We start from the raw sequence: 54,734 nt of genomic DNA on the forward strand, positions 1-54,734 counted from the left end.
GGCCGAGCTTGCCGTGGACGGGGCGGCGGGTGAGGCCGGGGGTGTCGGCGGGGACGAGGAAGGCGGAGACGCCCTTGTGGCCGGGCGTGTCGTTCGTGCGGGCGAAGAGCAGCACGACGTCGGCCCAGGTGCCGTTGGTGATGAACATCTTGCCGCCGTTGACGACGTACGCGTCGCCGTCCCGCACGGCCCGGGTGGCCAGGTTCCCGGCGTCGGAGCCGGTGCCCGGCTCGGTGAGGCCGAAGCAGCCGAGCGCCTCGCCGGCGGCGAGCCGGGGCAGCCACTCCCGCTTCTGCTCCTCGGTGCCCCAGGAGGCGATCGTCTTGGCGACCAGACCGAGGGAGACGGAGACGATGCCGCGCACGGAGGAGTCGCCGCGCCCCAGCTCCTCGGTGACGAGGCAGTACGCGAGGTGGTCGCCGCCCGAACCGCCGTACTCCTCCGGGAGGGTGAGCCCGAGGAAGCCGACGGCGCCGAGCTTCTTCACGACGGCGCGGTCCACCTGCTCGGCGCGGTCCCACGCGGCGGCGTGCGGGGTGACCTCGCGCGCGACGAAGTCCTCGGCGAGCCGCCGTACGGCCTCCTGCTCCTCGCTCAGTTCCAGATTCATGCGGTGCCACCCCACTCGGCCATTTAATTACCACTGCTAGTTTTTCTGGTGCGGGCCTACTATGTGCGCCATGGCCCGACCGCGCAAGCCCCTGCTCAGCCGAGAACGCATCGTCGAGACGGCGGGCGCGCTCGTGGACGCGGAGGGCCTCGCGGCGCTCTCCACCCGGCGGCTCGCCGCCGAACTCGGCGTGAGCGGGCCCTCCCTCTACAACCACTTCCGCACGAAGGACGAGATCCTCGACGCGGTCGCGGACGCGGTGAGCGCGAAGGTCGACCTGTCGATGTTCGCGGCGGACGACGGCCGGGACTGGGGGACGGCGCTGCACGACTGGGCGGTCTCCTACCGCGCCGCCCTCGCCGACCACCCGCACATCGTCCCCGTCCTCGCCCAGGGCCCGGGCCGCCGCCCGGCGGGCCTGAAGGTCGCCGACGCCGTCTTCGGCGCCATGGTCCGGGCGGGCTGGCCCCCGGCCCAGGCCACCTCCATCGGCGCGCTGATGCGGTACTTCGTCACCGGCTCCGCCCTCGGCTCCTTCGCCCGCGGCTTCGTCGACGACGAGACGGCCTACGACCCGGCCGACTACCCCCACCTCGGCCAGGCCCACCTCCTCGCGGAGCGCCGCCAGAAGGTCGACGAGGGCGCTTTCGAGACGGGCCTGCGGGCACTGCTCGACGGCCTGCGGCTGCAGTACGAGGCGATCCCGGCCGGGGCACCGCACGGTTCGGCCACCGCCGAAGCGTGAGTGCGGCAGGCTTGCCCCATGGCAGCCAGTGACCTCGCCGCCCTCGCGGCGCTCTTCGCGGACGAGAGCCGCGCCGCGTTCCTGCTCGCCCTGCTCGACGGGCGGGCCTGGACCGCCGGGGAGCTCGCCCGGCACGCCGGGGTGGCGCCGTCCACCGCCAGCGAGCACCTCGGGAAGCTGGTGGCGGGCGGGGTGCTCTCGGAGGAACGGCAGGGCAGGCACCGGTACGTGCGCCTCGCCGATCCCGGGATCGCCCACCTCGTGGAGGACCTGGCCGCCCGGTCCGAGCCCGAGGTGCCCGCGCCTCCGCGCTCGCTGCGCGCCGCGAGCGCCGGGCGGGCGATGGCGCGCGGCCGGACCTGCTACGACCACCTGGCGGGACGGCTCGGCATCGCGATCACCGATGCGATGACGGAGCGCGGACTGCTGCGCCAGGACACCGGGTTCGCGCTCACGGACCGGGGCCTGGCCTGGTTCGACGAGCAGGGCGTCCCCCTCGCGCGGAAGGGGCGGCGGCCCGTCGCGCGCGGCTGCCTCGACTGGACCGAGCGCCGCCCGCACCTCGCGGGGCTCGCGGGCGCCGCGCTGTGCCGGCACGCGTTCGACGCCGGGTGGTGCGTGCGGATCGGGTCCGAGCGGGCGGTGAGGGTGACGCCGGCGGGCGAGACGGCCCTGTGGACCGTCCTCGGCATCCCGACGACGGCCCTGCGCTGAGCGGGACGGCTTCGCCGAGCGGGGCGGGTCGGGTCGGGGAAGGGCGGGGCGTACGGGGCCGAGGGGGCCTGGACCAGGTCGGATCCGGTCGAGCGGGCCGGGCCGGAGCGCCGGGCCGGGCCGGACGCGGCCGAGCGGGCCGGGCCGGCCACGGGCAGACCGGGCCGGGCCGGCGACCGGGCGGAGACGCCCAGCCGGGCCTGCCCGGACGAGTCCCGTCCCGGCCGGCCGGGAGGGGCCCGGGCCCCTCCCGTACCGCCCCGCTCGATATTGCGGTGAGCGCCGAACGGTCCGCCGCCTACCGTCGGGGCATGCAGAAGCAATCCTCCCGGCTCGCGCTCGCCGCCGCCGGTGTCACCGTGGTCCTGTGGGCCTCCGCCTTCGTCTCCATCCGCAGCGCCGGGGCGGCCTACTCCCCCGGCGCGCTCGCGCTCGGCCGACTGCTCGCCGGGGCGCTGGTCCTCGGTGCCGTGCTCCTGGTGCGACGGGAGGGGTTGCCGCCGCGGGCCGCCTGGCCGGGGATCGCCACCTCGGGGCTGCTCTGGTTCGGGGTCTACATGGTGGTCCTGAACTGGGGCGAGCAGGAGGTCGACGCGGGCACGGCGGCGATGGTGGTCAACATGGGACCGGTCCTCATCGCCCTGCTCGGCGCGCGGTTCCTCAAGGAGTCGCTGCCGCCCCGGCTGCTGGCGGGCATGGCGGTCTCCTTCGCGGGGGCGGTGACCGTCGGCCTGTCGATGTCCGGCGGCTCCGGCGGGCACGCCTCCGCGCTCGGGGTGGTCCTCTGCCTGCTCGCGGCGATGGCGTACGCGGGCGGGGTCGTGGCCCAGAAGCCGGCGCTCGCGCACGGCAGCGCGCTCCAGGTGACGGCCTTCGGGTGCCTGGTGGGGGCGGCGGCCTGTCTGCCCTTCGCCGGGCAGCTGGTCGAGGAGGCGGGCCGGGCCCCGCTGTCGGCGACCCTGAACATGGTCTACCTGGGGGTGTTCCCGACCGCGCTCGCGTTCACGACCTGGGCCTACGCCCTCGCCCGTACGACCGCGGGCCGGATGGGCGCGACGACGTACGCGGTGCCCGCGCTGGTCGTGGTCCTGGCGTGGGTGTTCCTGGGCGAGCTGCCGGGTCCGCTCACGCTCGCCGGGGGCGCGCTGTGCCTCGCGGGCGTGGCCGTATCCCGTTCCCGGGCGCGGACCGCCGTGGCCGCCGGAGCGGCCGAATCCACCTGACAGGCCATACCACCGATTCCGGCCAGTTCGCGGGCGGTCCGCGGGAGGCGGGCGCCCGCGACCTGGGAGGAAGGCGTGCGTCAAGTCCCAGTTCCGGCCGGGCGGCGGAGAAGCCACGTTTCGCCGCTCCCCGGCCGGATAGTTTCGAGGCGGTCACAGGCGTAGGCCGGAACATAACGCTCCGGCACCTTCTCGCAAGCCCACGGGGGAGCTCATGGCGATTCAGCAGCGGGCGGAGCGGACGAGACAGGAGATCCTGTCGTCGGCCGCGCGGGTGTTCGACAGGGTGGGGTACGAACGGGCGTCCCTCGCCCGGATCGCCGGCGAGGCCCGGCTGACCACAGGCGCCCTGGTCTTCCATTTCGCGACCAAGGCGGATCTGGCGACCGCGGTGCGCGGGCGGGCCCGCGCGGTCACCCGGATCACGGTCGAGTCGGCCTGCTTATCCATGGAGGGAGTGGGCGGCACCGCGATCGACAAGCTGGTGATCACCACCCACGCCCTCATCCGGCTCTTCGAGACCGATCCCGTGGCGCGGGCCGGGGAGCGCCTCGCCCGCGAGCTGCAGGCGGCCGACCCGGGCCCCGGGCAGGAATGCCCCTGGCGGCGCGAGGTGGGCCGGCTCGCGCGGTACGCGGCGGCGGAGAAGGCCCTGCGGCCGGGCGTGGACGCGACGGCGGTCGCGGCGCTGATCGGCTACGTGATCACCGGGGTCGAGCTGGAGATGCGCCGTCCGAGCGCCCCGGCCGACGAGTTCTGGCCCGCGGAGAGCGGCGCCCTGCACGATCCGGCCGAGGAGCGGCTCCGCCGCATCTGGGAGCTCATCCTGCCGGGGCTCGTCGACCCAACCTGTCCGACGGTCCGGGTGCCGCCGCGGGCACCCTCGCAGGACAGGTCAGCGACCCCCTCCTGACTCCAGCAGTCGACGGGCGAAGACCGTCAGCGAACGTCCGATGCGCTCGGTCGGCAGGCCGAGCTGGTGCCGCTGGAACTGGAAGAGTTCGGGCGACAGCGGACTGAGCGCGATGTCGATCAGCGGGTCCGGGTCCTCGACCCCGTGGTCGACCAGCAGGGTGCGCACGTGGACGCGCCAGAAGCCGTACGCGCCCGTCCGGAAGCGCGCGGGCCCGGTCTCCGCCCCCAGTGCCAGCGGCAGATGCCGTTCGAGCAGATCGAGCATCGCCAGGTAGAACGCCGCGAGCCGCTCCCCGGCGGGTGCGCCGGGTCCGAGCGGCGGCGGCCCGTAGATGAGCTGCCCCTGCAGCCGGCGCTCGTGCTCGTCGAGCAGCGCCACGGCGACCGAGGACGGATCGGGGAAGCTGCGGTACAACGTGGCGCGGCCGACGCCCGCCGCCTTGGCGATCCGGTCCATGGTGACCGATCGCGGGTCCTGTTCGGCGAAGAGCTGCTCGGCCGCCGCCAGGATCTGGGCGCGGTTGCGCTCCGCGTCCGCGCGCCGGCGCGGGGCGACCGGCTGCTCGTCCGCCGCCTGGAGGTCACCGAGGAGCCCGCCGACCCGGTGCACGGAGGACGCTCCACGACCTCGCTGCTCTTCCTCGCTCATGGACCAGACCTTACTTCCCCTGGGACTAAGTGGACACCTTGTCCGTTTGCCATGTTGCATGGCATGCTAAACGGACTCAGTGTCCACTTATCCGCTCGCCATCCCGCCCCAGGGAGATCCAGATGCACACCGCGCTCCTCGCCGCGGCCCTGCTGGTCGGCTGCCTCCTGGCCGTCCAGGCCTCGGTGAACCTCCAGCTCAACTCGGCCGTCGGCACCCCGTACGGCGCTTCGACCATCCAGCTCGGCGTCGCGACCACGCTGCTCGTCGTGCTCGCGGTGGCGGCCGGCGCGCTCGGCGCGCTCGGCAAGCTGCCCGACGTGGAGTGGTGGCAGCTGCTCGGCGGACTCGCCAGCCCCCTCTACATCACCAGCGGCATCCTGCTGTTCCCACGGCTCGGCGCCCTCGCCGCCGTCGGACTCTTCGTCACCGGCCAGATGTTCGCCTCGCTCGCCCTCGACCTCTTCGGCCTCCTCGGCCTGAAGCAGAAGGACCTGAGCGTCGGCATCGTCCTCGGCGCCCTCGCCGTCCTCGCGGGCATCGTCGTGATCATCCGGGGCATGAAGGCCGCGGCCCCTCCCGGCGCCCCCAAGATGTCGAGCGCCGGCCGCGTCGGCTGGCTCGTCCTCGGCATCGTCGCCGGCGGCGTCCTGCCGATCCAGGGCGCGGTCAACGCCCAGCTGCGCGCCCAGCTGAAGGAGCCCATCACCGTCGCCGTGATCAGCTTCGCCGTGGCGACCTTCACCATCGCCGTCGTCCTGCTCGTGCTCTACGCGACCCGGAAGACCCCGAAGCCCAAGATCGCCCCGCTGAAGAAGATGCCCTGGTGGGGCTGGCTCGGTGGCGCCTGCGCCGCCGCGTACGTCACCGGCACCTTCCTGCTCATCCCCACCATCGGCGCGGCCGTGACCATCGCCCTCACCGTGACGGGACAGCAGCTGACCTCCGCCCTGATCGACCACAAGGGCCTGTTCAAGCTCCCGCAGCGCTCCCTGACCAAGCCGCGCGCCCTGGGCCTCGCCCTGCTGATCGCCGGCTCCCTGACCATCCAGCTCGTCTGACCGAGGCCGGCGCCCCCGGGCACCCGCCCGGGGCCCCCGGCCCGCTCGGTGCGCCATGAAAGGTGAATCGTGAGAACGTCCTACACCGCCGGGCCGGACATCCACGTCCTCCCCTCGGCCCTGCCCATCCCCGGCCTCGGCGACCAGCCGGTGAACGCCTTCCTCGTACGGTCCGGACAGCCGCTCCTCGTGGACACCGGCATGCCCGTCGACCGGGAGGGCTTCCTGGACTCCCTCTGGTCGCTGATCGACCCGGCCGACCTGCGCTGGGTGGTCGTCACCCACGACGACCGCGACCACACCGGCGCGCTCGGCCGGATCCTGGAGGCCGCGCCGCACGCGAAGGTGCTGGCCAACGCGATATCACTGACGCGAATATCGGAGGAGTTCAGCATTCCGCAGGAACGGGTAGTCACTGCGAACCCGGGAAGTCGCGTGAAAGTCGGAGACCGTGAGCTGAGCTTTCACCGGCCGCCCACCTTCGATTCACCCGGAACCCTCGCCGTGTTCGACCACTCCGATGGAACGCTCTACAGCTCCGACAGCTTCGGCACCGTCGTCGAAGAAATTCGCCAGGACTTCACCGACCTTTCCGAGGAAGAATTCTTCCACGGCTTCGAAGTGCTGAACCGTGCAATAGCCCCGTGGACCGCGCTGGTCGACGAGGCGAAGTTCCTGCGGCCGGTGCGCGAGCTGGCCGCCCTGCGTCCCGCGCGGCTGCTCAGTGCCCACGGGCCGACCGTCGAGGAGAGCGCCGTGCCCCGGCTCTTCGAGGCGATGGCCCGCATCCCGTCCCTGCCCGCCTGGCTGCCGGACGCCGACCTCGACCTCGAGGCGGCGCTCGACGCCCACGAGTCCAGCGCCGGCTGAGCACCGCTCCGCCCGCGCACCTGAACAGAGGAGAACCATGTCCGACCCGACCACCGCCGATCTGACCCCGCCGCGCGGAGTCGTCACCGTCTTCTCCGACATCTGGTGTTCCTTCGCGCACATCGCCATCCACCGGCTGCACGCCACCCGGGCCCGCCTCGGCCTGGAGGAGCAGGTCTCCTTCGACCTGCGCGCCTTCCCGCTGGAGCTGCTGAACGACGCCCCGAGCCCGCGCCCCGGCACGGACAGCGAGGTCGCCCGGATGGCCAGCCTGGAGCCGGCCGCCGGCTGGCAGCTGTGGCAGGCCAAGGACTGGCTGTACCCCTCGACGACGCTGCCCGCCCTGGAGGCGGTGCTCGCCGCGAAGGAGCAGAGCCTGAACGCCTCGGAGCAGCTCGACCTCGGGCTCCGCCGGGCCTTCTGGGCCGAGTCGCGCTGCATCAGCCACCGCAAGGTGATCCTGGACGTGGCCGCGGAGACGGGTGCCGTCGACGTCGACGCCCTCACCGAGGCGCTGGACGACGGGCGGGCCCGCCGGGCCCTCGCCGACCAGGCCGCCCTGTCCAAGAGCGACCGCGTGAACTGCAGCCCCCACCTGTTCCTCCCCGACGGCTCCGACCACGCCAACCCCGGCATCGACGTGGGCTGGGAGGGCGCGTACGGCATCGGCTGGCCGGTGATCGCCTCGGACGACCCGAAGGTGTACGAGGACATCCTGCTGCGGGCCGCCACGGAGTAGTCGGAGAAAGCCGCCGCCGGCGGCCGAAAAAGAGAACGACGGCCAGGCATTCCCTTTCACGGAATGCCTGGCCGTCGTTCCTTTTTTCCTCCGGCAGAACATCGCGGTGATTATTAATTGCGTGACCCGTCCGTTATTCGCAAGGCCGCTCGAAGCTCCTACAGTCATTCACGCCGCCGGAATTCCGGACGGGTTTCGTATCGACAGCAGGAGTTCTCATGTCGTTGACCGACAAGGCAGACGTCAGCACCTTCGTCGACCTCACCCAGCACGAGATCGAGGCCCTGAAGACCCGCTTCAACCTGGCCGACGCCCACACGCACCAGCGCCAGTCCGCCTCCCAGGAGCGGATCGTCTCGCGGCTCCCCGAGCTCTGGCACGAGTCGGAGACGAAGCAGCAGGCGCACTTCGAGCGCCAGTTCGTCGACGCCTTCTTCCGCCTGCACCAGCAGCCCACCGCCCGGGCGATGGACCGCACGCTCCTCTCGTACTCCGCCAGCGTCTCCACCATGGTCGCCGGCATGTTCCTCAAGCAGCGCGGGATGTCGGTGCAGCTGGTGGAGCCCTGCTTCGACAACCTGGTCGACCTGCTGCGCAACATGCAGGTGCCGCTCGGGCCGGTCGACGAGTCGGTGCTGCACGACAAGGACGCCATCTACGAGCGCCTGGTCGAGTCGATCGACGCCGACGCCATCTACCTGGTCGACCCCAACAACCCCACGGGCTTCACCCTGCTCGCCGAGAAGCTGGAGGGCTTCCGCGAGGTCGTCCGCTACTGCGTGGACCACGACAAGGTCCTGGTGATGGACTTCTGCTTCGCCTCCTTCGCGCTGTGCGACGAGGGCATCGGCCGCGTCGACATCTACAAGCTCCTGGAGGAGTCCGGCGTCACCTACATGGTCATGGAGGACACCGGCAAGACCTGGCCGATCCAGGACGCCAAGTGCGCCATGATCACCGCCAGCCGGGACATCCAGGAGGAGGTCTACAACCTCCACACCAGCGTCCTGCTGAACGTCTCGCCGTTCGTCCTCAACATGGTCACGCAGTACATCGAGGACTCCATCGAGGACGGCTTCGCCTCGGTCCGCGACATCATCAAGACCAACGGCGACGCCGCCCGCGCCGCCCTCGACGGCACCATCCTGGAGTTCCAGGAGCCGGTCGTCGGCACCAGCGTCGCCTGGTTCCGCATCAAGCCGGAGCACCTGACCGCCACCCAGCTGCAGGCCGTCCTCTTCGACGAGGAGGTGTACGTCCTGCCGGGCACCTTCTTCTACTGGAACACCAAGGAGAAGGGCGAGCGCTTCATCCGCCTGGCCCTGGCCCGCGAGCCCGAGGTGTTCGCCGGCGCGATGGAGCGGATGCGGAAGGTGCTCGAGCGCTATGCGGCCTGACACCACCCCCGAGGCGACCGACCACGCCCCCGCGGTGTTCATCGACGCCACCCTCTTCATGGGCATGCACAGCGAGGACGCCGCCGTCCGCGCCGGCGCCAAGGCCTTCTTCGTCGGCCGGCTGGCCGCCGGGGACGCCGGCCGGGTCCTGATGAACTGGGAGCAGGTCGGCCGCTGCGACGACCTGGTGTGGGGCTACGAGCGGAAGGTCCAGGACGAGTACTACCCGTTCATGGACGTCCTCCACACCGACCTGGCCATCGACCGCGTCCCGTACGACGAGGACGACCTGCGGCGGGCCTTCACCACCCCCGCGCTCGAGGGCCTGCCCACGCACGAGCGCCTGCTCCTCGCGCAGGTCATCGGCCGGGGCGGCACGCTGCACACGGCGAGCCCCCGGCTGACCGGACGGACCGACCTGCCCGTCGTGCCGGTCGGCGCCGCCGAGGAGGCCTCGTTCCCCACGTACCTGGAGGACCTCTACCGGCGCTCGCTGGTGCTGACGGTCGACTCCGACACCCTCTGAAGATCTCGAAGGGCACCGCACTCATGCCTGACACCTACTCCGGGACCGTCGTCCCGTTGATCACCCCCCTCGACGAGCACGGCACCGTCGACGAGCAGAGCGTCGTCCGGCTCCTGGACCACATCCGGGCCGAGGTCACGGGCCTCATGCCGGCCCTGACCTCCGGCGAGGGCTGGAAGCTCGACGCCCGGCAGTGGCAGGACGTCGTCACGTACACCGTCAAGCACGCCGACGGCCTCCCCGTGCTCGCCGGGATCCAGCTCCCCGACACCGCCTCGGTGATCGACCGGGCCCGCACCGCCGCCGAGATCGGCGCCGACGCCGTCGTCGTCACCACGCCGTTCGGCGCCGACGTGACGCAGGACCAGATCGTCGAGCACTACCGGGCGATCCGCGCGGCCCTCGACATACCGATCTTCCTCTACAACGAGGAGGCGCTGTCGGGCAACCGGATCGAGTTCGAGACCCTGATCACGATCTGCAAGGAGATCCCCGGGATCGTCGGCATCAAGGAGTCCAGCGGCGACGCCGCCTTCACCCGCAGGATGACCGAGGCCGGCACCGGCATCCCGGTCTTCGAGGGCTGGGAGAACCTCCTCGTCGACGCCCGCGGCATCCAGGGTTTCATCGGCCCGCTGGCCAACCTCGAACCCGGACTGTGCAACGCCATGCTGGTCGACCCGACCCCGGACCGCCAGGCGGAGATCAACACCGTCTGCGAGAAGTACGGCGTCTTCCGCGACGACTGGTACCGGTGGGTGAAGAAGGAGCTGCACGCCCGCGGCGTGATCTCCTCCCCCACCACGCACGAGGAGGCGAAGGCGGCATGAGCACCACCCCCGCCTCCCCCACCGCCGAATCCCCCGTGCCCGTGGCCGCGCACTCGATCGCGGCCCCGGCCGCGACCTCCCAGCGCGAACTCCACTCCCTCTACCGGCGGGTGCCCAACCTCGGCGACTACGGCTCGATGACCGCGATCGAGGAGCGGTGGATCCTGCCGAAGGCGCGGGCCTACGAGGCCTCCGCCCCCCGCTTCGGCTCGGCCGGCGAACTGCTCCAGGCGCTCAAGGAGTTCCTCGCCGAGGAGGAGGCCGCGCTCCCGGAGAGCGCGACCTTCCTCGCCGAGCACGCGACGCTCGACCAGTTCAAGGTGATCGTGCGGCAGTTCGCGCTCGACGGGCTCACCGAGTCCGAGTCGCTGCTCCCGGTCGTCCCCCGGCTGCCGTACCGCTCGGCGATGGCGGTCTTCCGCGTCCTCATCGACGAACTCGGCTGCGGCAACGAGGAGAAGGCGCACTCCCAGCTCTACCGGGACCTGCTCACCGAGCTGGGGATGAGCCTGGAGCTCGACGACTACCTCGACGAGACGACCCCGGAGTGCTACGCGTACGTCAACATGTTCCACTGGCTGGCGAGCCGGGCGTCGTCCCCCCAGTACTTCCTGGGGGCGTACGCCTACTTCGAGACCAGCGTCCTGTACGCCTTCCAGAGCTTCGCCCGGGCGGCGAAGCGGCTCGGGATCGTCCACGACGCCTACTACACCGAGCACCTGTACATCGACTCGTACCACAGCAATCACATGCGTACGGCGATCCGCGCGCTCGACGAGCCGGACTTCGCGAAGATCTGGGCGGGGGCGCGGCTGGCCTCCGACATCGTCGGCGAGGCCCAGGAAGCGGCGATCGCGCTGGCGCGGGAGACCGTCGCATGACGGCCGTGCCCGCCGGGCGGCAGGGCTCCGGCGAGCCCACCGTCCGCCAGGTGACCGAGGACCTGGTCCTGGTCGAGGTCGGCGGCCGCAAGGTCCTCGCGGCCGCCGTCTGCCCCCACCGCGGGGGCCGGCTCAAGTACGGCAGGGTCGACGGGGACAGGCTGCGGATCACCTGCCCCCTGCACCACACGACCTTCGACCTGACCAGCGGCGAGCGCACCTCGGGGGCGGCCTGCGCCGCCCTCCGGGTGGTCGACGTGCTGCCCGGCCAGGGCCGTCCCGAGGATCCCGCCGGGGGCGCCTCATGACCACCACACCGACCGGGGCGGCGTCCACCGCGGCGCCGCCCCGTGCGGCGGTCGACCACGACGGCATCGCCCCGGTGCCCGAGGCGGAGCGCACCTCGACGCCGGGCGACTTCGGCTGGATCTGGCCCTCCGCGCAGTTCTCGTTCGGCACGGTGGTGCTCGGCGCGCTGCCCGTGGTCTTCGGTCTCGGCTGGTGGGCCTCGGCGAGCGCGATCGCGGCGGGCGTCGCCGTCGGGACGGCTCTGCTCGCGCCGCTCGCCCGGTTCGGCGTCCGCACCGGCACCAACGATCCGGTGTCGAGCGGAGCGCACTTCGGGGTGCGGGGCAGGGTCGTCGGCAACGTCATCACGGTGGTGACGGCGCTCGGCTTCTTCGCGATCGCGGTGTGGACGGGCGGCACGGCCGTCATGGTCGCGGGCCACCGGCTGTTCTCCACGCCGACGGGTCCGGGCGCGCTGACCGTCGCGATGTTCGTGACGGCGGCGGCGGTCGCGCTGGTCGCCGTGCGCGGGCACGAGACGCTGGTCCGGACGTACCGGATCACGGCGGTCACCGGCGGGGCGGTCCTGCTCGGCACCGCCCTCGTGCTCGCGCCGAAGTTCGACGCGGGGTACGCCGGCGGGCCCCTGGCGCTCGACAGCACCCTGCACACCTGGCTGCTCGCGGCGACCGCGTCCGCGACCGTGCCCCTGTCGTACGCCACGTTCCAGGGCGACTACACCCGCTACATGCCGGCCACCACCCCCACCGGCCGGGTGGTGCGGGCGAGCGGCGTCTCGATGTTCCTCAGCAGCCTCGCGGCCCTGCTCACCGGCGCGTACGTGACGACGCTCTTCCCCGTGCCCGACGAGCCGTGGCTGCAGGGCCTGACGGACGCCGTGCCGGGCTGGTTCGCGGTGGCCGTGGTGGTCTTCGGCTTCGCGGGCACCCTGCCGCAGGCCGGGCTGTGCCTGTACGCGGCCGGGCTCTCCGCCAACTCGGTGTTCTGGCGCTCCTCGCGGGCCGCCGTGACCACGGTGGTCGCGCTGCTCGCGGCGGCCGTGCTGTACCTCGGGGCGGTGGTGTACGACGCGATGGACGCCATGTCGGCGTTCGTGACGCTGCTCCTCACGGTCGTGGCCCCGTGGGCGGCCGTGCTCTCCGTCGGGTACGTGCTCCACCGGGGCCGGTACGACGCGGAGGCGCTGCGGACGTTCACCACGGGCGGCGGCGGACGGTACTGGTACGCGGGCGGGGTCAACCCGCGGGCCGCCACGGCCTTCGCGGCCGGCGCCTTCGTCGGGGTCCTCTGGGTCAACAACCCGCTGTACACCGGCCCCTTGACCGGCCTCACGGGCGGGGTGGACCTGAGCCTGCCCGCCTCCTTCCTGGTCGCCGCCGTGCTGTACGGGGTGGTGTGCCGGGTGTGGCCGGAGCCGCTGCTGCCGCCGTCACGAGGTGCGAGGTGATGCCATGACCACGCTCACGGACCGGCTGGTCGTCCGGTCGGTCGTCCGGGAGGCCGAGGGGGTCCGCGGGCTGCTGCTCGCCGATCCGACGGGCGCCGACCTGGCGCCCTGGGAGCCCGGTGCGCACCTGGAGGTGACGCTGCCGTCCGGCACGATCCGGCACTACTCGCTCTGCGGCGACCCGGCGGACCGGAGCACGTACCGGCTCGGGGTGCTGCGCGAAGCAGCGGGCCGGGGCGGCTCCGAGGAGATCCACACCGCCGTCGACGAGGGCACGGTCCTCGGGATCCGGGGCCCGTTCAACCGCTTCCCGCTGGTGCCCGCCGAGCGGTACCTGTTCGTCGCGGGCGGCATCGGCATCACCCCCCTGCTGCCGATGATCCGCTCCCTGCCGCCGGGCTCGTGGTCCCTGCTGTACGGCGGCCGGAGCCTGGGGTCCATGGCGTACCGCGAGGAGCTCGCCGGGCTCCCGGGCGTCACGCTCGTCCCGCAGGACACGGCGGGGCTGCCCGACCTGGACGCCGTCCTGGCCGGGCTGCCGGCGGACACGGCCGTGTACTGCTGCGGACCCGAGGGGCTGCTGCGGGCGGTGGAGGAGCGGTGGGCGGGGCCGCTGCACACGGAGCGGTTCGGTGCGGCGCCGGTGGAGGGGCCCTCCGGCGAGGGCGGGTTCGAGGTCGAGCTGCGGCGGACCGGGCGGATCCTGCGCGTGGAGGCCGGGCGGACCCTGCTCGACACCGTGCGCGAGGTGGTGCCGGGTGTGGCGTACTCCTGTGAGGAGGGCTGGTGCGGCACCTGTGAGACGAAGGTGCTGGCCGGGACTCCCGAGCACCACGACTCCGTCCTCGGCGAGGACGAGAAGGCCTCGGGCACGACGATGATGATCTGCGTGGGGCGCTCGCGCGGCGGCCGTCTCGTGCTCGACCTCTGAGGACCGGGGCCCGTACCGGCGCGTTCGCCGGTACGGGCTTCCGCTCGTCGGGGTCAGAAGACGACCAGGGCCCGGCCGCCCTTGCCCGCGAGCATGTTCTCGAAGGCGCCCGGGATGCCCTCCAGGGTGATCCGCTCGGTGACGAGGGCGCCGAGGTCGAACCGGCCCGCCCGGATGTGCTCGGCGAGCACCGGCAGGTCGTCGGCCGGGTTCGAGTTGCCGTAGACGCAGCCGGCCAGGGTGCGGCCCCAGTGGAAGATCTCCAGGGCGTGGAAGGTGACCTGCTGGTCCTTGCCGCCGATGCCGACGACCGTGGTGCGGCCGCCGCGCCGGGTGGACTCCCAGGCGGTGCGGATGGTGACGGCCCGGCCGACGCACTCGACGGCCACGTCGACGCCCTGGCCGCCGGTCAGCTTCCGGATGTCCTTGGCGGTGGTCTCGGAGGCGACGACGTACTCGGTGGCTCCGGCGGCCCGCGCGAGCGCCTCCTTCTCCGGGGAGACGTCCACGGCGACGACGGTCGAAGCGCCCGCGATCCGGGCGGCCTGGAGCGTGGCGAGACCCACCCCGCCGACGCCGAAGACGGCGACGGTCTCGCCCTCCCCGACCCTGGCGGAGTGGTGGACGGCGCCCCAGCCGGTGAGGACGGCGCAGCCGAGGAGGGCGGCGTCGGTGAGCGGCACCCCTTCCGGGGCGGGCAGGACGCAGTTCGCGGCGACGACCGTCTCCTCGGCGAAGGCGGCGACGTTGAGTCCGGGGTGGAGGTCCCTGCCGTCCTCCGTGCGGGCGTGGATGTTCGCCGCGCCGGTCAGGGCGTTCGCGCAGAGCCAGACCTCGCCCAGCGAGCAGGGGTGGCAGCTGCCGCAGGACGGCGCCCAGTTGAGGACGACGCCGTCGCCGGGGGCGACGTGGGTGACTCCCTCGCCGACGGAGACGACGGTGCCCGCGCCCTCGTGGCCGAGGACGGCCGGGACGGGCACGCGCATGGTGCCGTTCGAGAGGGAGAGGTCGGAGTGGCAGACCCCGGCGGCGGCGAGCCGGACCCGGACCCGGCCGGGGCCGGGCTCGGGGAGTTCGATGCCGGTGATCTCCAGCGGAGAGCCGACGGCGGGCAGGACGGCGGCGCGGATCACGCGTCTCTCCTCGATGCCTAGAACTGCAGGGACTTGGTCTGGAGGTACTCGGCGAGGCCGTGCGCGCCGAGCTCCCGGCCGACGCCGGACTGCTTGTAGCCGCCGAAGGGGGCCAGCGGGTTGAAGCGGCCGCCGTTGATGTCGACCTGGCCGGTGTCCATGCGGCGGGCGAAGGCGACGGCCGCCCCGGGCTCGCCCCAGACGGCTCCGGCGAGCCCGTAGACGGTGCCGTTGGCGAGGGCGAGGGCCTCTTCCTCGTCCTCGTACCGGAGGAGCGAGACGACGGGGCCGAAGATCTCCTCCTGCGCGATGGTCATGTCGGGGGTGACGTCGGCGAAGACGGTCGGGGAGACGTAGTAGCCGGTCTCGCGCGGGGCCTCGGGGCCGCCGGCGACGAGCCGGGCGCCCTCCTCGATGCCCTTCTCGATGTAGCCGCGGACCCGCTGCTGCTGCTTGGCGTTGACGAGGGGGCCGACGCGCTCGCCGGGGACGTACTTGGCGACGGCCTCCGCGGCGAGCGCCACCGCCTCCTCGTACCGGTCGGCCGGGATCAGCATCCGGGTCCAGGCGCTGCACGTCTGGCCGGAGTTGGACATGACGTTGGCGATGCCGACGGCGACGGCCTTGGGGAGGTCGGCGCTCGGCAGGATCACGTTCGCGGACTTGCCGCCGAGTTCGAGCGCGACCCGCTTGACGGCGCCGCCCGCGAGGGCGCCGATGCGGCGGCCGACGGCGGTGGAGCCGGTGAAGGAGACGAGGTCCACGTCGGGGTGCTCGGCGAGCGCCTGTCCGGCGACCGGGCCGAGGCCGGTGACCAGGTTGAAGACGCCGGCGGGCAGTCCGGCCTCGTGGACGGCCTCCGCGAAGAGCTGCGCGGTGAGCGGGGTGTCCTCGGCGGGCTTGAGGACGGTGGTGCAGCCGGCGGCGAGGGCCGGGGCGACCTTGGCGACGATCTGGTGGAGCGGGTAGTTCCAGGGGGTGATGGCGGCGACGACGCCGACCGGCTCGGCGTAGACGGTGGAGTTGCCGACCTTCTCCTCGAAGGGGTGGGTGGCGGCGAGTTCGGCGTAGCTGCCGGCGACGGCGATCGGCAGTCCGGCGTGGACGGCGGCGGCGAGCTGCGGCGGGGCCCCGAGTTCGGCGGTGACGGTCGCGGCGATCTCCTCCGCGCGGGCGGCGAGCACGTCACGGAGGGCGGCGATCCGGGCTCCGCGCTCGGCGGGCGGGGTGGCCGCCCAGCCGGGGAGCGCGGCGCGGGCGGCGCGCACGGCGGCGTCGACGTCCTCGGCGGTGCCCGCCGGGACGTGGCCGATGACCTGCTCGTCGGCCGGGTTCAGCACCGGGATGGTGTCGGTGGAGGAGGCGGGGCGCCACTCCCCGCCGATGTACATCGCGTCGTGGGCCTTCATCCGCTGTCTCCTCAGGTCGCCCGTGCGTGGTCCGTGCCCGGTCCGTGCGTGGTCCCGACCCAAACTAGCGCTGTTAGTTTTCCGGCGCCAGGGTCCGCCGGAGTGCCCCGGGTCTCACCGGGCGGCACGCTCCGAAGCCGGCGGGCGGCACGCCCCGCACCCGCTCCGCGGCGGGTACCGGCCCCCTCGGCGGCGTACGGGGGCGCCGCTCGATCGTGCCGTCCCGGGCCGCGCCCTGTCCACGGCGGTCCCGGACAGCCGTACGGCGCCGGAACTGGCGGAATCCTCCTTGCCGGCGGGCGCGTCGGGCCCGAGGCGTACGAGGCGTCCGAGGCGGACGACGGGCGGACGGCGGGCGGCGCGCCCCTCCGGGCACGACACGCGCCCCGGTCGACGGAGCGGCTGGATTCCGTCGGCCGGGGCGTGGGCCCGTGTGCGGGTCCGGCAGGTCCGGGGCGTGGGGCCGGGCGCCGGGGTCAGATCTTCTGGGCGATCTCGGTGAGGTGGGCGAAGACGACGATGTTCGCCTCGTAGCCCTTGCCCCGGTCGAAGGTCCCGCCGCAGGTGAGCAGCCGCAGTTCGGGCCGCCCGGTGTCTCCGTACACCTCCTTGTCGGGGAAGGCGTTCTTGGCGTACGTCCGGACGCGGTCGATCGTGAAGACGGCGACCTTGCCGTCGGCGCGGGCGACCCGCACGGTGTTGCCCGCGCTGAGCGAGTCGAGGTTGAGGAAGACCGCGGGCCCGGTGCGGGTGTCGCGGTGGCCGACGACGACGGCGGTTCCGCGCTCGCCGGGAGCGGGTCCCTTGGCATACCAGCCGGCGACGCGGGGGTTGTCGACGGGCGGCGTGCCGAGCCTCCCCTCGGCGTCGAGGCCGAGCTTGATCACGGGGGCCTCGAGGGTGATGGCCGGGACGGCGACGGTGACGGGGCGCGAGCGGGCCATCGGCGCGGGCGGGGGCGCGGACGAAGGAGTGGGACGCGGCTTGGGCCTGGCCCCGGGCGTGGCTCCGGGCAGCGCCCGGGGCGTCCGCTCGTGGTCCAGGGCCGCGGGTGCTCCGGCCGCCGTCCCGGCCCGGCCGTGGGCGGCCGGGGCCGCGGCGAGCGGCGGGTCGGCCGGTTCCCCGTCACCGGCCCACCAGACTCCCCCCGTCACCAGGACCACGGTCATCACCGCGGTCCTGGCGAGCCGGAGCAGGCGCCGTTGCCTGCGGGTGAAGCGGGACCTACGCGGCGCCATGGGCGCGGCGGCGCGAGCGGCGGATCAGGACGAGCCCGGCCGTACCGGCGAGGCCGGCGGCGACGGCCGCCCCGACGCCGAAGGCGGAGGAGTCCTCGGCGGCGAGCTGCGCGCTGCCGCCGCCGCCGGCACCGACCGGGCCGTGCGGGGGCCTGCCGTGGCCGTGACCGCCGCCGTTGCCGTTGCCGCCGTTGTTGTTGCCGCCGTTGTTGTTGGGGCCGTCGGGGCAGTGCACCCGGAAGACCTTCGACTTCGGGGCGCCGTTCATGTTCGCCCACGTCCACTCGACCTTGTACATGCCGCTCGGCACGCCGCTGACGGGCCCGGTGAACCCGTAGCCGGTCGCGTCGAGGGTGATGCTGCCGTTCCCGAACGAGGGGTCGCCCGGCCGGCTCGGCTGCGCGACGATGTTCCACTGGACGGTCGGCACGCCGACGAAGTTGAAGGCGGAGAACTTGAAGGTGCACCCGACCTGCGGCTCGTTGGCCTGGCTGTTGTCAGGGGTGTTCTCCCGATGGACCTTGACGTCGCCGTTGTCACCGGGCGCCGCGAAGGCCGCCGATGCGCCCCCGAGGGTGACGGTGCTGAGCGCCAGGGTGGCGAGCGCCGCCCGGAGCAGGGCGCGGGTGGGGGGTGTCGTCATGGTGGAGGTCCTCCAGTCGTGAACTCATCGGACGCTTACTGCGATAATCCGACTATCTGTCACAAACCGGGCACGGAGGGTGGCGACTCGACGCGCCGCCCTCCGACTTCCACCCGTCCGGCTCACCACCGTCCACGGGCGACGGGGCCCGGCCGGGTCAGACGATCCCGAAGAGGATCCCCGCCGCCAGCACGACCAGCGAGGTCAGCGCGGCCCACTTCACCGTGAACCTGGTGTGGTCGCCGAACTCCACCTTCGCCATGCCGACCAGCACGTACACGGCGGGAACCAGCGGGCTCGACATGTGCAGGGCCTGGCCGACCAGCGAGGCGCGGGCGATCTCCAGGGAGGACACGCCGTGGGCCGCGCCCGCCTCGGCGAGGACGGGCAGCACGCCGAAGTAGAAGCCGTCGTTCGACATGAAGTACGTGAGCGGGAGGCTCAGCACGCCGGTGACCAGGGCCATGTGCGGGCCCATGCCCGCGGGGATGGCGCCGACGAGCCAGTCGGCCATGTGCTTGACCATGCCCGTGCCGGTGAGGACGCCCGTGAAGACGGCGGCGGCGAAGACCATGCCCGCGACGTTGAGGACGTTGTCCGCGTGGGCGGCGATCCGCTCCTTCTGCTCGGCCATCTTCGGGAAGTTGACGGTGAGCGCGAGGGCGGCGCCGAGGAGGAACAGCACCGGGATCGGCAGCAGTTCGAGGATCATCGCGGCGAGCAGCGCCACCGTCAGGGCGGCGTTGAACCAGTACAGCCGGGGGCGGAGCGTCGTCCGGTGCGGGTCGAGCCCCTGGAAGCCGTCGCCCTCGCCGGCGTCCGCGCCGACCGCCACGCCGGGGGCGTCACCGGTGGAGCCCGCGGCCTTCCTGCCGCCGCCCTCGCCCTCGCCCCTGCCGCCGCCCGCCGTGACCAGCACCGCGTCGGCCTCCGTGACCAGCGCCTCGTCGAGGGCCAGGTAGCCGATGCGCTTGCGCTCGCGGCGCCCGAGCACGTACGCCAGCACGAAGACGAAGAGCAGGCCCACGCCGAGCGCGGGGATCATCGGCACGAAGATGTCGGCGGCGTCCAGCTTGAGCGCGGTCGCGGCGCGCGCGGTGGGGCCGCCCCACGGCAGGGTGTTCATGACGCCGTTGGCGGTGGCGGCGACACCCGTCATGACCACCAGGCTCATCTTGAGCCGCTTGTAGAGCGGGTACATCGCCGAGACGGTGATCATGAAGGTGGTGGAGCCGTCGCCGTCCAGCGAGACGATCGCGGCGAGCACCGCCGTGCCCACGACGACCCGCACGGGGTCCGCCTTGCAGAAGCGCAGGATGCCCCGGACGATCGGGTCGAAGAGACCGACGTCGATCATGACGCCGAAGTAGACGATCGCGAACATCAGCATCGCGGCGGTCGGCGCCAGCTTGCCGACCCCTTCGATGACGTAGTCGCCGAGCTGGGCCCCCTGCCCGACCGCGACGCAGAACAGCGCGGGAACCAGGACGAGCGCCGCGATCGGCGACATCTTCTTGAGCATGATCAGGACCAGGAAGGTCGCGATCATGGCGAAACCGAGGACGGTCAGCATGGAGGACACCTCACGTTCACCCTTGAACTGCCGCCGAGCGGCGGTCCGGATGACCGTAGGTGCCCCCCTCCGTCGCCAGCAAGACGTTGACGCGTGAGCAATACGAGCAAAACCCCAGGTCAGAGAAGTGGGGCTACGGCAGGGGCGACACCTGCACGGGGAAGCCGTTCAGGACGGCGGTCCCGGACAGGGGGTCGATCCGGGACCCGTCGAGCAACTGGTTGACGTTGACGCCGGGGCGGGTGGAGGCGACGGCGAGCCGGGTGCCCGGCCGGTCGTGGCCCCAGCCGTGCGGGAGGCTGACGACGCCCGGCCGCACGCCGTCGGTGACCTCCACCGGCACCTCCACCTCGCCGCCCTCCCCCTTCACCCGGGCGACCCCGCCGTCGGTCAGCCGCAGCCGCTCCGCGTCCCGGGGGTGCACCTGGAGGGTGCAGCGGTTCGAACCCCCGCCCAGGGCCGGGGTGTTGTGCAGCCAGCTGTTGTTCGAGCGCAGGTGCCTGCGTCCGACGAGCTGGAGGGTCCCCGGCTCCGGTACGGCGTCGAGGGCGGCCCGCAGCCGGGGCAGGTCGGCGGCGAGGGGCTCCGGGAACAGTTCGATCCGCCCGCTGCGGGTCTTGAGGAGCCCGGGCAGGCGCGGCTTCAGCGGGCCGAGGTCGATGCCGTGCGGGTGCGCCTTCAGCTCGTCGAGGGTGAGGCCGTACGGTCCGAGCCGCAGCATCAGGTCGAGCCGCCGCTCGGCTCCGTCGGCGCCGGAGAGCCGGGCGGCGAACTCCTCGGGATCCGCGCCGTACGCCGGCGAGTGCTCCTGCGTCACCGCCTTGGCGAGGGTCGTGTCGACGGCCAGGTCGTCGACGGCGGACGGCGGCGCCCCGTGCATCCCCGAGACGGCGAGGATCAGCCGGGCGTGGATCTCGCACTCGTCCATGCGGTCCGCTTCGAGGGGGAGGGCCGCCGGTGTGTAGCGGGCCTGGTCGCGGACGGCGAAGGAGTTGAAGGCGAAGTCGAAGTGGGCGCTCCGGGAGGGCGGCGGCGGGGGCAGCAGGACGTCGGCGTGGCGGGTGGTCTCGTTGAGGTACGGGTCGACGGCGACCATCAGGTCGAGGGAGCCGAGGGCCGCGTCGAGGCGGTCCCCGTCGGGCGCGGACAGGACGGGGTTGGCGGCGACCGTGATCACCGCGCGGATGCGTCCCTCCCCCGGCGTCTCGATCTCCTCGGCGAGGGCGACGAGCGGCAGCTCGCCCTTGACCTCGGGGTGGTGCGAGACCCTGCTGTGCCGGCGGCCGAGGGCGAAACCCCTGCCGGGTCCCGCGGGGCGCGGGGCGGGCGCGGTGGCGGAGAGCGGGAAGAGCGCGCCGCCGGGCCGGTCGAGGTTGCCGGTGAGGACGTTGAGGACGTCGACGAGCCAGTTGGCGAGGCTGCCGTACTCCACGGTGGAGCTGCCCATCCGCCCGTAGACGGCGGCGGTGGGCGCGGCGGCGAGCTCCCGGGCCAGGGCGCGGACGGTGTCCGCGTCCACGTCGCAGGCGGCGGCGACCGCCTCGGGGCTGAACTCCCGCACCGCGGCCCGTACCTCCTCGACGCCCTCCACGTGGGCGGCGAGCGGGCCGAGGTCGGTGAGCTCCTCGTCGAAGAGGGTGTGGACGAGGGCGGCGAGGAGCAGCGCGTCGGCACCGGGGCGGATCGCGACGTGCCGGTCGGCGAGGCGGGCGGTGCGGGTGCGCCGGGGGTCGACGACGGTGAGGGTGCCGCCGCGCCGGCGCAGTGCCTTGAGCCTGCCGGGGAAGTCGGGGGCGGTGCACAGACTGCCGTTGGAGTCCAGCGGGTTGGCTCCGAGGACCAGCAGGTGGTCGGTGCGGTCCAGGTCCGGGACGGGGACGGCGAACGGGTCTCCGAAGAGCAGGCCGCTGGAGACGTGCTTGGGCATCTGGTCGAGCGTGGAGGCCGTGAAGAGGTTCCGGGTGCGCAACGCCCCGATCAGCAGGGGCGGGTAGAGGGCGCCGGCGATCGTGTGCGCGTTGGGGTTGCCCAGGACGATGCCCACGGAGTCCGGCCCGTGCTCCTCGACGATCGGCCGGATCCGGGCGGCGATCGTGTCGAACGCCTCGGCCCAGGTGGCCTCCTGGAGCCTGCCGTCCTTGCGGACCAGGGGGGTGCGGAGCCGGTCGGGGTCGGCGTCGATCTCGGGGAAGGAGGCGCCCTTGGGGCAGATGAACCCCCGGCTGAAGACGTCGTCGCGGTCGCCGCGCGCCCCGGTGACGCGGCTCCCGTCGAGCGTCAGGGTGAGTCCGCAGGTCGCTTCGCAGAGGGGGCAGATGCGCAGGGCGGTGGGCATGGCGTCTCCCTGGGTGCGTCGGGTGACGCCGAGCCTACCGACCGGTAGGCACGGGCGGGAGGGGTCTGCGGAAGGTCAGGAGAGCGAGGGCACCAGATACGCGTGGAGCAGGCACCGCGTCTCGGCGACGAGCGCGGGGTCCCCGGCGGGGTCCACGCGGAAGGCCAGCCGCACCAGGGCGTCGGCGGTCTCGACGCCGACGAGCACCTTCCGGTGCAGCTCCTCGTCGGCGGCGCGTCCCAGATGGGCGGCGAGGAGGGCGCAGATCCGTTCGGCGACGAGCCGGTTGGGGTCCTCGACGGCGGCCTCGGCCGGGTCGCCGGCCGAACCGTCCGCCGGGCCGCCCGCCCCGCCCTTCCCCGAACCGTCCGCCGGGCCGCCCGCTCCGTCCTTCCCCGGGCCGTCCGCCGAAGCGCCCGTTCCGTCCTCCGCTCCGTCCTCCGCCGGACCGCCCGCCCGGCCCTCCGTCGCGGCTTCCCCGGGAGCGGCGGCGGGCACGCCGAAGTCGACGAGCGCGAACCCCGGGACGGTCCGCTTCATCTCGATGAACTCGTCGAGGACGCCGTCGATGGCGCCGTGCGCGTCGAGGATCGGCGCCCCGGCGAGCCGCTCCGAGACCCGCTCGGCGTACCGGTCGAGGTTCCGGTGGGCGAGGGCGGCGACCATCGCCCGCTTGTTGCCGAAGAAGCGGTAGACGGATCCGATGGGGACGCCGGCCCGGGCGGCGACGGCGCGGGTGCTCAACTGCTCGTACCCCGTCTCGTCGAGGAGTACGGCGCAGGCGTCGAGGATCCGGGCCAGCCGCTCGGCGCTGCGCTGCTGCACGGGGGCGCGTCGGAGCGCCGGCTGGGTTCGGGGGCGGGGCTGGGGCACGGGGTCCATGATGCCGCTCCGGTCCGGATCGGGCGATCAGCGGGCCGATGGCGCCGAGATCACCGGGACGGGGCGGGGCCCGTCGGACGGGCCGGCGTCCCGCGCGACGCGATGCCGGAGCGCGAGGGTCCCGCCCGGCCTCCGGAGGGCGCAGAACCGGATGGCCCATTGACGCGGGGCGCACGGAATCCTACGGTCGTACATAGGATTCCCTCGCGGGCTCAGGACAGGAGCGGTCGATGACCACGGAGCAGGCCAGGAAGACGGCCGAGGCGCTCACCTACAGCACCGGTTTCGGCAACGAGCACAGCTCGGAGGCGGTCCCCGGCGCACTGCCGGACGGCCGCAACTCGCCGCAGCGCGCCCCCCTCGGGCTCTACGCCGAGCAGCTCAGCGGAAGCGCCTTCACCGAGCCGCGGTCCCACAACCGCCGCTCCTGGCTCTACCGGATCCGCCCCTCGGCCGCGCACCCGCCGTTCACCCGGATCGACAACGGCACCCTCGCCGGCGCCCCCTTCACCGAGACCGTGCCCGACCCGAACCGGCTGCGCTGGAACCCGCTGCCCGAGCCGGCGCCCGGCACCGACTGGCTGGCCGGCCTGTGGACCCTCGGCGGCAACGGCGACGCGGCCCAGCGCACCGGCATGGCCGTGCACCTCTACCACGCCAACGCCTCCATGGAGCGGGTCTTCGGCGACGCCGACGGCGAGCTGCTGATCGTCCCGGAGCGCGGCGGCCTCCTCCTCCGCACCGAGCTGGGCCTGCTCGCCGCCCACCCGGGCGAGGTGGCGCTGATCCCGCGCGGCGTCCGCTTCCGCGTCGAGCTGCTCGAAGAGACCGCCCGCGGTTACGTCTGCGAGAACTACGGCGCCCCGTTCCAGCTCCCGGACCTCGGTCCGATCGGCGCGAACGGCCTCGCCAACGCCCGTGACTTCCGCGCCCCGGTCGCCGCCCACGAGGACGTCGAGGGCCCGGTCGAGGTCGTGAACAAGTACTGCGGCAACCTCTGGTCGGCGACCTACGGCCACTCGCCGCTGGACGTCGTCGCCTGGCACGGCAACCACACCCCGTACGTCTACGACCTGCGCCGCTTCAACGTCATCGGGACGATCTCCTACGACCACCCCGACCCGTCGATCTTCACGGTCCTCACCTCCCCCTCCGACACCCCGGGGCTCGCGGGCGTCGACTTCGTGGTCTTCGCCCCGCGCTGGCTCGTCGGCGAGGACACCTTCCGGCCGCCGTACTTCCACCGGAACGTGATGAGCGAGTACATGGGCCTCATCGAGGGCGCGTACGACGCCAAGACCGCCGGCGAAGGGGGTTTCGTGCCCGGCGGAGGCTCGCTGCACAACATGATGTCCGCGCACGGCCCCGACCGGGAGACCTTCGACAGGGCCAGCGCGGCCGAGCTGAAGCCGCAGAAGATCGACGACGGCCTCGCCTTCATGTTCGAGACCCGCTGGCCGGTGACCACGACCCCGCAGGCGTCGGGCGCCGACCACCTGCAGAAGGGGTACGACGACGTATGGCAGGGTCTTGAGCGCCACTTCCGGCCGTAGTGTCCCGGCCGTAAGCCCGTAGCCTTCGTACGGAGAACCCGTGACCGCCTTCGCTCCCGACTCGCTGGTCCTGAACCGCAAGCTGCCGCTCTGGTACCAGGTCTCGCAGTCGCTGCGCGCCTCGATACTGGGCCGCACGTCCGACGCCCCGCTGCGACTGCCCACCGAGGAGCAGCTCGCGGCCCACTACGGCGTGAGCGTGCTGACCATGCGCCAGGCCCTCAAGGAACTGGAGGAGGAGGGCCTGATCAGCAGGCACCGGCGGCGCGGCACCTTCATCGAGCCGGGCGCCCGGCGGTCCACCCCGCGTCGGCTGCTCGGCTCGATCGACGCGATCGTGGCCCAGCAGTCGGGCGAGCGGACGACGGTCCTCGGGCACGGCCCCCAGCCGGTGCCCGGGGACCTCGCGGAGTACTTCCCGGACGTGCCGGAGGTCGTGGCGTACCGGCGGCTGCGCAGCGACGGGGAGAGCGGCGAGCCGACCAACTGGGCGGAGAACGCGGTGCGGCCCGAGCTCGCCGAGGCGATCGACCCGGCCGACCTGGAGCGCTGGCCGATGACGAAGGTGCTGCGGGACGTGGTCGGGGTGCGGATCAGCCGCATCACGGACACGGTCGAGGCCCGTCTCGCGGACCCGGAGACGGCGGCCCTGCTCCAGGTCCCGCTGCTCTCCCCGATCCTCCACTACACGGGCGTGACCTACGACGAGGACGGCCGGGTCGTCGACGTGGCCCGCATCCGCTACCGCGGCGACCGCTTCTCCTTCACGGTCACGGTGGAAGCGCACTGACGGCGGAACGCACCGGCGGTGGAGCGCACCCCCGGCGAAGGGCGCCGACGGTGGAGCGCACCGACCGCCGTCGTTAGCATGCGGGGCGTGACGGAAGACGTACGTCCCGACCAGTCGCCCCTCCTCGACGAGCTGATGCCGTGGTCCGTGGCACCGCTGCGGTTCGGCCGGTCATGGATCGTCGCCCCCGACGCCCGCACCCTGCGGGCCCGGTGGGACCGGCTCGTCTCCGCCGGGGGCGCCGAGCGGGAGGCGCTGTTCCGGCCGAGCCGGGCGAGGACCCCCGCGAGCGCGGTGGGCGCGCTGCCGGGGCAGCGGACCGGCACCACGCGCTTCGCGCGCGAGGCGGGACCGTGTCCGGAACCGGTGCGGGTGGCGCACGGGCCGTTCGACGAGCAGTGGCTGCTGCCGGACCACCGGCTGATCGACACCGCCCGCCCGGAGCTGTGGCGGGTCGCCGGGGAGCCGCAGCTCTTCGTCGTCGAGCAGGGGTACGTGCCGGGGGCGGCCGGTCCCGCGCTCCTGGTGACGGCGGCGCTGCCGGAGGGCCGCTCCCCGGCGGGGCGTCCGGGCCGCATCCGGCCGCTGTTCCGGCGCCCCGGGGGCCGGGAGCCCAATCTCGCGCCCGGTCTCCTGGACTTCCTCGGCGAGCGGTACGGGCGCGAGGTCGACGCCCGTGAGTGGCTGGCGTGGACGGTGGCGGCGGCGCTCCCCTCCCCCGCCGGGTGCCGCGTCCCGCTGCCCGGGGACTCCGAGGCGTGGGCGGCGGGCGTGGCCCTCGGCCGGGAGCTCGCCGACGTGCAGCTGCGCGGCGCCCTGACCGGGACGAGGCCCCGGCTGCCGGGGGGACGGCGGCCCTATGTGCGGGCGGCGGTCCCGGCGCGGCCGACGACGATGACGTACGACTCCGAGGACGAGGCGCTGGTCCTCGACGGGGGCCGGATCTCGCCCGTGCCGGCGGAGGCCTGGGAGTACCGGGTCGGCGGGGTGCGGGTCCTGGAGCGGTGGTTCGCGCAGCGGACAGCCCCGGCGGAGCCGGGCTCCCTGGAGGCGATCGGGCCGGCCGCCTGGCCGCAGGGGTGGACCTCGGAGCTGCTCGACCTGGTCACGGTGCTCGCGCTGCTCGGGGCCCGGGAGCCGGAGCGGGCGGCGCTGACGGCCGGGGGCCTCGGCCGGGCGGACCTCGTCGCCGCCGGGGTCCTTCCCGCACCGTCCTGGTCCCGCCGTCCCGCCTCCGTGCTCGACCATCGGGAGGAGGGCCCGGAGGGGCAGTTCATGCTGCTCTGAGCGTCATCGGCCGCCGTCCGGCGCGAAGGACTCCAGGAGCCGGGCGATGGTCATCGCGAAGATCTCGTCCGGGTCGACGGGGGCGGCGGGGGCCTCGGCGAGCAGGGCGGCGAGGTGCGGGTAGCGGCCGCTCGCCACCTGCCCCATGAGGTAGGCGCCGCGCACGGCCTGCTCCTCCTCCTCGGACCAGGGCAGTCCGCGGGCCCGTTCGGCGATGGCCTGCTCGTTGGCGACGGTGGCCATGACCGTGCCGTTGACCATGGCGATCAGCTGCATCTTGAGGCCGGCGGGCTGCTCCAGGGGGGCGAGGCAGCCGAGGCACCACTCCAGGAAGCGCAGGGCGTTGGGGCTGAAGCCGTAGGCGGTGGTCATCACCCGGGCCAGCCAGGGGTGGCGGTACATGATCGCGCGGCCCTGGTGGGCGATCGCGGTCATGTCGGCGCGCCAGTCCCCGCTGGGCTCCTCGGGGAGCTCGTACTCGCCGCTGACCGCGTCGACCATCAGTTCGTACAGGTCCTCCTTGCGGGGGACGTAGTTGTAGAGCGACATGGTGCCGCAGCCGAGTTCGGCGGCGACGCGGCGCATGGAGACCGCGTCGATGCCGTCGGCGTCGGCGATGCGGACGGCCGCGTCCACGACGTCCCGCCGGCTGTAGGCCGGTTTCGGGCCGCGGCCCGCGCGCTCGGGCCGCGCCCAGATCACTTCCGGTTCGGCCGCTCGGCCCGCCATGGATCATCACCTCGCCCCCATCGTAGTTACGTACGCCGTACGTAGTGGGGTAGGGTCGCGCCATGACAACTACGTACGCTGTACTTAGTGAAGGTCTGCGGAAGCGTTACGGCGACGTCCACGCCCTCCGCGGCCTCGACCTCGCCGTCCCCGAGGGCACGGTCTGCGGCGTCCTCGGGCCCAACGGCGCCGGCAAGACCACCGCCGTCCGCGTCCTCACCACCCTGGTCGCGCCCGACGCGGGCAGCGCGCTGGTCGCGGGCCACGACGTGGTGCGCGACCCGGCGAGAGTGCGCGAGCGGATCGCGGTCACCGGGCAGTACGCCTCGGTCGACGGCGACCTCACGGGCACCGAGAACCTGCGGCTCTTCGCCCGGCTCCTGCGCGCCCCGCGCTCCCGCGCCGACGAGCTCCTGGAGCGGTTCGACCTGACGGCGGCGGCCGGCCGGCCCGTCCGCACCTGGTCCGGCGGCATGCGGCGCCGCCTCGACCTGGCCGCGAGCCTGATCGTGCCGCCGCGGGTGCTCTTCCTCGACGAGCCCACCACCGGCCTCGACCCGCACAGCCGCAACGAGATCCGGCACGCCGTAAGGGAGTTGGCGGACCAGGGCACGACCGTGCTGCTGACCACGCAGTACCTGGAGGAGGCCGACCAACTGGCCGACGACATCGTCCTGATCGACGAGGGACGGGCCGCGCAGCGCGGCACCCCGGCCGAACTGAAGGCGCTCGTCGGCAGCCGGGCCGAGGTCGTCGTCGCCGACCCTTCGTTCCTCGAAGCGGCCGCCTGCGTCCTCGACCGGCTGACCGGCTCGGCGCCGGTCCTGGACGCCGAGCGGCGCACGGTGGGCGCGGTGACCACGGACACCACGCTGACCCTCCCCCGGATCGTCCGCGAGATCGACGCGGCCGGGGTCCACCTCGTCGACGCCTCCCTGCGTCCGCCTACCCTCGACGAGGTGTTCCTGCGCCTCACCGACCGGAAGGAGCTCACGGCGTGAGCGCCCTCGTGCACGACGGGACCGCCATCCTCGGCCGTCACCTCCGGCGGATCGGACACGCGCCCGCGATCACGGTCATGACGCAGACGATGCCGATCGTCTTCCTGCTCTTCTTCGGGTACGTCCTCGGCAGCGCGCTCGCCGCCCCCGGGGCCGCCTACCGGGCCTTCCTGGTGCCCGGCATGCTGGTGGCGACGGCCGCGGGCGGCCTGATGACCGGCATGCTCCAGGCCGCGCAGGACTCCCACCGGGGCATCACGGACCGCTTCCGGACCCTGCCCGTGAGCCGGGCCGCCGTCCCCCTCGGGCAGGCCCTCGCCGATCTGCTCGCGAGCGCGGTCGGCACCGTCCCGCTGATCCTGGTCGGCCTCGCCATGGGCTGGCGGATCGAGGGCACCCTCCCCGGAGCCCTGGGCGGCTTCGCCCTGCTGCTCCTCTTCCGCTTCGCGACGACCTGGGTCGGCATCCTGCTCGGCCTGGTCTCGAAGAGCGAGGAGGCGGCCGGGCAGCTGGGCAGCGCCGCCTTCATGCTGCCGCTGCTCTCCAACGCGTACATCCCGACCGACGGCATGCCCGCCTGGCTGCGGACGGTCTCCGAGTGGAACCCCCTCTCCGCGGTCACCACGGCGGTGCGCGAACTGTTCGGGAACGCGCGGGTCCCGGCGGACGCGGCCTGGCCGGTGGCCCACCCGGTCGCGGGCGCGCTGCTCTGGTCGCTCGGGCTCGTCGCCGTCTTCGCCCCGCTCGCGGTGCGCCGGTACGCCCGGGGGTGACGCGGTCCGGCGGCGGGACCCCGGCCCGGGCGACGGGCCCCGCGTGACGCAGCCCCTGATGACAGGAGGCGCACCGGCACGGTAGGCAGGGCGGTCATGAGCACTCAGCCACTCCCCCTCGCCGGGGTCACGGTCGTCACCGTCGAACAGGCCGTCGCCGCGCCCTTCGCCACCCGCCAGCTCGCCGACCTCGGCGCCCGCGTCGTCAAGGTCGAGCGCCCCGACGGCGGGGACTTCGCCCGGGGGTACGACACGGCCGCCCGGGGGCTCGCCTCCCACTTCGTGTGGTGCAACCGCGGCAAGGAGTCGGTGGCGGTCGACCTCAAGGACCCCCGGGGCCTGGCGCTCGTCCGGCGGATGGTGGCCGGCGCCGACGTCTTCGTGCAGAACCTGGCGCAGGGCGCGGCGGCCCGCCTCGGCCTCGACGCCGCGACCCTGTGCGCGGCGTACCCGCGGCTGATCGCGGTGGACGTCTCGGGGTACGGGGCGGAGGGGCCGTACGCGCACAAGCGGGCCTACGACATGCTCGTGCAGTGCGAGGCGGGCCTGGTGTCGGTGACCGGCACGCCCGGGCAGCCCGTCAAGTCGGGAATCCCGGCCGCCGACATCGCCGCCGGGATGTACGCCTTCTCCGGCGTCCTCGCCGCCCTCGTCCGGCGCGGCACGACCGGCCGGGGCGGCCCGGTGGAGGTCTCCCTGCTCGACTCGCTGGCCGAGTGGATGGGGCATCCGCTGCACCACGGGATGCACGGGGGCGCGGCCCCGGCGCGCACGGGGCTCGCGCACGCGGTGATCGCCCCGTACGACGCCTATCCGACGACGGACGGACTCGTCCTGCTCTCCGTGCAGAACGACCGGGAGTGGCGGCGGCTCGCCGAGCGGGTCCTCGGCCGGCCCGAGCTGGCCGACGACCCGGCGTTCGCGACGAACACGGCGCGGGTGGCGGGGCGCGCGGCGACCGACGCGGTGGTCGCGGCGGCGCTCGCCCCGCTGACCGCGGCCGAGGCGCTGGCGCGACTGGACGCGGCGGGCATCGCCTGCGCCCGGCTCAACTCGGTCGCGGAGCTGGCGGATCACCCGCAGCTGGCGGCGCGTGACCGGTGGCGGGAGGTGGGGTCCCCGGTGGGGCCGCTGCGGGCGCTGCTGCCGCCGATCGTGTTCCCGGACGCGCCGGAGCCGCGGATGGACCGGATCCCGGCCCTCGGGCAGGACACGGACGAGGTGCTCGCCGAACTCGGGGTGACGGAGCCGGAGGTGAAGGAGCTGCGGGAGGCGGGGGTGATCGCCTGACGGGGAACGGGAAGGGGCCGGGCGCCTGGCGGGACGGGGCGCCGGGCGGGGTCGCCGCGTCGTGCCTGGCGGAACGGGGTGCCCGACGGACCGGGGAGCGGCGGGGCCCGGGGTCCGGACGGGGCGGGGAGCGGCGGGGCCCGGACGGGCCGGGGCCCCGGATGCCGGGCGGGCCCGGGCACGACGGAACGCCGGACGGGCGGGGACACGTCCGGCGGAGTCGCGGTCGGAGCTCTAGTGCCGCGTGCCGAAGAGCGAGCTGCGCAGGCGGCGGAGCGGGGCGAAGAGCGAGACCCGCGCGCTGCGGCTGCGGTGGCCGTGCACCGGCACCTCGCGCGTACGCGTCGTCAGTTCCCGCATGAGCAGCGTCGCCTCGGCCGCTTCGCGCTGGGGCACGGCGGGGCCGCCGAGCACCGCGAGATGGCGGTCGAGCCGCGAACTGGTCGCGCTGCTTCCGCAGGTGATGGCAGGCACTCGCGGCCTGCTGCGCATTGCTATCTGTTCCATGTCACTCCCCACCCGTACAAGGGCACCCGGCCCGGGCAGGTTAACCCTATCGCTCCGTCGTGACACCCGTGTATCCCGGCGGCGCGATTCACCGCACTCGTACGGGGGTTGACGGTGACTGTCCGAATACGTCTGATTCCAGGGCGAGTTGGACAGCACTCGAACACCTGCCGAACCATCACGAACCATCCTGCCCTCCGGACCGCCGTCCATGACCACGGAGGCGGGTGTGATCTCCGCCACCAAGATCGTCCGGGCGCGCCGCACGGGACCCGCGCAGGACCGGAGCCGTGAGCACGCCCCTCGGCTACCGTGGATCCATGACGGTGATCGCGGGTCGTTACCGGCTGCTCGACGTCCTCGCCGAGGGGACGACGGGCACCGTCTGGCGCGCTCTGGACGAGACCGGCCACCACGAGGTGGCGCTCAAGGAGTTCCGCGCCCCGGCCGGGCTGCCGGCCGAGGAGCTCCCCCTGCTGTACGCGCGACGGGAGCGCGAGGCGCGGGCCGCCGCGCGGATCTCCCACCCCTCCGTCGTGCGGGTCCTCGGCGTGGTCACCGAGGACGGCCGGCCCTGGGTCGTGACGGAACTCGTCCGCGGCCTCACCCTCGCCGAGACCCTCGACGCGGACGGCCCGCTGCCCGCGCGCGAGGCCGCGCGCGTCGGCGCCGAGGTCCTCTCCGGCCTGCGGGCCGCCCGGGAGGCGGGCGCACCGCACCGGGGCGTGGGGCCGGGGCAGGTGCTCCTCGCGAACGACGGGCGGGTCGTCGTCACCGGCTTCGGAGGCGCGCCGGACGACCCCACGGACCCCGGGGAGGACCTGCGCGCCCTCGGGGCGCTCCTGGAGGCGGCGGCGGACGACCGGTCCGGGCCGCTGGGTGCCGTGATCGACGGGCTGAGGGGCGAGGGGCCCGCCGTGACGGCCGATCAGGTGGAGCGCGAGCTGCGCCGGGTGGCCTCGGGCGGCACGCCGAGGGCGGAGACGGGGCCGGTCGGGGCTTCCGCTCCGCTCCGGACCGGCCGTGACGGCGACACCGGCACACGGGCCGGTGCGCCGCCGGCGCCGGCCCCGACGGCGGGCCCGCCGTCGGGCCCGCCCCGCACGGCGCCCCGCCGGGGTCCCGTCCTGGTGGCCGGGATCGTCGGGGCGCTGCTGCTCGCGGGGGCGCTGGTGTACCAGGCGGTACGGGACGACGGACCGGACACCGGGCCGGGGCCGGGCGGCGTCACGAGCACCGCTCCGACGGGGCCCGGTGCCACGGGCACCGGCGGGCCGGCTACACCACCCCGTTGAAGGAGGGCAGGTAGCCGCCGGACTGTCCGGCGGCGGTCGGGTGGTACGACTCGCCGATGTTGAGCCAGTTGAGGCTGTGCAGCCAGGCGGAGCCCGAGCAGATCTCGTGTCCGGTGAAGGCGGGGACGACGCTCGCGAAGGTGAAGCCGTGGTCGGCGGCGCGCTTGGCGGTGGCCGCGTTGAGGTAGTCGGAGGCGCTGTTGATGGCGCTGCGCTCGTTCTCGCTGAGGCCGGCGACGCAGCTGCCGCTCAGCTGGTAGAAGCGCGGGTAGCCGAGGACGACGACGTGGGCGGCGGGCGCCTTGCTGCTGATGGCGTTGTAGACGGAGTCGAGCTTGCCGGGGAGCGTGGTGTCCACGTACGCCTTGGCCTGATTCACTCGGTTGATGCAGGTGGCCTCGGACTCCAGCACACAGGTCGTCATGACGTCGGCGAAACCGGCGTCATTTCCCCCGATCGTGATGGACACCAGGTCGGTGGCGGCCGAGAGGGGTCCGAGCTGATTCGCGGTCACATCACCCGTTCGGGCGCCCGAGCAGGCGGTGAAGGCGAACGAGGAGGGGGCGTGGGCGTTCTTCCACAGCACCGGATAGGCCTTCGTGGAGCGCTTGCAGTCGCCGCTGGCGCTGTCGTAACTCCCTGAGCCGACGCCGGAGGAGTACGAGTCCCCCAGGGCGACGTAGTCGAGTGCGGCGGTCTCGGCGGCCTGGGCCGCGCCCGACCCGGTGAGGGCGAGGACGGCACCGAGGAGGAGCGAGGACGAGAGGGCGGCAGAACGGGACAGTCTCATGGAACCTCCCTGTAGCAGGATCTCTGCGCTACCAGGTAGTAGCATCGGATCCGCTCCGCCGGAAGTGTTCATGTCAAAACTGGGACTGAACAAAGGCCGATCACCCATCAGGAGCAGTCCCTATCAAGCCACTTCGCGGAGCGGGGCGACCGGCGCCGTGACCGCCGCAAAACCCGGTGCGCGTCCCCGCCGGTTGCCCGATCATGGGCGCATGTCCGACACCCCCTCCGCACCGCCCGCCTCGCTGCCCGTCGTCGTCAACCTCGACGACAGCGACTCCCCGGGGGACGTCCTGGACGCGCTGTTCCTCGACCGCTTCGCGACCGGCGAGCAGCCGCACGCGCACAGCACCACCCTGGACCGGGCCAGGCCCGACGCGACGCTGCTCCCGGAGGGGGCCAGGGTGCTGCGGACGGCGCGGGACGACGACCGCAGCGCGGTGCTCGCCGAGGGCGAGGGCTGGACGATCCTCTCCTCCCGCTGGAACCGGCGCGCGGACGTGACCGTCACGGCCACCGACCCGGAACTGGCGCGGCGGATCCTCGCCGAGGCCACGGAGGGGGCGAAGGACGAACCCGAGCCGGAGCCCGACGACGTGACGATGGGCTTCTGGTACGTGGCCCCGCAGCGCGGCCCGCGGCGCATGACCCGCCGGATCAGCGCCGGGACCTGGGAGGAGGTCCGGCCCCACTACGCGGCGTCGGTGGCCGGCGCGATGGACGGCCTGATGAAGGTGACCCCGGAGGACGTCACCGGCCGGCTCCTGCTGCTGCACGGCCCGCCGGGCACGGGCAAGACCTCGGCGCTGCGGACGCTGGCCCGCGCGTGGCAGGACTGGTGCCAGGTGGACTGCGTGCTCGACCCCGAGCGGCTCTTCAACGACATCGGCTACCTGATGGACATCGCCATCGGCGAGGACGACGGCACGTCGAAGGGGCGCTGGCGGCTGCTGCTCCTGGAGGACTGCGACGAGCTGATCCGGGGCGGGGCCAAGCACACGGCGGGCCAGGCCCTGTCACGGCTGCTCAATCTGACGGACGGGCTGCTGGGCCAGGGGCGCAACGTCCTGGTGGGGGTCACCACCAACGAGGACCTGGAGCGGCTGCACCCGGCGGTGGTCCGGCCGGGCCGCTGCCTGGCCCGCATCGAGGTCGGGCCGCTGAGCCGGGCCGAGTCGGTGGAGTGGCTCGGCCGCGAGGAGGACGTGCCGCGCGAGGGCCGACGCTGGCGGAGCTGTTCGCGCTCCGCCGCGGCACGCCCCCGGCGGGCCTCCCGGAGCCCCGCACGGCGGGGGCGGGGCTGTACCTGTAGCGGGTACGGGCGCGTCGGCCGCCCGTGGCGCGCCGACGCGCCCCCCCGCCCCCGGGGTCCGCCTGTCGGACCGGGCCCCGGGGTCTTCTCCGTCCGGAGCGGGTACGGACGCGTCAGCCGTCGTACGCCGCCCGCAGGGCCTCGTTCAGCGCCGCCTCCGCGGCCTCGCGGCTGAGCCCCAGGCGACGGGCCTCCTCGACGTACTGGGCGGCGGCGGTGGCGGCCCGGCGGGTCGCCGCGTCACCGGCGGCGGCCACGAAGGTGCCGTGGCGCCCGCGCGTCTCGATGACTCCGTCCGCCTCCAGGGCCTTGTACGCCTTGGCGACCGTGTTCGCGGCGAGGCCCAGCTGCTCCGCGAGCCCCCGTACCGTCGGCAGCTTGTATCCGACCGGCAGTCTGCCCGACCGGGCCCGCTCCGAGATCTGGGCACGCAGTTGTTCGTAGGGAGCGGTGGTGGATCCGTGGTCCACGGCGATGGTGAGTGTCACGCGGCCGATTCTGCCCCCACCCCACCGGAAAATGGGAGGCGGTGGTGCGCCCCGCGCCCGTAGCGTGCCACCCCATGACTGTGATCGTCCGTGATGTACGGGCCCAGGACGCCGAGGGCTTCGCCCGGGTGCGCCGGGCAGCGCTCCCCTTCATGCTCGCGACCGCCGAGCAGGTCGCCTTCGACTGGGCGCACGCCCACCCCGACGCCCATGACCGCCCGCTGGTCGCCGTGACCGAGGACGGCGCGATCATCGGGACCGCGCAGCTGAGGATCGCCCACGACGCCCCGGAGCCCGGCATCGGCTCCGTCAACGTGTACGTGGACCCCGCGCGCCTGGGGCTCGGCGCGGGGACGCTGCTGCTGCGCGCCGCCGAGGAGCACCTCGTGGAACGGGGCGCGCGGACGCTGTACAGCTGGGTCCTCGACGGGCCGGCGAACCGTGCGTGGGCCGAACGGCGGGGGTACGCGCCCCGCCGCGGCGCGCACTTCCTCCGGCTCGACCTGACGACCGCCGAGCTGCCGCCGCTCCAGGACCCCCCGTCCGGGGTCGAGCTGCGCACGGCGGAGGACTTCGCGGCCGATCCCCGGCCGCTGTTCGAGCTGGACGCGGTGACGACGGCGGACGAGCCGGGGGACGTGGGCACGGAGCTGGACGACTACGCGCACTGGCGGGAGACCACCTGGGAACATCCGCTGTTCGACCGGGCGCTGACGACGGTCGCGGTGGTGGACGGGGTGCCGGCGGCGTTCAGCGCGGCGCAGACGGACGGTCGGGGCCGGTACTGCTCCGGGATGACGGGCACCGCGCCGGCGTTCCGGGGCCGCGGGCTCGCGAAGCTCGCCAAGGCCGCCTCGCTGCACCGGGCCAGGGCCGCGGGCTGCGGGGAGGCGTTCACGAGCAACGACGCCGGCAACGGACCGATGCTGGCGATCAACAAGTGGTTCGGCTACGAGATCTGCGCGACGGAGGTGAGGCATGTCCGGACGGTCGGTTGAGATCACCCTGACGAAGGCGGGCCGGACCAAGATCCGTTACCCGGCCGAGGTGCTGACGGAGAAGGGCGCCCGGCTCTCGGTGCGGGCCCCGTGGGCGGCCGAGGGGGTACGGGACTTCGGCTTCGTGCGGTTCGAGCCCGGTGACGTGTTCGTGGAGCACTACTGGCGCGACCGCTGGTTCACCGTCAAGGAGGTGTGGTCGGCCGACGGCGGCCTGAAGGGCTGGTACTGCGACATCACCCGGCCCGCCGTGATCGACGGCGCCGAGGTGGTGGTCGAGGACCTGGACCTGGACCTGTGGGTGTCGGCGGACGGCAGCGAGGTGCTGCGGCTCGACGAGGACGAGTTCGCGGCGAGCGGTCTCGCCGCCTCCGACCCGGAGGCGGCGGCCCGTGCCGTGGTGGCCCTCGACGAGTTGGAGCTACTCGGCCGGGAGGGCCTGATCGACCTGCTGCACCAGGCCTGAGGCCTGTCCCCCCGGCTTTCTCAGCGCAGTTCGACGTCCGCCTGCTCGGTGGTGAGGAAGCCCGGCAGGGGCAGGCCCGACGCGCCGGCCGTGAGCTGCACGAGGGTGGCCTCCACCCGGGCGGCGCCCGGCTGGTAGACGGGCTCCTTCACGACGGCGGTGTTGGCCCACGTGTGGAGGTGCCCGTCGCAGACGGCCCGGGTGCCGCCGATGCCGGTGGAACGGCTCCCCTGCTTGAGGGTGGAGCTGACGAAGACGGGGCCTTCGCTGTCGTCGAGGCAGCGGTACGTGCCGGAGACGGTGACCGTGCCGTCGGCGCCGATCGTGCCGTACTCGTCGATGGTGAGGCCGCCGGCCCCTCCCGCGTGGGCGAGGGGGGCGACGGCGGCGGTGAGCAGGGCCGCTGCGGTGAGGACGAGTCGGACGCGCATGAGCGGGGTCCTTTCGGGGGTGGGGGGAAGGTGCTGCCCGCCAGGGATACCCGATCAGGCCGCCCGTCGGCCGAATCTCACCCCATCGGGGGCGAGTTGGTCCGGTCGCCGCACATACGGTCGTACGGTCCTCCCGCGCGCGCCCCGGGCCGTCGCGCGCCGGTCGGGCCGGCCGTTCCTGAGCCGCCCCTTACCTCCTTGCAGAGAGGCCCCTTGTACCCCGCCGAATTTGGGCCGGACGGTAGCGTCGGGGAAGCCGTCCCGTCCCCCTACCTGCAGCTTCGATGGACTTCGGCAGTACGACTGCGCGGTCCTCGGTACTGTGCAGCGGACACGTGATGCACACCAGGGGGAGCCGCTCATGCCCGATCTCAGCTCCTTTCGTTCCCGGCCGCTTGATCACGGCGGTGACCTCTCCGGCTGTGGGCGGTGACTATGCGAACAGGGGAAATCGGTCGGCGTCCACACCCAAGCGCTCTCGGTCGCTACCGGACAACGACGCGCGTCCGGTAGCCACGCGCGCGTACTGCGTGTCGTCCCACGGCACCGGCACCGGGCGGCCCAGTAGCCCGTCCAGCGTACGGCGCGTTTGGCCGAGCCCTTCTGCCGAGGGTCCTGGTGCACCGGGAAGCGACACGACGAGGTCGAGATGGTGGATCGTCGCCTCGACGGCCAGCGTGCGGATCAGATCACCGGCACTCAGCACGTGGCCCTGGGTAGCGACGTACTGGTCGGGCGCGGCACCGGCCGCGGCGTCAACCACTGCGGCTACCGTCTGCGAATACAGCTCGCACAGCTGGTCGACGTGCAAGAACATGCTGGCGACGACCCGGGTGAACCTCCGACCGTTGGCCGCGCCCACGGCGTCGGGGCGCCAATCCTCCCAGTAGGTGACCGCGTCGCGGTCCGGCGTCCGCCCGGCGGGCGTGTGCAGCGCCACCAGGCCGCGTTGCGCGTCGCTCAGGCAGTGGAAGACCAGGTCGCGCACCGACCATCCGGCACAGCCGGTCGACAGCCATGACTGCTCATCCGTGAGGGTCGTGACAACGGCGTCGAAGGCACCGTAGGCCGCGCGCAGTACGTCGGCCGGGCGCTGTTTTTCCTCCTCGTAAGGCATGCCCGCGAGGATAGGACGGCAGCCTGTCAAAGAACACCCCGCCCGCCCGCGTCAGACAGAGCTACAGGGGCACTGAGCTCTTTCCAACTTCGCTGTGCTGAGCACGAGTTGGACAGTCCTGCGCAACGGCGAAGCTCCTGGTAGACGGGTTCTCGACCAAGATCACCCATGTCCGCCAGGAGCTTCGTGTGCTTGTCTACCCGTCGTCGATCGGCCTGTCCACCCGCACCCTTCAGTATCTGACGGGGCGGCTCCGGGCTCGGCGGCGGGCGATCGGGACGCGGTGGCGACGCCTGCCGGTCGGGAATCAGGCCCTGCTGGTCCCGGCCCACCTGCGGTGCGGCGATACCTACGCCCAGCTCGCCACCGGCTTCCGCATCAGCACCGCGACCGTCTACCGCTACATACACGAGGCCATCGACGTCCTGGCTGCTCTGGCCCCCACCCTGGACGAGGCGATGAAGACCGTACGGACGAAGGCATTCGCAATCCTGGACGGCACCCTGCTGCCGATCGACCGGATCGCCGCCGACACCCCGTACTACTCCGGGAAACACAAACGCCACGGCATGAACGTCCAGGTCCTCACCGACCCATTCGGACGGCTCCTGTGGGCCTCACCCGCACTGCCCGGGTCCACCCATGACCTGACCGCCGCACGCACTCACGGCATCATCGACGCGCTCGCCGAGGCAGGCGTGAAGTGCTGGGCGGACAAGGCGTACCAGGGCGCCGGCCGACCGGTCCGCGTGCCGTTTCAGGGCCGTCGACTCAAGCGGTGGATGCGCCTGTACAACAGCAGCCACGCCAAGATCCGCTGCCTCGGCGAGCAGGGCATGGCCACCCTCAAGGGCTGGCGGCTGCTACGCAAGCTCCGCTGCAGCACCAACCGGATCACCGACATCGTGAAGGCCGTCGTCGTCCTTCAGCACGCCTCAACCTGAGGTTGAAAAAGGCTCACTGCCCCGGCCACATCGCCGCTCCCTGTGTGGCTCCCCCAGAGAGCCACACAGGGAGCCACCGCACACGACATCCAGCGGACTCAGGCGAACACTCACGGACCAAGAGGGCATGCCTGCGCAGGATCTCGAAGACCGCCGACAGGCAGTCTCTAAGCGCACTCTTACCTCCGCCTTAACGCGGCCCTAAAGGCCGCGATCCGCGCTTCTTCCGGGGCTAGTTTGCTCGGCGTCACCCACCGCCCCCGTGAAGGAGTCGTACCCCCATGACCTCTCGCCGTACGGCGACGGCCGCCGTCACCGCCGCCCTGGTCCTGTCCGGTCTCGCCGCCGCGCCCGGTGCCTCCGCGCACGGCTCGATGACGGACCCGGTGAGCCGGGTCGCGGCCTGTTACGCGGAGGGCCCGGAGGCGCCGAGGTCGGCGGCCTGCAAGGCGGCGGTGGCGGCGAGCGGGACGCAGGCGTTCTACGACTGGAACGGGGTGAACGTCGCGAACGCGGCGGGGCAGCACCGGACGCTGATCCCGGACGGGAAGCTGTGCAGCGCGGGGAACGACAAGTACCGGGGGCTCGATCTGGCGCGGGCCGACTGGCCGGCGAGCGGCATGCGGTCCGGTGCGCACACCTTCCGTTACAAGGGGACCGCCCCGCACAGGGGCTCGTTCGCGCTGTACGTGACGAAGGACGGGTACGACCCGTCGAAGCCGTTGAAGTGGTCGGACCTGGAGGACGAGCCGTTCGTGACGGTGACCGACCCGGGGATGGAGAACGGCGACTACGTGTTCCGGGGGAACGTGCCGAAGAAGTCCGGCCGCCATCTCATCTACTCGGTCTGGCAGCGCTCCGATTCCCCCGAGGCGTTCTACACCTGCTCGGACGTGGTGTTCGGGCAGGAGGCGGGGGGCGCGCCCGCGCCGAGCGCCTCCGCGCCCACCGACGAGCAGATCGAGGCCGGCGAGGGCGAGTCCTCGGTGGAGCACGGCGGGCACGGGGACGGCGACGCGGCGACGGGCGCGCGGGAGACGGCGGCGGCCCCGGCCGGACCCGCCACCACGGCTCCCGTTCGGGAGACCGCCACCACCGCTCCCGTTCGGGAGACCGCGTCCCACGCGCCCGCGCCCGCCGCGCCCGCGCCCGCCGCCGGTTCCGGCGTGGAGCTGGCGGAGACGGGCGGCGGCGCCACCGCGCCGTACCTCGCGGGTGGCGCCGCCGCCGTGCTCGCGCTCGGTGCGGCGGTGCTCCTCGGGACGGCCCGGCGGCGCCGGGTCCGCCGTTAGCCGACCGCCGAGAGGCAGGTGGTCGGGGTCGCGTGGGCCGGGTCGAGGGCGTTGGCCACCTCGTGGAAGGCGACCCGGTCCACCGTGCCGATCGCCACGTGCTCGGAGAGGTCGAGCGCGCACTTGTCCTGGATGAGGACGTTGGTGACGTTCGGTCCGGTCAGGAACTGGGAGCGGTACGGGGTGACGACCTCGTCGTACTGGCTCGCGATGACGTGGTAGCGGACGCCGGGGACGGTGTCGCCGCCCTCGTTGAGCTTGGTGATGAAGGCCGAGCCGGCGATCTGGTCGGCGAGGCCGGGGGTCGTGGAGCTGATGACGTCCTCGGCGCCGGGGAAGTACGGCAGGAGCTTGGTGAGGCCGAGCAGGGTGGTGCCGTGGTTGTCGGGGGCGATGCCGACGAGGGTGTTCACCTTCTCGGCCCCGCCGAGGAACTTGAGGTACCAGCGGGGCATCATGCCGCCCTGCGAGTGTCCGACGAGGTCGGCCTCGGGGGCGCCGGTGGCGGCGAGGACGCGGTCGACGTAGGTGCCGAGCTGTCCGGCGGACGCGGCGATGGGGCCGAGCCCGTTGAAGAGGGGGACGTCCGGCAGCTGGCCGTAGTCGAGCGAGAAGACGCAGTAGCCCCGGTCGACCAGGTAGGGCGCGAGGGCGAGCCAGTTGTCCCACGAGTTCCCGAAGGTGCCGTGGACGAGGACGACGGGGCGGGGGTGGGCGGCGGACGGCTTGCAGGAGAAGTCGTTCCAGCCACGGCTGGGGGCGGTGGCGGCCTGGGCGGCGGCGGTGGGGGCGAGGGTGGCGGCGGCGGTCAGGAGGAGCACGGACAGTGCTCTGACGGCGCGCTTCCAGGACTTCGGGGGCAGCATCGGGCGATCTCCTTGCGGCTCAAGGGGAAGGTGGGGGTGCTGTGCCCTGCGGCCCGGACCACAAGTGGGGATGCTCTCCAGCCAAGCTACGCACGGGTAGCCTCGACGGGAAGTTACGTGTCGGTAAAAAGTGCTGGGCCGTCGTCAGGCGGTCGACGGGGCGCCGGGAGCCGCCCCGTTCAGCCGTTCGGCCCCCACCCGCCTGCGGGAAGGCCCCGGTACCCGGAGCGTGGGGGCATGAGTCTCGTCGATGAACTGAAAAGCGCCGTCACCCCCCGAGCCGCCCTGCTCGTCGTCGGCGTCTTCGCCCTCCAACTCCTGTTCATCACCTCGTACGTCGGAGCCCTGCACAATCCGAAGCCCACGGACGTCCCCTTCGGCGTCGTCGCCCCCCAGCAGCTCTCCCCCGCCCTGACGGAACGGCTGGCGCGGCTGCCCGGCGATCCCCTCGACCCGCGCGCGGTCGCGAGCGAGGCCGAGGCGCGGAAGCAGATCCTGGACCGGGACATCGACGGGGCCCTCGTCGTCGACCCGCGGGGCCGCACCGACACCCTGCTCGTCGCCTCCGGCGGCGGCAAGGTGCTCTCCTCGACCCTGGAGGCGATGATGACGAAGCTGGAGGCGGCCGAACAGCGCCGTGTGCGGACCGTCGACGTGGCTCCCTCCTCCTCCCAGGACTTCAACGGGCTCTCCGCCTTCTACCTGGTCATCGGCTGGTGCGTCGGCGGCTACATCTGTGCCGCGATCCTGGCGATCAGCGCGGGCTCCCGGCCCGCCAACCGGGAGCGCGCGATCATCCGCCTCGGGACCCTGGCGCTCTACTCGGCCCTCGGCGGCCTCGGCGGCGCGATCATCGTCGGCCCGGTCCTCGGCGCCCTGCCCGGCAGCGTCGCGGCCCTGTGGGGCCTGGGCACCCTGGTGGTCTTCGCGGTGGGCGCCGCCACCCTCGCCCTGCAGGCGGTGTTCGGGATCGTCGGCATCGGCCTGGCGATCCTGCTCATCGTGATCGCGGGCAACCCGAGCGCGGGCGGCGCCTTCCCGCTGCCGATGCTGCCGCCGTTCTGGCGGGCGATCGGCCCGTACCTGCCCCCGGGCGCGGGCACCTGGGCGGCGCGCTCGATCGCGTACTTCAAGGGCAACGGCATGACCGTCTCGATGGTGATCCTGTCGGTCTGGGCGGTCGTCGGCACGGCCGTCACCCTGGTGCTGTCCTCGGTGAGGCGGACGCCGGCGGCGGAACCCATCGCCTCGGAGGTGGGCGAGGTCCCGCCCATGGGGCGCACGGGCCGGAGGTCGTAGGAGAGAGGACGCGCGGAGGCCCCCCGCGGTGGCGGGGGGCCTCCTGTGTCCGGACCGGGAACCGGGACCGGGGGATCAGTACACGTTCACCCCGTACGCGCTCAGCGCCTCCGTCACGGGCTGGAAGAAGGTCGTCCCGCCCGAGGAGCAGTTGCCGCTGCCGCCCGAGGTGAGGCCGATCGCCCGGCTGCCCGAGTAGAGCGGGCCGCCGGAGTCGCCGGGCTCGGCGCAGACGTTGGTCTGGATCATGCCGTAGACGATGTCGCCGCCGCCGTAGTTCACGGTGGCGTTGAGGCCGGTCACCGTGCCGCTGTGGATGCCGGTGGTGGAGCCGCGGCGGGTGACGGACATGCCGACGGTGGCGTTGGCGGCGCTGGTGATGTCGACGCTGCCGACCGTGCCGGACTTGGTCACCGAGGTGTTGGTGTAGCGCACGATGCCGTAGTCGTTGGTCGGGAAGCTCGACCCGGCCGTGGAGCCGAGCACGGTGGAGTGGGCGGAGTCGGACCACCAGGTGCCCGCGCCGTCGGTGCAGTGGCCGGCGGTGAGGAAGTAGTAGTTCCCCGCGCTGTCCTTGACGTTGAAGCCGAGCGAGCAGCGCCAGCTGCTCGCGTAGATGGCGTCGCCGCCGGAGATCAGCTTGTTGAACGTGCCGGGGGTGCGCTCGATGCGCAGCGCGCCCGCGTTGGTGCCGGCCCGGTGCTTGATCCTGGCGATCTCGGCCTGGGAGACGGTGGAGTCGGCGGTGACGACGACCTTGCCGGTGGTGGTGTCGACGCGCCAGGCGGTGCCGGCCACGTCGGCGGCGAGGACGGCGTCGCTCGCGGCGGAGAGCTGGGTGGCGCTGAACGTCTGGACCGGGTCGGCGCTGGCGGTGGGGACGCCGAGCGTCGCGGCGGCGGCGACGAGGCCGGCGGTGAGGGCGAGCAGCCGGAACTTCTTCGTGGGGGTGGTGCGCATGGTCGCGTTCCTCCTGAGTGGGGGTTCGATGAACGGGCCGTGCGGGTGGATCAGTAGAGGCTGACCTTGTAGGCGGCGAGGGCCTCGGGCACCGGCTGGAAGAAGGTGGTGCCGCCCGACCGGCAGTCGCCGCTGCCGCCGGAGGTGATGCCGAGCGCCTTGGTCCCGTCGTAGAGCGGGCCGCCGGAGTCGCCGGGCTCGGCGCAGACGTCGGTCTGGATCAGACCCTTCACCGTGCCGCCGCTGGAGTAGTGGACGGTGGCGTTGAGGCCGGTGACCGTGCCGCCGTGGGTGCCGGTGGTGGAGCCGGTGCGCTTGACGGACTCGCCCACGTAGGCGTCGGCGGCGGAGTAGCCGCCGGAGTGGCTGAGCGAGGTGTTGTCGTAGCGGACCAGGGCGTAGTCGTTGCCCGGGAAGCTGGAGCCGGTGGTGGCCCCGATCAGGGTCGACTGCGCGGAGTTGGTGTACCAGGTCTTCGCGACGTTGCCGCAGTGGCCGGCGGTCAGGAAGTAGTACGTGGAGCCGCTGACCACGTTGAAGCCGAGCGAGCAGCGGTAGCCGCCGCCGTAGATGGCGTCTCCGGCGGCGAGCAGGGGCTTGAAGACGCCGGGGGTGCGCTGGACGCGGAGGGCTGCGGCGTCGGCGCCGGCCGCTCTCCGGATCTTCGCGAGTCCCGCGTCGGTGACGGTGGAGTCGGCGGTGACGACGACCCGGCCCGACGCCTCGTCGACGTACCAGGCGGTGCCGCCGACCCCGGCGGCGTCGACGGCGGACTCGGCGCGGGCGAGCTGGGCGGCCCCGGCCGGTCCGGGCGCGGGGGCGGCCTGGGCGCCGGGGAGTCCGAGGGCGGTGGCCGCGGCGAGGCCGGCGGCGACGGCGAGCAGACGGGTGCGGGTGTTCCTCACTGTGCTCCTCACTGTTCTCCTTCTGGGAAAAGCGGAGGGGCCCGTGGATGGCGGGTCCGTGAGGCGCCATCAGGTGACGTGTTCCTGACATGCACCGCCAGTGATAGTGGCCCCCTCCGGGCGGACGCACAAGACCGCCGTACGGACGGGTGCCCCCGACCGTCCCGGCCAGGGGCACCACCAGCGAGGAAGAACACCTGCTCAGGACGGGTTCAGCCGCCGCTCCCCCGCCGGTACGGCGGTGTCGAGCGTGTTCCCGGGCGGCGGGAAGGGACAGATGAAGTGGTCCGCGAAGGCGCACGGCGGCAGCAGCGCCCGGTTGAAGTCGACCGTCACCGAGCCGTCCGCCGCGGGCACTCCGGTCCGCAGGAAACGGAAGCGGTGGCTGTCCCGTCCACTCGTGGCGTCCGCGAAGACCGCCCACAGGGTGCCGTCGTCCTCGACGGCCACCCGGAGGACGTGCTCGCCGCCGTGCAGCTCGAAGGACAGCTCTCCGGAGAGACCGAGGCCGCGCTCCCGGCCGTCCGCGTTCTCCACCCGTACGCTGCGGGTCTCCCCGTACGGGCGGAACACCCCGGGCACCACCCAGCGCGCGTCGTACGGGGTGGCCTCGATGCCCCGGAAGGCGCGGCGCGCCTCCGAGCCCGGGTCGAAGTCCCGTACGGCCCACAGCCCTTCGCGCCGCAGCACCACGAGCCGCCGCCCCGCCGCCCCGATCCGGGACTCGTGGACCGGGCCGTGGTCGGCGGTGAGCCGGACCGTGCCGGCGAAGGGCTCGCCGTCGACGGTGAGCCCGTCCCCGGCGTCCGCCGTCAGGACCACCTCGTCGCCGTCCTCCCGCCACTCACCGGGAATGGCCGGAACGCGCCCCTCGGGGAAGTCCGCGAGCCAGTGGGTGCCCGTGAGGGAGAGCGGGCCGTACGAGGAGGCGACCGCGGCCTCGCGCCGCTCGTGCCAGCGCTGCCATTCCTGCTGGGGATCCGTGCTCATGGAGTGTCACCCTTCCCTACCGGCTCGGGGAGCCCGAGGTGCGAGCGCAGCGTGGTGCCCGTGTACTCCGTGCGGAAGACACCGCGCTCCTGGAGCAGCGGAACGACCTGGTCGACGAAGTCGTCGAGGCCGCCGGGGGTCAGGTGCGGGACGAGGACGAAGCCGTCGGCCGCGTCCGTGGCGACGCACTCCTCCAGGGCCGCCGCGACCGTCGCAGGGGAGCCCACGAAGGACTGCCGGCCCGTCGTCTCGATGACCGTCTGCCGGATCGACAGTCCCTTCGCCTCGGACAGCACCCGCCACTTCCTCGCCACCCCGACCGGGTCGGCGACCCGCACCCGGCCCTGCACGAGCGCCGACTCCGGGTCGGGGTCGATGTCCGGAAGCGGACCGTCGGGGTCGTGGCCGGACAGGTCGCGGCCCCAGACCTGTTCGAGCGCGAGGATCGCGTTCTGCGGGGAGACCTGCTGCCGGCGGATCTCGGCCGCCGCCTCCTGCGCCTCGGCGTCGGTGTCGCCGAGGACGTACGTCACCCCCGGCATGATCTTCAGGTCGCCGGGGTCCCTGCCGTACCGGGCGAGCCTCCCCTTGACGTCGGCGTAGAACTCCCGGCCGGCCTCCGGGGTGGAGTGCCGCGTGAAGACCACGTCGGCGGCCGAGGCCGCGAACTCCCGCCCCTCCGCGGAGTCCCCGGCCTGGATGACGACCGGCCGCCCCTGCGGGGAGCGCGGCACGGGGAACCCGCCCTCGATCCGGAACTGCGGCCCGTCGTGCGCGAAGGGCCTCTGCTCGCCGTCCGGGGTCCAGGAGTCCCACAGCTCCCGGGCGGTGGCGAGGAACTCCGCGGCTCGGGTGTACCTCTCGGCGCGGTCCAGGTAGCCGCCGCGCCGGAAGTTCTCGCCGGTGAAGGCGTCGGACGAGGTGACCACGTTCCAGGCGGCCCGGCCCGCGCTGAGGTGGTCGAGCGAGGCGAGCCGCCGGGCCAGTTCGTACGGCTCGTTGAAGGTGGCGTTCACCGTGGCGGCGAGACCGAGCCGGTCGGTGACGGCCGCGAGCGCGTTCAGGACGGTGATCGACTCGGGTCGCCCGACGACGTCCAGGTCGTGGATGCGTCCCGCGTGCTCGCGCAGCCGCAGCCCCTCGGCCAGGAAGAAGAAGTCGAAGAGCCCGCGCTCCGCGGTCCTCGCGAGGTGCTCGAAGGAGGAGAAGTCGATCTGCGAACCGGAGCGCGGATCGGCCCAGACCGTGGTGGAGTTGACGCCGGGGAAGTGCGCGGCGAGATGGATCTGCTTCCTGCCCGGAACCGTGCTCACGCGCCCGCTCCCGCCGCCGCGTACTGACTGGCCGGCCGAGCGAGCCCCAGGTGGTCGCGGAGGGTGGCCCCCTCGTAGTCCGTACGGAACAGTCCACGCTCCCTGAGCCGGGGCACGGTCTCCGAGACGAAACGCTCCAGGTCCCGCTCCGGCACGGCCGGCACGAGATGAAAACCGTCGACCGCGCCTCCCCCGTGCCAGCCGGCGATCAGCTCGGCGAGCGCCCCCGCCCCGCCCTCGTACGCGTCGAGGTCGACGGTCAGCGAGAGCAGGACGCGCAGCTGCCCGGGGTCCCGGCCGTGGGCGCGGGCCCCCCGGTGCAGTTCGGCGCGGAGGGCGGCGGCCTCCTCGGCGGAGGCGGCCCCGATCAGGGCCACGTCGGCGTGGTGGGCCGCGGTGTCCCGGGCGTCCGGGCAGGTGGCGTCGACGACGGTCACCGGATGGCCCTGCGGGGGCCGGGGCACGATCGAGGGCCCTTTGACCGAAAAGGTCGCGCCCTGGAAATCGACGTGATGCAGCTTGCGGCGGTCGACGAACCGTCCGGTCGCCACGTCCCGTATCTCGGCGTCGTCCTCCCAGCTGTCCCACAGCTTGCGGGAGACCTCGGCGACCTCGCCCGCCTCCTGCCAGAGCTCGGCAACGGGCGGCGCCGGGCGGCGGCCGACGAGCCGGGCCTCGGCCCCGGTCGGGGAGACCGCGATGCGCCAGCCGGCCCGGCCCCGGCTCACCCAGTCGAGGGTGGCGACGGCGGCCTGGACGTGGAAGGGCTCGGTGTGGGTGGTCGTGACGGTCGGCACGAGGCCGACGGAGCGGGTCTCGGGGGCGATCCGGGCGAGGACGGCGAGCGCGTCGAGGCCGGGCCCGCCGAAGGAGTCGTCGTGGGTGAGGAAGTCGAGGGCGGCGGCCTCGGCGAGCCGGGCGAGCGCGGCCGTGCGGGCGGCGGTGTCCGGGCCGGGGCGGGCCCGGCCGGAGCCCGCGGCGAACTCGGCGGCGAGATGAAGCGGTCGGGTGCTGGTCATGCGGGTCTCTCTCGGTACGGGGGGAACGGCGCGTCTGACGACGGCGGCGGGAGGGGACGGGGCCGGAACGGGGAGACGGTGTCCGGACGCAAGAGCGCCTGAACGCGCGCGAGACGCGGTGCGACGCGGTCCGGACGCCCCCTCCCCCGCGGTGGAGGTCAGTTCTTGGTGCGGGGCAGGCCGGGCGGGTTGATCTCCGACTTCCGCACGGCCTCGTCGCTCAGCCCCCACCGCTTGAGGACCTGCGCGTAGGTGCCGTTCTCGACGATGTGGTCGATCGCGGCCGCGTAGGCGGCGACCAGGCCGCTGTCCTTCTTCGTCGTGGCCGCGATCTTGCCCTGGAGTCCGGCGCCCGCCCCGGAGAACTTGCCGACGGCCTCGGTCTGTCCGGCGGAGGCCACGTGGTAGGCGACGGTCGGGTTGGGGCCGAGGTAGCCGTCGATCCGGCCGGACTGGAGGGCGAGGTAGTAGTCGGTGGTGTTGTCGTAGTACTTGATGTCGACGCCCTTGCGGCCGGCCTTCTCGTTCTGCCGGGACCAGTCGACGAGGATCTTCTCCTGGTTGGTGCCGCTGCCGACGGCGATCCGCTTGCCCGCCACGTCCTCGGGGCCCCTCACCGTCCAGCCGGAGCCCTTCTTCGCCTCGAAGGCGAGGTCGTCGAGGCGGTAGGTCGCGAAGTCGTACTTGTCCTTGCGCTCCTCGGTGACGGTGACGTTGGAGAAGACGCCGTCGTACTTGCCGCTGTCCAGGCCGACGAAGAGGTTCTCCCAGGAGACCGGGTCGAACTCGGGCTTCAGGCCGAGGGTGTCGGCGACCAGGGTGGCGAGGTCGACCTCGACGCCGATCAGCGTCGTGTCGTCGGTGGCGCGGAAGGCGAGCGGCGGATTGCTTTTGGCGGAGACGCCGAGGACCAGGGTGCCTCTCTCCCGGACGGCCGCGGGCAGCTTGGCGGCGATCGCGTCGACCTCGGCGGTGTGGACGCGGTTCTGGTCCGGGGTCACGTTGATGCCGGTGTCCTTCTGTCCCTCCGGCTTGATCTCGCCGACGGCGGCGTCGCCCGAGCCGCAGGCGGTGAGGAGCCCGAGGGCGGTGAGCGAGGCGAGGGCGGTGAGGACGGTGCGACGGGTCTTCATGGGGGTGCTGCTCCTGTGGACGAGGTGGGTGGTGGTCAGAGGACCTTGGAGAGGAAGGCGCGGGTCCGCTCGTGGCGCGGGGCGTCGAGCACCTCGGCCGGCGGGCCCTGTTCGACGATCCGGCCCTCGTCCATGAAGACCACGGTGTCGGCGACCTCGCGGGCGAAGCCGATCTCGTGGGTGACGACGATCATGGTGGTGCCGGAGGCGGCCAGGTCCCTGATGACGTCGAGGACCTCGCCGACCAGTTCGGGGTCGAGCGCGGAGGTCGGCTCGTCGAAGAGGAGCAGGCCCGGCTCCAGGGCGAGCGCGCGGGCGATGGCGACCCGCTGCTGCTGTCCGCCGGAGAGCTGCTTGGGGTACGCCTCCGCCTTGTCGGCGAGTCCGACCCGTTCGAGCAGCTTCCGGGCGGCGGCCTCGGCGTCCCTGCGGGGGCGCTTCAGGGCCGAGACGGGCGCCTCGACGATGTTCTCCAGGACGGTGAGGTGCGGGAAGAGGTGGAAGTTCTGGAAGACGAAGCCGATCCGGGTGCGCTGCTTGAGGATCTCGCGCTCGCGCAGCTCGTGGAGCTTGTTCCCGGAGCGTCGGTAGCCGACGAGGACGCCGTCCACGCCGACCGTGCCGCTGTCGACCTTCTCCAGGTGGTTGATGGTGCGCAGCAGGGTGGACTTGCCGGAGCCCGAGGGACCGAGGACGACGGTGACCTCACCGGCCCGGACGTCGAGGTCGATGCCGCGCAGGACGTGGAGGGCACCGAAGCGCTTGTGGACGGCGCGGAGCTCGACCTTGGCGGTGGTGGCCTCTGCGGTGGCGGTGACGGAGCTCATCGGGCGCTCCCCTTCGCGTAGTGGCGTTCGACGTAGTACTGGACGACGGAGAGCGCGGTGGTGAGCAGGACGTACCAGGCGGTGGCGACCATGAGCAGCGGGACGACGCGGCCGTTGCGGCCGTAGACGACCTGCACCTGGTAGAAGAGTTCGCCGATCGCCATGACGGAGACGATCGAGGTGCCCTTGAAGAGCGAGATGATCTCGTTGGCGGCGTTGGGCAGGATCGAGCGCATGGCCTGCGGCAGCACGATCCGCCGCACCTGCCGCAGCTTGGGGATGCCGAGGGCGGCGGCCGCCTCCGACTGGCCCTCGTCCACGGCGAGTACGCCGCCCCGGACGATCTCCGCCGCGTAGGCCGCCTGGTGCAGGGCGAGGCCGAGGACGGCGGCACCCGTCTCGCCGACGAGGCCCGTCGTGTCGAAGGAGACGAAGCCCGGCCCGAAGGGGATGCCGATGCTCAGCTCCTTGTAGAGGTAGGCCAGGTTGAACCAGAAGAGCAGCTGGACGATGAGCGGGATGGAGCGGAAGGCCCAGATGTAGCCGAAGGCGACCGACCGCAGGAACGGGCTGGCGGACAGGCGCATGAAGGCGAGCACGACGCCGATCGCGAAGCCGAGCGCGGTGCCGTAGAAGGTCAGCCGGAGGGTGACCCAGACGGCGCGGAGGATCGTCTCGGTGGTGAAGAAGGCGGCGAAGACGTCCCATTCCCAGCCGGGGTTGGTGACGAGCCCGTGGGCGAACTGGACGAGCAGCACGGCGGTGGCGGCGACGGCCGCCCAGCGCCAGGGGTGGCGCACCGGGACGACCACGAGTTCGGCGGACGCGGACGGCGCGGCGACGGGGCCCTTCGTGACGGGCGGATCGCTGGTGAGAGACATGGCGGTTCCTCGGGAACGGGGCACGGAGCGGAGGAGGGGGCGCGGCTCGGGCGCCCGGCGGGCGGAGAAGGGGGCGCGGATCAGGCGCCCGGCGGGCGGAGAAGGGGGCGCGGATCAGGCGCTCAGCGGGACGGGGAGCCGACACTCCCGGTCGCGCAGGAAGGTCAGGGCGGCCCGCGCGGTGACGTCGTTCTGCCCGAAGGCGACCCCGCCGGTACGGGGCCGGGTGAAGGCGCTGCCCGTGCGGGCGGTGGTGTGCGGGCCGAGGGCGAAGCGGCGCGGGTGCGGGCGCCCGTCGTGCTCCAGGATCCGGCCGTCGACGGGGTCGACGACGAGCAGGCCGCCGGGGGTGGCGCGGGTCCCCTCCTCGTAGAGGGCGCGGAGCAGGGGGCTGCCGGTGTGCTCCGGGGCGGGGTCGGGGATCCGGGCCTCGACGAGGGCGCGGGCCTCGGTCCACGCCCCCGGCACGGCGGGGGACCCGGCCCGGAAGAGGCCGCGTTCCTCGTCGGTCTCGACGGTGACCCCCGGGCCGAGGAAGCGGACGACGCCGGCGCGGGAGAGGGCGAGGAGCTGCCGCAGCCGGGGGCCGGGCGGCCCGGAGGCCAGGTAGCTGAAGAAGCCGTGCCACCAGGCGCCGGGATCCAGGCGCTTGCCGAGCCGCAGGAGCTGGCCGTAGACGGAGAGCAGGCCGGCGAAGACGGCGGCGTCGGGGCTGTGGGCGGGGTCGTGGCGGCGGGTCAGGTCCTCGGCGACGTAGTCGCGCAGGCCCTGCTGGAGGGCTTCGACGGAGTCGTAGCGCAGTCCGTCCAGGGGGTGGTCGAGGGCGTCGAGGTCGAGCCGGTCGGCGGGGTCGGGGACGGCCGCGGCGACGACCGCGGCGATTTCGGCCCCGCGCGGCGGCGCCTCGTCGTAGGCCCGCTCGAAGTCGCTCCAGGCGAGTGCGGTCCGCTCGGGGTGGGTGGAGAAGAGCCGGTGGTAGTGGGCCCAGCCGAGTTCCTTGTCGATGAGCGGCCACACGTCGCGCCGGAAGTCGATCGGTCCGGTGCGCCGGAGCAGGGCGTCGGTCTGTTCGGTGCCGAAGTAGCGGGGCAGCGGGGGCCGTTCGCCGTCGAGGGCGTAGCCGAGCTTCGAGTGGTACGGGACGCCCCGGCGCGATCCGACGTGCAGCACCGGCTCCTCGCCGGAGGGGATGTACGCGAGCTCGTCGCCCTCGCCCTCGTACCGTCCGCCGCGGCCCTCGGTGAGCAGCACCATCAGGTCGACGAAGGCGAGGCCGAAACCGCGGACGAGGACGGGTTCGCCGGCGGGGAGGGCGGCGAGGTCGGCGTCGGCGGTGAAGTCGGGCGGGAGGTGGACGAGCCGGTGGCGGGCGGCGAAGTCGGCGAGCCGCCGCTGCTCCCCGTCGGGTTCGGCGTCGAGGTGGCCGACGGTGAGGACGACGAGGTCGGCGAGGAGGGGGACGGCGGTGCCCTCCAGCCGGACCCGCTGGCGTCCGTCGCGGGGGCCGCTGATCCGCAGGGCGGTGGTGCGGTGCTCGTGGACGGTGACGGAGGGGGGCAGGGCGTCGCGGGCCCGCTCGTACACCCAGCGCAGGTAGGCGCCCTGCTGGGGGCGGGTGGGGAAGGTGCGGCCGTCGAGGCCGGCCCATTCGGCGAGGGTGGGGCCGGGGCGGACGGGTCCTTCGAGCGCGACGGTCTCGTCGGTGAACATCGTGACGTCCTCGGCCCGGGAGTTCATCCAGAGCAGCGGGGACTGCGCGGTGCGCCAGATGCGGCCGGGGCCCGCCGGGTGCGGGTCGACGAGGTGGACGTCGAGGGGCTCGTCGCCGTACAGCTCGGGCAGGTTGGCGGCGAGCCGTTCGAGGAAGCCGGTCCCCCGCGGCCCGGCGCCCACGATCACCAGGGAGCGGCGCGGGCTCATCGCGCACCGGCCGTTCCGCGGGCGTAGTGCCGCTCGACGTAGTGCTGGCCGACGCCGAGGACCGAGGTGACGGCGACGTACCAGAGCGTGGCGACGAGCAGCAGCGGGATGATCTCGTACGTGCGGTGGTAGACCAGCTGGGTCGAGTAGAGCAGGTCCTGGACGGCGATGACGGAGACGATCGAGGTGCCCTTGAGGGTGCCGATCAGCATGTTCCCGGCGGGCGGGACGATGGCGCGCATGGCCTGCGGCAGCACGATCCGGGTGAGCCTGCGCCACCGGCCGAGGCCGAGGGAGTGGGCGGCCTCGATCTGGCCCCGGTCGACGGAGAGGATGCCGCCGCGGACGACCTCGGCGGCGTAGGCGGCCTCGTGCAGGGTGAGGCCGATGACGGCGACGGCGACGGGGCCGAGGAGGTTGACCGTGTTGACGCCGAGGATCTGCGGGTAGAGCACGCCGATGTTGAACCAGAAGAGCAGCTGGACCAGGATCGGGGTGGACCTGAAGAACCAGGTGTAACCCCAACTGACCGCGCGGAGAACGGGGTTGGCGGAGAGCCTGAGGGCGGCGAGCAGGGTGCCGAGGACGAAGCCGAGGGCCATGACGAGGGCGGTCAGCCACAGGGTGAGGCCGAGGCCGCGCAGGACGGACGCGGAGGTGAAGTACTCGGCGACGACGTCCCACTGGAAGGCCTCGTTGCGGACGACCGAGACGAGGGCGAGCGCGAGCAGGACGAGGACGGCGGCGGCCGCGGCCCACTGGCCGGTGCGGCGGGTGGGGACGACGCGCGGGGGCGGTTCGGCCGGCGGGGCCGTGGAAGGGGTCTTGACGAGGGTCGCGGACATGCGAGGGCTCCGTGGATGCCAGGGGATCGAACACGGGGTGCGCCTTCACACGCGCTGAGCCGCGGACCCGGGCCCCTCAGCCCGATCCGCCCTTCGAGGCTATGCGGTCAACACGGCCCGCTGTCAAGGGTGTCCGCACTGTGAGCCGTACGTCTCATCGTGGTTGACGCGGGACCGGATGCCTGTTCCACTGGGGCCATGCATCCGCAGCAGCTGGTCACGCGCTCCCACATCGACTTCGGTCGCGTGTGGTCCTCTTCCTGTTGAGCCGGCCCCCTGCTCCTCCCCGCCCGCGTGCTGTCCTCCGCGGCGCCTTCACACCCAGGCCCCCCGTGAGCGCCTGAGCCCTCCCCTCCCCTCGCCCTGCCCCGCTTCTCCTTTTCCGGCGGCTTCCGCCTTCCCTCCTTCTCCGTGAAGGACCGTCATGACCTTCGCGTTGTCCGTGCACCGGACCACGACCACCGACCCCCTGGCGCGCCCCCTCCTCGACGAGCTGGCGCACGAGTACACGACCCGCTACGGCTCCGCGCACGATCTGAGCCGCTACCCGGCGGCGGAGTTCGCCCCGCCGCACGGCTCCTTCCTGCTCCTCCTGGAGCAGGGCCGGCCCGTGGCGGGCGGCGCCTACCGCCGCCACGACGACAGGACCGCCGAACTGAAGCGGATCTGGACGCACTCGGCGCACCGCAGGCGCGGCCTCGCCCGCCGGGTCCTCACCGTGCTCGAACGGGAGGCCGCCGACCGCGGCTACTCCCGCATCTACCTGACGACGGGGCCGCGCCAGCCCGAGGCCAAGGGCCTCTACCTGGCGAGCGGCTACCGCCCGCTCTTCGACGTGTCCGCCGATCCCGAGTCGATCGGCCCGCTGCCGTTCGAGAAATTCCTGGAGAACCCGAAGCCATGAGTACGCGCACGAGTTCCGGCACCGCACGCACCACCCTCGTCTTCGCCCTGATCACCGCGGCCGCGCTCGGCCTCACCGCCTGCTCGGGCGGCGAACCGGCGACCGCCCCGGCCGGGGCGACCGGAGCGCAGGGCGCCGCGAAGGGCGCGCTCCCGACCGAGGACGTGGTGGCGGGGGTGAGGAAGAACGAGGCGGCGGCGAAGCTGCTCCCCGCAGACGTGCGGAAGCGCGGCAGCCTGGCGCTCGCCTCCTCGGTGGCGACTCCGCCCAGCTCGGCCTATCTGCCGGACGGCAGGACCGTCGTGGGCGTGGACGCCGACTTCTCGGCCGCCGTGGCGAAGGCCCTCGGCCTGGAGCTGAAGCGTGAGGTGGTCGGCTTCGAGGCGATCCTGCCGGCGCTCGGCAGCGGCAAGTACGACGTCGGCACGGGGAACTTCGGGGTGACCGAGGAGCGGCGCAGGACCATCGACTTCGTCACGTACGTCAACGACGGGCAGGGCTTCGCCACCCGTGCGGACAGCACCCTGAAGGCGGTCACCGACCTCACCCGGCTGTGCGGCCTGAAGGTGGCGGTGAACGCCGGGACCACCTTCGAGCGGACCCTGGAGAAGAACAGGGGCCGGTGCGCGGAGGCCGGGAAGCCGCCGTACGAGGTGAACGTCTACAGCGAGACCGGGGCGATCTGGATGTCGCTCCAGCAGGGCCGCAGCGACGTCGTGATGAACACGATCAACGGCGTGCGGTACGCGG

The 54,734-nt window shown here is 73.3% G+C and carries 54 protein-coding genes and 1 pseudogene (2 of these 55 running past the window's edge); 29 read left to right on the top strand and 26 right to left on the bottom strand.

The window, feature by feature from the left end; genetic code table 11:
• A protein-coding gene (locus IE180_RS29945; protein ID WP_190160089.1) for an acyl-CoA dehydrogenase family protein crosses the window boundary here: on the bottom strand, window positions 1-610 show its 5' portion. Its footprint begins 542 nt before the window's first position; only the first 610 of its 1,152 coding nucleotides appear in the window; its start codon is at window positions 608-610; its stop codon lies off the left edge, out of view.
• Window positions 611-671: 61 nt separating this feature from the next.
• Here IE180_RS29945 and IE180_RS29950 point away from each other — a divergent pair, with 61 nt between their 5' ends.
• The 4 genes from IE180_RS29950 to IE180_RS29965 all read left to right on the top strand — a co-directional run bounded on the left by IE180_RS29950 (window position 672) and on the right by IE180_RS29965 (window position 4,205).
• Complete coding sequence (locus tag IE180_RS29950; RefSeq protein WP_190160090.1) at window positions 672-1,355, top strand: TetR/AcrR family transcriptional regulator; 684 nt, start codon at window positions 672-674, stop codon at window positions 1,353-1,355.
• Window positions 1,356-1,373: 18 nt separating this feature from the next.
• On the top strand, window positions 1,374-2,069 hold the full coding sequence (locus tag IE180_RS29955) for an ArsR/SmtB family transcription factor (RefSeq protein ID WP_190160091.1): 696 nt from the start codon (window positions 1,374-1,376) through the stop codon (window positions 2,067-2,069).
• Window positions 2,070-2,380: 311 nt separating this feature from the next.
• On the top strand, window positions 2,381-3,292 hold the full coding sequence (locus IE180_RS29960; RefSeq protein ID WP_190160092.1) for a DMT family transporter: 912 nt from the start codon (window positions 2,381-2,383) through the stop codon (window positions 3,290-3,292).
• Between the two features lie 214 nt (window positions 3,293-3,506).
• Complete coding sequence (locus IE180_RS29965) at window positions 3,507-4,205, top strand: TetR family transcriptional regulator (protein WP_190160093.1); 699 nt, start codon at window positions 3,507-3,509, stop codon at window positions 4,203-4,205.
• Here the strand turns inward: IE180_RS29965 and IE180_RS29970 are convergent.
• Window positions 4,188-4,856: a TetR/AcrR family transcriptional regulator gene (locus IE180_RS29970; protein WP_190160094.1), complete on the bottom strand. Its 669-nt coding sequence runs from the start codon at window positions 4,854-4,856 to the stop codon at window positions 4,188-4,190. The genes IE180_RS29965 and IE180_RS29970 overlap by 18 nt on opposite strands.
• 122 nt (window positions 4,857-4,978) lie before the next feature.
• Between IE180_RS29970 and IE180_RS29975 the strand changes: the two genes are divergently transcribed.
• The 10 genes from IE180_RS29975 to IE180_RS30020 all read left to right on the top strand — a co-directional run bounded on the left by IE180_RS29975 (window position 4,979) and on the right by IE180_RS30020 (window position 13,847).
• Window positions 4,979-5,917: a DMT family transporter gene (locus IE180_RS29975; protein ID WP_190160095.1), complete on the top strand. Its 939-nt coding sequence runs from the start codon at window positions 4,979-4,981 to the stop codon at window positions 5,915-5,917.
• A 69-nt stretch (window positions 5,918-5,986) separates the two neighbouring features.
• A complete protein-coding gene (locus IE180_RS29980; protein ID WP_190160096.1) occupies window positions 5,987-6,787 on the top strand; it encodes an MBL fold metallo-hydrolase in 801 nt (266 codons plus the stop codon).
• A gap of 37 nt (window positions 6,788-6,824) precedes the next feature.
• Entirely contained in the window at window positions 6,825-7,526 is a 702-nt protein-coding gene (locus IE180_RS29985) for a DsbA family oxidoreductase (protein ID WP_190160097.1), read from the top strand.
• Between the two features lie 218 nt (window positions 7,527-7,744).
• The gene (locus IE180_RS29990; RefSeq protein ID WP_190160098.1) at window positions 7,745-8,923 is read left to right on the top strand and encodes a pyridoxal phosphate-dependent aminotransferase; all 1,179 of its coding nucleotides are present in this window, start codon (window positions 7,745-7,747) and stop codon (window positions 8,921-8,923) included.
• Complete coding sequence (locus IE180_RS29995; protein WP_190160099.1) at window positions 8,913-9,449, top strand: DUF6190 family protein; 537 nt, start codon at window positions 8,913-8,915, stop codon at window positions 9,447-9,449. Before IE180_RS29990 ends, IE180_RS29995 begins: the two co-directional genes overlap by 11 nt.
• Window positions 9,450-9,472: 23 nt before the next feature.
• Window positions 9,473-10,279, top strand: a complete 807-nt coding sequence (locus tag IE180_RS30000; protein WP_190160100.1) for a dihydrodipicolinate synthase family protein — start codon at window positions 9,473-9,475, stop codon at window positions 10,277-10,279.
• The gene (locus IE180_RS30005) at window positions 10,276-11,160 is read left to right on the top strand and encodes an iron-containing redox enzyme family protein (protein WP_190160101.1); all 885 of its coding nucleotides are present in this window, start codon (window positions 10,276-10,278) and stop codon (window positions 11,158-11,160) included. The genes IE180_RS30000 and IE180_RS30005 overlap by 4 nt, the downstream gene beginning before the upstream one ends.
• Window positions 11,157-11,468, top strand: a complete 312-nt coding sequence (locus IE180_RS30010) for a Rieske (2Fe-2S) protein (RefSeq protein WP_190160102.1) — start codon at window positions 11,157-11,159, stop codon at window positions 11,466-11,468. The genes IE180_RS30005 and IE180_RS30010 overlap by 4 nt, the downstream gene beginning before the upstream one ends.
• Entirely contained in the window at window positions 11,465-12,916 is a 1,452-nt protein-coding gene (locus IE180_RS30015) for a purine-cytosine permease family protein (RefSeq protein WP_190160103.1), read from the top strand. Before IE180_RS30010 ends, IE180_RS30015 begins: the two co-directional genes overlap by 4 nt.
• A gap of 4 nt (window positions 12,917-12,920) precedes the next feature.
• Window positions 12,921-13,847, top strand: coding sequence for a PDR/VanB family oxidoreductase (locus IE180_RS30020; RefSeq protein ID WP_190160104.1), 927 nt, complete (start codon window positions 12,921-12,923; stop codon window positions 13,845-13,847).
• Between the two features lie 53 nt (window positions 13,848-13,900).
• Here the strand turns inward: IE180_RS30020 and IE180_RS30025 are convergent, their stop codons facing one another.
• The 7 genes from IE180_RS30025 to IE180_RS30055 form a co-directional block, all read right to left on the bottom strand.
• Complete coding sequence (locus IE180_RS30025; RefSeq protein WP_190160105.1) at window positions 13,901-14,980, bottom strand: Zn-dependent alcohol dehydrogenase; 1,080 nt, start codon at window positions 14,978-14,980, stop codon at window positions 13,901-13,903.
• A 17-nt stretch (window positions 14,981-14,997) separates the two neighbouring features.
• Entirely contained in the window at window positions 14,998-16,389 is a 1,392-nt protein-coding gene (locus IE180_RS30030) for an aldehyde dehydrogenase family protein (protein ID WP_190160106.1), read from the bottom strand.
• Between the two features lie 476 nt (window positions 16,390-16,865).
• Window positions 16,866-17,627, bottom strand: coding sequence for a class F sortase (locus IE180_RS30035; protein WP_190160107.1), 762 nt, complete (start codon window positions 17,625-17,627; stop codon window positions 16,866-16,868).
• On the bottom strand, window positions 17,614-18,270 hold the full coding sequence (locus IE180_RS30040; RefSeq protein WP_190160108.1) for a hypothetical protein: 657 nt from the start codon (window positions 18,268-18,270) through the stop codon (window positions 17,614-17,616). The genes IE180_RS30035 and IE180_RS30040 overlap by 14 nt, the downstream gene beginning before the upstream one ends.
• 157 nt (window positions 18,271-18,427) lie before the next feature.
• Complete coding sequence (locus IE180_RS30045; protein ID WP_190160109.1) at window positions 18,428-19,843, bottom strand: CitMHS family transporter; 1,416 nt, start codon at window positions 19,841-19,843, stop codon at window positions 18,428-18,430.
• A 133-nt stretch (window positions 19,844-19,976) separates the two neighbouring features.
• Window positions 19,977-22,178 (bottom strand): molybdopterin-dependent oxidoreductase, encoded by a 2,202-nt coding sequence (locus IE180_RS30050; RefSeq protein WP_190160110.1) that lies wholly within the window; start codon window positions 22,176-22,178, stop codon window positions 19,977-19,979.
• Window positions 22,179-22,253: 75 nt separating this feature from the next.
• A complete protein-coding gene (locus tag IE180_RS30055; RefSeq protein WP_190160111.1) occupies window positions 22,254-23,060 on the bottom strand; it encodes a TetR/AcrR family transcriptional regulator in 807 nt (268 codons plus the stop codon).
• Between the two features lie 230 nt (window positions 23,061-23,290).
• Here IE180_RS30055 and hmgA point away from each other — a divergent pair, with 230 nt between their 5' ends.
• From hmgA to IE180_RS30070, 3 genes are all read left to right on the top strand, one after another.
• A complete protein-coding gene (gene hmgA, locus IE180_RS30060) occupies window positions 23,291-24,613 on the top strand; it encodes a homogentisate 1,2-dioxygenase (protein ID WP_190160112.1) in 1,323 nt (440 codons plus the stop codon).
• 40 nt (window positions 24,614-24,653) lie between these two features.
• Window positions 24,654-25,403 carry a GntR family transcriptional regulator gene (locus IE180_RS30065; protein ID WP_190160113.1) on the top strand — a complete coding sequence of 250 codons (750 nt, stop codon included), beginning with the start codon at window positions 24,654-24,656 and terminating at the stop codon, window positions 25,401-25,403.
• 78 nt (window positions 25,404-25,481) lie between these two features.
• The gene (locus IE180_RS30070) at window positions 25,482-26,690 is read left to right on the top strand and encodes a type ISP restriction/modification enzyme (protein WP_190160114.1); all 1,209 of its coding nucleotides are present in this window, start codon (window positions 25,482-25,484) and stop codon (window positions 26,688-26,690) included.
• 3 nt (window positions 26,691-26,693) lie between these two features.
• Here IE180_RS30070 and IE180_RS30075 read toward each other — a convergent pair whose 3' ends face one another.
• Window positions 26,694-27,419, bottom strand: a complete 726-nt coding sequence (locus IE180_RS30075; protein WP_190160115.1) for a TetR/AcrR family transcriptional regulator — start codon at window positions 27,417-27,419, stop codon at window positions 26,694-26,696.
• Between the two features lie 62 nt (window positions 27,420-27,481).
• Between IE180_RS30075 and IE180_RS30080 the strand changes: the two genes are divergently transcribed.
• The 3 genes from IE180_RS30080 (at window position 27,482) to IE180_RS30090 (ending at window position 30,483) form a co-directional block, all read left to right on the top strand.
• Window positions 27,482-28,420 (top strand): ATP-binding cassette domain-containing protein, encoded by a 939-nt coding sequence (locus IE180_RS30080; protein WP_190160116.1) that lies wholly within the window; start codon window positions 27,482-27,484, stop codon window positions 28,418-28,420.
• Entirely contained in the window at window positions 28,417-29,193 is a 777-nt protein-coding gene (locus IE180_RS30085; RefSeq protein WP_190160117.1) for an ABC transporter permease, read from the top strand. Before IE180_RS30080 ends, IE180_RS30085 begins: the two co-directional genes overlap by 4 nt.
• Window positions 29,194-29,289: 96 nt before the next feature.
• Window positions 29,290-30,483 carry a CaiB/BaiF CoA transferase family protein gene (locus tag IE180_RS30090; protein ID WP_190160118.1) on the top strand — a complete coding sequence of 398 codons (1,194 nt, stop codon included), beginning with the start codon at window positions 29,290-29,292 and terminating at the stop codon, window positions 30,481-30,483.
• A 234-nt stretch (window positions 30,484-30,717) separates the two neighbouring features.
• Here the strand turns inward: IE180_RS30090 and IE180_RS30095 are convergent, their stop codons facing one another.
• Window positions 30,718-30,990 carry a hypothetical protein gene (locus tag IE180_RS30095; protein ID WP_190160119.1) on the bottom strand — a complete coding sequence of 91 codons (273 nt, stop codon included), beginning with the start codon at window positions 30,988-30,990 and terminating at the stop codon, window positions 30,718-30,720.
• Between the two features lie 290 nt (window positions 30,991-31,280).
• Between IE180_RS30095 and IE180_RS30100 the strand changes: the two genes are divergently transcribed.
• The gene (locus IE180_RS30100; RefSeq protein ID WP_229861034.1) at window positions 31,281-32,285 is read left to right on the top strand and encodes a protein kinase domain-containing protein; all 1,005 of its coding nucleotides are present in this window, start codon (window positions 31,281-31,283) and stop codon (window positions 32,283-32,285) included.
• On the opposite strand, the gene IE180_RS30105 is transcribed toward IE180_RS30100, so the two are convergent.
• A complete protein-coding gene (locus IE180_RS30105) occupies window positions 32,269-33,075 on the bottom strand; it encodes an SGNH/GDSL hydrolase family protein (protein WP_190160120.1) in 807 nt (268 codons plus the stop codon). The two genes, IE180_RS30100 and IE180_RS30105, sit on opposite strands and share 17 nt — an antisense overlap.
• 211 nt (window positions 33,076-33,286) lie before the next feature.
• Here IE180_RS30105 and IE180_RS30110 point away from each other — a divergent pair.
• Window positions 33,287-34,386, top strand: a pseudogene (locus tag IE180_RS30110) (DUF5925 domain-containing protein).
• 113 nt (window positions 34,387-34,499) lie between these two features.
• Here IE180_RS30110 and IE180_RS30115 read toward each other — a convergent pair.
• Window positions 34,500-34,874 carry a GntR family transcriptional regulator gene (locus IE180_RS30115; RefSeq protein WP_123450784.1) on the bottom strand — a complete coding sequence of 125 codons (375 nt, stop codon included), beginning with the start codon at window positions 34,872-34,874 and terminating at the stop codon, window positions 34,500-34,502.
• A gap of 74 nt (window positions 34,875-34,948) precedes the next feature.
• Between IE180_RS30115 and IE180_RS30120 the strand changes: the two genes are divergently transcribed.
• Complete coding sequence (locus tag IE180_RS30120) at window positions 34,949-35,872, top strand: GNAT family N-acetyltransferase (RefSeq protein WP_190160121.1); 924 nt, start codon at window positions 34,949-34,951, stop codon at window positions 35,870-35,872.
• A complete protein-coding gene (locus tag IE180_RS30125; RefSeq protein WP_190160122.1) occupies window positions 35,853-36,338 on the top strand; it encodes a ribonuclease FAU-1 family protein in 486 nt (161 codons plus the stop codon). The genes IE180_RS30120 and IE180_RS30125 overlap by 20 nt, the downstream gene beginning before the upstream one ends.
• 20 nt (window positions 36,339-36,358) lie before the next feature.
• Here IE180_RS30125 and IE180_RS30130 read toward each other — a convergent pair whose 3' ends face one another.
• Together IE180_RS30130 and IE180_RS30135 are read right to left on the bottom strand one after the other, a co-directional pair.
• Window positions 36,359-36,769, bottom strand: coding sequence for a DUF6299 family protein (locus IE180_RS30130; protein WP_190160123.1), 411 nt, complete (start codon window positions 36,767-36,769; stop codon window positions 36,359-36,361).
• Between the two features lie 433 nt (window positions 36,770-37,202).
• Window positions 37,203-37,886, bottom strand: coding sequence for a maleylpyruvate isomerase N-terminal domain-containing protein (locus tag IE180_RS30135; protein WP_190160124.1), 684 nt, complete (start codon window positions 37,884-37,886; stop codon window positions 37,203-37,205).
• 188 nt (window positions 37,887-38,074) lie between these two features.
• On the opposite strand from IE180_RS30135, the gene IE180_RS30140 reads away from it, so the two are divergent.
• Both IE180_RS30140 and IE180_RS30145 read left to right on the top strand, forming a co-directional pair.
• Window positions 38,075-38,830: a transposase family protein gene (locus IE180_RS30140; protein WP_190160125.1), complete on the top strand. Its 756-nt coding sequence runs from the start codon at window positions 38,075-38,077 to the stop codon at window positions 38,828-38,830.
• 281 nt (window positions 38,831-39,111) lie between these two features.
• Window positions 39,112-40,122, top strand: a complete 1,011-nt coding sequence (locus IE180_RS30145; RefSeq protein ID WP_190160126.1) for a lytic polysaccharide monooxygenase auxiliary activity family 9 protein — start codon at window positions 39,112-39,114, stop codon at window positions 40,120-40,122.
• Here IE180_RS30145 and IE180_RS30150 read toward each other — a convergent pair.
• On the bottom strand, window positions 40,119-40,988 hold the full coding sequence (locus IE180_RS30150) for an esterase/lipase family protein (protein ID WP_190160127.1): 870 nt from the start codon (window positions 40,986-40,988) through the stop codon (window positions 40,119-40,121). The genes IE180_RS30145 and IE180_RS30150 overlap by 4 nt on opposite strands.
• 237 nt (window positions 40,989-41,225) lie before the next feature.
• On the opposite strand from IE180_RS30150, the gene IE180_RS30155 reads away from it, so the two are divergent.
• A complete protein-coding gene (locus IE180_RS30155) occupies window positions 41,226-42,287 on the top strand; it encodes an ABC transporter permease (RefSeq protein WP_190160128.1) in 1,062 nt (353 codons plus the stop codon).
• 75 nt (window positions 42,288-42,362) lie between these two features.
• On the opposite strand, the gene IE180_RS30160 is transcribed toward IE180_RS30155, so the two are convergent.
• The 10 genes from IE180_RS30160 to IE180_RS30205 all read right to left on the bottom strand — a co-directional run bounded on the left by IE180_RS30160 (window position 42,363) and on the right by IE180_RS30205 (window position 53,080).
• Window positions 42,363-43,247 (bottom strand): S1 family peptidase, encoded by an 885-nt coding sequence (locus tag IE180_RS30160; protein WP_190160129.1) that lies wholly within the window; start codon window positions 43,245-43,247, stop codon window positions 42,363-42,365.
• 50 nt (window positions 43,248-43,297) lie between these two features.
• Window positions 43,298-44,164, bottom strand: coding sequence for a S1 family peptidase (locus IE180_RS30165; protein WP_229861037.1), 867 nt, complete (start codon window positions 44,162-44,164; stop codon window positions 43,298-43,300).
• A 189-nt stretch (window positions 44,165-44,353) separates the two neighbouring features.
• Window positions 44,354-45,142, bottom strand: a complete 789-nt coding sequence (locus IE180_RS30170) for a DUF1684 domain-containing protein (RefSeq protein ID WP_190160130.1) — start codon at window positions 45,140-45,142, stop codon at window positions 44,354-44,356.
• Window positions 45,139-46,428: an NtaA/DmoA family FMN-dependent monooxygenase gene (locus IE180_RS30175; protein WP_190160188.1), complete on the bottom strand. Its 1,290-nt coding sequence runs from the start codon at window positions 46,426-46,428 to the stop codon at window positions 45,139-45,141. Before IE180_RS30175 ends, IE180_RS30170 begins: the two co-directional genes overlap by 4 nt.
• A gap of 23 nt (window positions 46,429-46,451) precedes the next feature.
• Complete coding sequence (locus IE180_RS30180; protein ID WP_190160131.1) at window positions 46,452-47,474, bottom strand: LLM class flavin-dependent oxidoreductase; 1,023 nt, start codon at window positions 47,472-47,474, stop codon at window positions 46,452-46,454.
• Window positions 47,475-47,632: 158 nt separating this feature from the next.
• Complete coding sequence (locus IE180_RS30185) at window positions 47,633-48,607, bottom strand: ABC transporter substrate-binding protein (RefSeq protein ID WP_190160132.1); 975 nt, start codon at window positions 48,605-48,607, stop codon at window positions 47,633-47,635.
• Between the two features lie 35 nt (window positions 48,608-48,642).
• Window positions 48,643-49,434 (bottom strand): amino acid ABC transporter ATP-binding protein, encoded by a 792-nt coding sequence (locus IE180_RS30190; RefSeq protein WP_190160133.1) that lies wholly within the window; start codon window positions 49,432-49,434, stop codon window positions 48,643-48,645.
• Entirely contained in the window at window positions 49,431-50,315 is an 885-nt protein-coding gene (locus tag IE180_RS30195; RefSeq protein ID WP_190160134.1) for an amino acid ABC transporter permease, read from the bottom strand. The genes IE180_RS30190 and IE180_RS30195 overlap by 4 nt, the downstream gene beginning before the upstream one ends.
• A gap of 114 nt (window positions 50,316-50,429) precedes the next feature.
• On the bottom strand, window positions 50,430-52,235 hold the full coding sequence (locus IE180_RS30200; RefSeq protein WP_190160135.1) for an FAD/NAD(P)-binding protein: 1,806 nt from the start codon (window positions 52,233-52,235) through the stop codon (window positions 50,430-50,432).
• The gene (locus IE180_RS30205; protein WP_190160136.1) at window positions 52,232-53,080 is read right to left on the bottom strand and encodes an amino acid ABC transporter permease; all 849 of its coding nucleotides are present in this window, start codon (window positions 53,078-53,080) and stop codon (window positions 52,232-52,234) included. Before IE180_RS30205 ends, IE180_RS30200 begins: the two co-directional genes overlap by 4 nt.
• Window positions 53,081-53,504: 424 nt before the next feature.
• Between IE180_RS30205 and IE180_RS30210 the strand changes: the two genes are divergently transcribed.
• Window positions 53,505-53,984, top strand: a complete 480-nt coding sequence (locus IE180_RS30210; RefSeq protein ID WP_190160137.1) for a GNAT family N-acetyltransferase — start codon at window positions 53,505-53,507, stop codon at window positions 53,982-53,984.
• A protein-coding gene (locus IE180_RS30215; protein ID WP_190160138.1) for an ABC transporter substrate-binding protein crosses the window boundary here: on the top strand, window positions 53,981-54,734 show its 5' portion. Its footprint extends 224 nt past the window's final position; 754 of the gene's 978 nt are visible here — the first part of the coding sequence; the start codon lies at window positions 53,981-53,983; its stop codon lies off the right edge, out of view. Before IE180_RS30210 ends, IE180_RS30215 begins: the two co-directional genes overlap by 4 nt.

Origin of the sequence: Streptomyces litmocidini (assembly GCF_014649755.1) — a bacterium.
Taxonomy (GTDB): domain Bacteria; phylum Actinomycetota; class Actinomycetes; order Streptomycetales; family Streptomycetaceae; genus Streptomyces; species Streptomyces litmocidini.

What these genes read in the sequence shown, in the direction of transcription:
- IE180_RS29950 (WP_190160090.1), top strand. Translation starts at nt 672, where the DNA reads ATGTGCGCCATGGCCCGACCGCGCAAGCCCCTGCTCAGCCGAGAACGC.
- IE180_RS29955 (WP_190160091.1), top strand. Translation starts at nt 1,374, where the DNA reads ATGGCAGCCAGTGACCTCGCCGCCCTCGCGGCGCTCTTCGCGGACGAG.
- IE180_RS29960 (WP_190160092.1), top strand. Translation starts at nt 2,381, where the DNA reads ATGCAGAAGCAATCCTCCCGGCTCGCGCTCGCCGCCGCCGGTGTCACC.
- IE180_RS29965 (WP_190160093.1), top strand. Translation starts at nt 3,507, where the DNA reads ATGGCGATTCAGCAGCGGGCGGAGCGGACGAGACAGGAGATCCTGTCG.
- IE180_RS29970 (WP_190160094.1), bottom strand. Translation starts at nt 4,856, where the DNA reads ATGAGCGAGGAAGAGCAGCGAGGTCGTGGAGCGTCCTCCGTGCACCGG.
- IE180_RS29975 (WP_190160095.1), top strand. Translation starts at nt 4,979, where the DNA reads ATGCACACCGCGCTCCTCGCCGCGGCCCTGCTGGTCGGCTGCCTCCTG.
- IE180_RS29985 (WP_190160097.1), top strand. Translation starts at nt 6,825, where the DNA reads ATGTCCGACCCGACCACCGCCGATCTGACCCCGCCGCGCGGAGTCGTC.
- IE180_RS29990 (WP_190160098.1), top strand. Translation starts at nt 7,745, where the DNA reads ATGTCGTTGACCGACAAGGCAGACGTCAGCACCTTCGTCGACCTCACC.
- IE180_RS29995 (WP_190160099.1), top strand. Translation starts at nt 8,913, where the DNA reads ATGCGGCCTGACACCACCCCCGAGGCGACCGACCACGCCCCCGCGGTG.
- IE180_RS30000 (WP_190160100.1), top strand. Translation starts at nt 9,473, where the DNA reads ATGCCTGACACCTACTCCGGGACCGTCGTCCCGTTGATCACCCCCCTC.
- IE180_RS30005 (WP_190160101.1), top strand. Translation starts at nt 10,276, where the DNA reads ATGAGCACCACCCCCGCCTCCCCCACCGCCGAATCCCCCGTGCCCGTG.
- IE180_RS30010 (WP_190160102.1), top strand. Translation starts at nt 11,157, where the DNA reads ATGACGGCCGTGCCCGCCGGGCGGCAGGGCTCCGGCGAGCCCACCGTC.
- IE180_RS30015 (WP_190160103.1), top strand. Translation starts at nt 11,465, where the DNA reads ATGACCACCACACCGACCGGGGCGGCGTCCACCGCGGCGCCGCCCCGT.
- IE180_RS30020 (WP_190160104.1), top strand. Translation starts at nt 12,921, where the DNA reads ATGACCACGCTCACGGACCGGCTGGTCGTCCGGTCGGTCGTCCGGGAG.
- IE180_RS30030 (WP_190160106.1), bottom strand. Translation starts at nt 16,389, where the DNA reads ATGAAGGCCCACGACGCGATGTACATCGGCGGGGAGTGGCGCCCCGCC.
- IE180_RS30035 (WP_190160107.1), bottom strand. Translation starts at nt 17,627, where the DNA reads ATGGCGCCGCGTAGGTCCCGCTTCACCCGCAGGCAACGGCGCCTGCTC.
- IE180_RS30040 (WP_190160108.1), bottom strand. Translation starts at nt 18,270, where the DNA reads ATGACGACACCCCCCACCCGCGCCCTGCTCCGGGCGGCGCTCGCCACC.
- IE180_RS30045 (WP_190160109.1), bottom strand. Translation starts at nt 19,843, where the DNA reads ATGCTGACCGTCCTCGGTTTCGCCATGATCGCGACCTTCCTGGTCCTG.
- IE180_RS30050 (WP_190160110.1), bottom strand. Translation starts at nt 22,178, where the DNA reads ATGCCCACCGCCCTGCGCATCTGCCCCCTCTGCGAAGCGACCTGCGGA.
- IE180_RS30055 (WP_190160111.1), bottom strand. Translation starts at nt 23,060, where the DNA reads ATGGACCCCGTGCCCCAGCCCCGCCCCCGAACCCAGCCGGCGCTCCGA.
- hmgA (WP_190160112.1), top strand. Translation starts at nt 23,291, where the DNA reads ATGACCACGGAGCAGGCCAGGAAGACGGCCGAGGCGCTCACCTACAGC.
- IE180_RS30070 (WP_190160114.1), top strand. Translation starts at nt 25,482, where the DNA reads ATGCGGGGCGTGACGGAAGACGTACGTCCCGACCAGTCGCCCCTCCTC.
- IE180_RS30075 (WP_190160115.1), bottom strand. Translation starts at nt 27,419, where the DNA reads ATGGCGGGCCGAGCGGCCGAACCGGAAGTGATCTGGGCGCGGCCCGAG.
- IE180_RS30080 (WP_190160116.1), top strand. Translation starts at nt 27,482, where the DNA reads ATGACAACTACGTACGCTGTACTTAGTGAAGGTCTGCGGAAGCGTTAC.
- IE180_RS30090 (WP_190160118.1), top strand. Translation starts at nt 29,290, where the DNA reads ATGAGCACTCAGCCACTCCCCCTCGCCGGGGTCACGGTCGTCACCGTC.
- IE180_RS30095 (WP_190160119.1), bottom strand. Translation starts at nt 30,990, where the DNA reads ATGGAACAGATAGCAATGCGCAGCAGGCCGCGAGTGCCTGCCATCACC.
- IE180_RS30105 (WP_190160120.1), bottom strand. Translation starts at nt 33,075, where the DNA reads ATGAGACTGTCCCGTTCTGCCGCCCTCTCGTCCTCGCTCCTCCTCGGT.
- IE180_RS30120 (WP_190160121.1), top strand. Translation starts at nt 34,949, where the DNA reads ATGACTGTGATCGTCCGTGATGTACGGGCCCAGGACGCCGAGGGCTTC.
- IE180_RS30125 (WP_190160122.1), top strand. Translation starts at nt 35,853, where the DNA reads ATGTCCGGACGGTCGGTTGAGATCACCCTGACGAAGGCGGGCCGGACC.
- IE180_RS30130 (WP_190160123.1), bottom strand. Translation starts at nt 36,769, where the DNA reads ATGCGCGTCCGACTCGTCCTCACCGCAGCGGCCCTGCTCACCGCCGCC.
- IE180_RS30135 (WP_190160124.1), bottom strand. Translation starts at nt 37,886, where the DNA reads ATGCCTTACGAGGAGGAAAAACAGCGCCCGGCCGACGTACTGCGCGCG.
- IE180_RS30145 (WP_190160126.1), top strand. Translation starts at nt 39,112, where the DNA reads ATGACCTCTCGCCGTACGGCGACGGCCGCCGTCACCGCCGCCCTGGTC.
- IE180_RS30150 (WP_190160127.1), bottom strand. Translation starts at nt 40,988, where the DNA reads ATGCTGCCCCCGAAGTCCTGGAAGCGCGCCGTCAGAGCACTGTCCGTG.
- IE180_RS30155 (WP_190160128.1), top strand. Translation starts at nt 41,226, where the DNA reads ATGAGTCTCGTCGATGAACTGAAAAGCGCCGTCACCCCCCGAGCCGCC.
- IE180_RS30160 (WP_190160129.1), bottom strand. Translation starts at nt 43,247, where the DNA reads ATGCGCACCACCCCCACGAAGAAGTTCCGGCTGCTCGCCCTCACCGCC.
- IE180_RS30170 (WP_190160130.1), bottom strand. Translation starts at nt 45,142, where the DNA reads ATGAGCACGGATCCCCAGCAGGAATGGCAGCGCTGGCACGAGCGGCGC.
- IE180_RS30180 (WP_190160131.1), bottom strand. Translation starts at nt 47,474, where the DNA reads ATGACCAGCACCCGACCGCTTCATCTCGCCGCCGAGTTCGCCGCGGGC.
- IE180_RS30185 (WP_190160132.1), bottom strand. Translation starts at nt 48,607, where the DNA reads ATGAAGACCCGTCGCACCGTCCTCACCGCCCTCGCCTCGCTCACCGCC.
- IE180_RS30190 (WP_190160133.1), bottom strand. Translation starts at nt 49,434, where the DNA reads ATGAGCTCCGTCACCGCCACCGCAGAGGCCACCACCGCCAAGGTCGAG.
- IE180_RS30195 (WP_190160134.1), bottom strand. Translation starts at nt 50,315, where the DNA reads ATGTCTCTCACCAGCGATCCGCCCGTCACGAAGGGCCCCGTCGCCGCG.
- IE180_RS30200 (WP_190160135.1), bottom strand. Translation starts at nt 52,235, where the DNA reads ATGAGCCCGCGCCGCTCCCTGGTGATCGTGGGCGCCGGGCCGCGGGGG.
- IE180_RS30205 (WP_190160136.1), bottom strand. Translation starts at nt 53,080, where the DNA reads ATGTCCGCGACCCTCGTCAAGACCCCTTCCACGGCCCCGCCGGCCGAA.
- IE180_RS30210 (WP_190160137.1), top strand. Translation starts at nt 53,505, where the DNA reads ATGACCTTCGCGTTGTCCGTGCACCGGACCACGACCACCGACCCCCTG.